This window comes from Sorangium sp. So ce834 (genome assembly GCF_051521425.1).
GTDB classification, from domain to species: Bacteria; Myxococcota_A; Polyangia; order Polyangiales; family Polyangiaceae; genus Sorangium; species Sorangium cellulosum_D.
In genome coordinates this window covers 922,743-980,413 of the sequence record NZ_CP150351.1, presented here as the reverse complement: position 1 = coordinate 980,413, position 57,671 = coordinate 922,743, and the positions used below count along the sequence as shown (strand labels likewise).

At 71.6% G+C, this 57,671-nt stretch carries 36 protein-coding genes (2 of these 36 cut by a window edge); 11 read left to right on the top strand and 25 right to left on the bottom strand.

The genetic code is table 11. The features are described 5' to 3' along the window. Nucleotides 1-184, bottom strand: the beginning of a protein-coding gene (locus WMF20_RS03655; protein WP_437610712.1) for a hypothetical protein. The gene continues 761 nt to the left of window position 1, outside the view; only the first 184 of its 945 coding nucleotides appear in the window; it begins with the start codon at nt 182-184; the stop codon falls past the left edge of the window. A gap of 430 nt (nt 185-614) precedes the next feature. On the opposite strand from WMF20_RS03655, the gene WMF20_RS03650 reads away from it, so the two are divergent. Beyond that, nucleotides 615-1,790: a sigma-70 family RNA polymerase sigma factor gene (locus WMF20_RS03650; protein ID WP_437610710.1), complete on the top strand. Its 1,176-nt coding sequence runs from the start codon at nt 615-617 to the stop codon at nt 1,788-1,790. Between the two features lie 134 nt (nt 1,791-1,924). Here WMF20_RS03650 and WMF20_RS03645 read toward each other — a convergent pair whose 3' ends face one another. Beyond that, a complete protein-coding gene (locus WMF20_RS03645) occupies nt 1,925-2,524 on the bottom strand; it encodes a hypothetical protein (RefSeq protein WP_437610708.1) in 600 nt (199 codons plus the stop codon). Between the two features lie 488 nt (nt 2,525-3,012). On the opposite strand from WMF20_RS03645, the gene WMF20_RS03640 reads away from it, so the two are divergent. The 5 genes from WMF20_RS03640 to WMF20_RS03620 are packed head-to-tail and all read left to right on the top strand — an operon-like array spanning nt 3,013 to nt 9,152. Continuing rightward, nucleotides 3,013-4,209 (top strand): hypothetical protein, encoded by a 1,197-nt coding sequence (locus tag WMF20_RS03640; protein WP_437610706.1) that lies wholly within the window; start codon nt 3,013-3,015, stop codon nt 4,207-4,209. 36 nt (nt 4,210-4,245) lie between these two features. Then, nucleotides 4,246-4,839 (top strand): RNA polymerase sigma factor, encoded by a 594-nt coding sequence (locus WMF20_RS03635; RefSeq protein ID WP_129573022.1) that lies wholly within the window; start codon nt 4,246-4,248, stop codon nt 4,837-4,839. Further along, on the top strand, nt 4,832-5,824 hold the full coding sequence (locus WMF20_RS03630) for a hypothetical protein (RefSeq protein ID WP_437610704.1): 993 nt from the start codon (nt 4,832-4,834) through the stop codon (nt 5,822-5,824). Before WMF20_RS03635 ends, WMF20_RS03630 begins: the two co-directional genes overlap by 8 nt. A 19-nt stretch (nt 5,825-5,843) precedes the next feature. After that, nucleotides 5,844-7,538, top strand: coding sequence for a DUF1592 domain-containing protein (locus WMF20_RS03625; RefSeq protein ID WP_437610702.1), 1,695 nt, complete (start codon nt 5,844-5,846; stop codon nt 7,536-7,538). A 15-nt stretch (nt 7,539-7,553) separates the two neighbouring features. Further along, complete coding sequence (locus tag WMF20_RS03620) at nt 7,554-9,152, top strand: DUF1552 domain-containing protein (RefSeq protein WP_437610700.1); 1,599 nt, start codon at nt 7,554-7,556, stop codon at nt 9,150-9,152. A 134-nt stretch (nt 9,153-9,286) separates the two neighbouring features. On the opposite strand, the gene WMF20_RS03615 is transcribed toward WMF20_RS03620, so the two are convergent. From WMF20_RS03615 to WMF20_RS03605, 3 genes are all read right to left on the bottom strand, one after another. After that, nucleotides 9,287-13,870 carry an AAA family ATPase gene (locus tag WMF20_RS03615; RefSeq protein WP_437610698.1) on the bottom strand — a complete coding sequence of 1,528 codons (4,584 nt, stop codon included), beginning with the start codon at nt 13,868-13,870 and terminating at the stop codon, nt 9,287-9,289. A gap of 194 nt (nt 13,871-14,064) precedes the next feature. Further along, nucleotides 14,065-16,872: a YncE family protein gene (locus tag WMF20_RS03610; RefSeq protein ID WP_437610696.1), complete on the bottom strand. Its 2,808-nt coding sequence runs from the start codon at nt 16,870-16,872 to the stop codon at nt 14,065-14,067. A 334-nt stretch (nt 16,873-17,206) separates the two neighbouring features. Further along, the gene (locus WMF20_RS03605; RefSeq protein ID WP_437610694.1) at nt 17,207-18,694 is read right to left on the bottom strand and encodes a PLP-dependent aminotransferase family protein; all 1,488 of its coding nucleotides are present in this window, start codon (nt 18,692-18,694) and stop codon (nt 17,207-17,209) included. Nucleotides 18,695-18,758: 64 nt separating this feature from the next. Here WMF20_RS03605 and WMF20_RS03600 point away from each other — a divergent pair, with 64 nt between their 5' ends. From WMF20_RS03600 to WMF20_RS03580, 5 genes are all read left to right on the top strand, one after another. Next, on the top strand, nt 18,759-19,256 hold the full coding sequence (locus tag WMF20_RS03600; RefSeq protein ID WP_437610692.1) for a cupin domain-containing protein: 498 nt from the start codon (nt 18,759-18,761) through the stop codon (nt 19,254-19,256). Next, nucleotides 19,253-20,146 (top strand): dihydrodipicolinate synthase family protein, encoded by an 894-nt coding sequence (locus tag WMF20_RS03595; RefSeq protein ID WP_437610690.1) that lies wholly within the window; start codon nt 19,253-19,255, stop codon nt 20,144-20,146. Before WMF20_RS03600 ends, WMF20_RS03595 begins: the two co-directional genes overlap by 4 nt. A gap of 161 nt (nt 20,147-20,307) precedes the next feature. Next, on the top strand, nt 20,308-22,095 hold the full coding sequence (locus WMF20_RS03590; protein WP_437610688.1) for a thiamine pyrophosphate-requiring protein: 1,788 nt from the start codon (nt 20,308-20,310) through the stop codon (nt 22,093-22,095). A gap of 2 nt (nt 22,096-22,097) precedes the next feature. Next, nucleotides 22,098-23,204: an enolase C-terminal domain-like protein gene (locus tag WMF20_RS03585; protein WP_437610686.1), complete on the top strand. Its 1,107-nt coding sequence runs from the start codon at nt 22,098-22,100 to the stop codon at nt 23,202-23,204. Nucleotides 23,205-23,213: 9 nt separating this feature from the next. Next, nucleotides 23,214-26,540, top strand: a complete 3,327-nt coding sequence (locus tag WMF20_RS03580; RefSeq protein WP_437610684.1) for an FAD-binding and (Fe-S)-binding domain-containing protein — start codon at nt 23,214-23,216, stop codon at nt 26,538-26,540. Here WMF20_RS03580 and WMF20_RS03575 read toward each other — a convergent pair. The 20 genes from WMF20_RS03575 to WMF20_RS03480 form a co-directional block, all read right to left on the bottom strand. Continuing rightward, entirely contained in the window at nt 26,506-28,809 is a 2,304-nt protein-coding gene (locus WMF20_RS03575; RefSeq protein WP_437610682.1) for a glycoside hydrolase family 15 protein, read from the bottom strand. The two genes, WMF20_RS03580 and WMF20_RS03575, sit on opposite strands and share 35 nt — an antisense overlap. Before the next feature lie 270 nt (nt 28,810-29,079). Continuing rightward, nucleotides 29,080-32,514: a GAF domain-containing protein gene (locus WMF20_RS03570; RefSeq protein WP_437610680.1), complete on the bottom strand. Its 3,435-nt coding sequence runs from the start codon at nt 32,512-32,514 to the stop codon at nt 29,080-29,082. 74 nt (nt 32,515-32,588) lie between these two features. Then, nucleotides 32,589-33,440, bottom strand: a complete 852-nt coding sequence (locus WMF20_RS03565; RefSeq protein WP_165373771.1) for a lysophospholipid acyltransferase family protein — start codon at nt 33,438-33,440, stop codon at nt 32,589-32,591. A gap of 28 nt (nt 33,441-33,468) precedes the next feature. Further along, on the bottom strand, nt 33,469-33,624 hold the full coding sequence (locus WMF20_RS03560; RefSeq protein WP_437610677.1) for a hypothetical protein: 156 nt from the start codon (nt 33,622-33,624) through the stop codon (nt 33,469-33,471). Continuing rightward, nucleotides 33,621-35,078: an Asp-tRNA(Asn)/Glu-tRNA(Gln) amidotransferase subunit GatB gene (gene gatB, locus WMF20_RS03555; RefSeq protein WP_129573010.1), complete on the bottom strand. Its 1,458-nt coding sequence runs from the start codon at nt 35,076-35,078 to the stop codon at nt 33,621-33,623. The genes WMF20_RS03560 and gatB overlap by 4 nt, the downstream gene beginning before the upstream one ends. A gap of 55 nt (nt 35,079-35,133) precedes the next feature. Then, complete coding sequence (locus WMF20_RS03550; RefSeq protein WP_437610675.1) at nt 35,134-35,808, bottom strand: NuoI/complex I 23 kDa subunit family protein; 675 nt, start codon at nt 35,806-35,808, stop codon at nt 35,134-35,136. An 11-nt stretch (nt 35,809-35,819) separates the two neighbouring features. Beyond that, nucleotides 35,820-37,586 (bottom strand): complex I subunit 1/NuoH family protein, encoded by a 1,767-nt coding sequence (locus WMF20_RS03545; RefSeq protein WP_437610673.1) that lies wholly within the window; start codon nt 37,584-37,586, stop codon nt 35,820-35,822. Further along, nucleotides 37,583-39,277, bottom strand: coding sequence for a 2Fe-2S iron-sulfur cluster-binding protein (locus WMF20_RS03540; RefSeq protein WP_437610671.1), 1,695 nt, complete (start codon nt 39,275-39,277; stop codon nt 37,583-37,585). The genes WMF20_RS03545 and WMF20_RS03540 overlap by 4 nt, the downstream gene beginning before the upstream one ends. Before the next feature lie 69 nt (nt 39,278-39,346). Then, the gene (locus WMF20_RS03535) at nt 39,347-40,561 is read right to left on the bottom strand and encodes an NADH-quinone oxidoreductase subunit D (protein ID WP_129573006.1); all 1,215 of its coding nucleotides are present in this window, start codon (nt 40,559-40,561) and stop codon (nt 39,347-39,349) included. Nucleotides 40,562-40,564: 3 nt separating this feature from the next. Next, nucleotides 40,565-41,239, bottom strand: coding sequence for an NADH-quinone oxidoreductase subunit C (locus WMF20_RS03530; protein ID WP_437610669.1), 675 nt, complete (start codon nt 41,237-41,239; stop codon nt 40,565-40,567). Then, a complete protein-coding gene (locus tag WMF20_RS03525) occupies nt 41,236-41,820 on the bottom strand; it encodes an NADH-quinone oxidoreductase subunit B (RefSeq protein WP_129573004.1) in 585 nt (194 codons plus the stop codon). Before WMF20_RS03525 ends, WMF20_RS03530 begins: the two co-directional genes overlap by 4 nt. After that, the gene (locus WMF20_RS03520) at nt 41,808-42,164 is read right to left on the bottom strand and encodes an NADH-quinone oxidoreductase subunit A (protein ID WP_129573003.1); all 357 of its coding nucleotides are present in this window, start codon (nt 42,162-42,164) and stop codon (nt 41,808-41,810) included. The genes WMF20_RS03525 and WMF20_RS03520 overlap by 13 nt, the downstream gene beginning before the upstream one ends. 254 nt (nt 42,165-42,418) lie before the next feature. After that, on the bottom strand, nt 42,419-43,525 hold the full coding sequence (locus WMF20_RS03515) for a hypothetical protein (RefSeq protein WP_437610666.1): 1,107 nt from the start codon (nt 43,523-43,525) through the stop codon (nt 42,419-42,421). Nucleotides 43,526-44,071: 546 nt separating this feature from the next. Then, on the bottom strand, nt 44,072-46,723 hold the full coding sequence (locus WMF20_RS03510) for an MXAN_6577-like cysteine-rich protein (RefSeq protein ID WP_437610664.1): 2,652 nt from the start codon (nt 46,721-46,723) through the stop codon (nt 44,072-44,074). Nucleotides 46,724-46,958: 235 nt separating this feature from the next. Beyond that, nucleotides 46,959-49,907 (bottom strand): MXAN_6577-like cysteine-rich protein, encoded by a 2,949-nt coding sequence (locus WMF20_RS03505; protein WP_437610662.1) that lies wholly within the window; start codon nt 49,905-49,907, stop codon nt 46,959-46,961. 224 nt (nt 49,908-50,131) lie between these two features. Further along, entirely contained in the window at nt 50,132-51,331 is a 1,200-nt protein-coding gene (locus WMF20_RS03500; RefSeq protein WP_437610660.1) for an alpha/beta fold hydrolase, read from the bottom strand. Between the two features lie 823 nt (nt 51,332-52,154). After that, entirely contained in the window at nt 52,155-53,162 is a 1,008-nt protein-coding gene (locus WMF20_RS03495) for a TIGR02757 family protein (RefSeq protein ID WP_437610658.1), read from the bottom strand. Between the two features lie 35 nt (nt 53,163-53,197). Further along, nucleotides 53,198-54,889, bottom strand: coding sequence for a sensor histidine kinase (locus WMF20_RS03490; RefSeq protein WP_437610656.1), 1,692 nt, complete (start codon nt 54,887-54,889; stop codon nt 53,198-53,200). A 12-nt stretch (nt 54,890-54,901) separates the two neighbouring features. Beyond that, entirely contained in the window at nt 54,902-57,064 is a 2,163-nt protein-coding gene (locus tag WMF20_RS03485) for a GAF domain-containing protein (RefSeq protein WP_437610654.1), read from the bottom strand. 462 nt (nt 57,065-57,526) lie between these two features. Further along, on the bottom strand, nt 57,527-57,671 hold the 3' portion of the coding sequence (locus tag WMF20_RS03480) for a hypothetical protein (protein WP_129572999.1). Its footprint extends 125 nt past the window's final position; only the last 145 of its 270 coding nucleotides appear in the window; its start codon lies off the right edge, out of view; it ends in the stop codon at nt 57,527-57,529.

The following is a 57,671-nucleotide window of genomic DNA, read 5'->3' as shown; positions in this document are numbered from 1 at the left end:
CGAGCGCCCGGCGCAGGAGCTCCGCGGCGTCCCGGTAGCGGCGCAGCGAGAGCTCCGCCAGCCCGAGCTCGCCGGCCCAGCGAGGGTCGCCGGTCGACGCCCAGGCGCTTCGGTATGCCGCCGCGGCCTCTTCCCATCGCCCGGCGCGCCGCGCCTGCTCCGCGCGGCGGAGCGTCGCTGCCATGTCCGCGGGCGGTACGCTTGAGGGCGAAGCGGTCGAGCCCGAGACTCCTGACGGCGCGACCGCCACCGGCGAGCCCCCCACCCCCGAGCCCGCCGATTGCGGCTCCTCGGCCAGCGCACCGCGGCTGTAGCCTGCGGCAACCAACAGCACCGCAAGCCCCGCGCACCTCGCCAAGCGCATGGGCGCCGAGCCTAGTCAGCCCGCTGTTCGCCCGCAAGCACGCGCCGTAAGCGCCGAACGAGCAAGCGCTCGGATGAGAAATGAAACGATGTCCGCGTAAAGCATCATGTTCCGGCGTGCCCTCACGCCTCGCCACGTCGGCTCAGCGCCCTCCTGGCACCCGGAATCCAATGACAACGCAACACCGTCAGCTCGGGAAGCGCGAACGATTTCGAGCGCCATCGGGTAACCGGCGGATAATGGATCGGGCATGGATGCAAAGGATCCGCGCGGCGCGCCCACCGGTGCGCCGCCGCCCACCTGGGAGACCGTCGTCCGCGAGCACCTCCGCTACCTGCGCGGCTGCGTGGCGTCGGAGCGGATCCCGGCGGCCGACAGGGAGGACGTGCTGCAGGAGGTGCTGCACGGCATCTCGCGGGCCCTCGCCACGTTCGATCCGGCCCGGGGCGAGCTGCGCGCCTGGTTGAAGGCCATCGTCCACAACCATGCATCCATGTACCGGCGCCGCGCCTACCGGCGGCGCGAGGCGCCGTGGCCGGACGAGCCGCTGGAGGTCGCCGACGAGGCGCCGAGCTCCGAGGAGCGCCAGATGGAGCGCGAGCGGCGGCAGCTCCTGTCGAAGCTGCTCCTCGAGCTGCCGCCGGAGCGGCGCGAGGCGGTGATCGCCCACGAGCTCGACGAAGCGGGCATCGGCCATGTCGCGGAGCTGCTCTCGATACCCGCCACCACCGCGAAGAGCCGAGTCCGCCATGGGCGCGAGGAGCTCAAGGCGGCGGCGCGCCGCTGGCAGGCGCGCCATCACCGCCGCCTCGCCGCCCTGCTGCCGATGCGCGCAGCAGGTTGCTCGGGGGAGCGCTCGCGGCGCCGCGCGGCGCGGGAGCGCCTGCTGCATCGCGCCGGGCGCGCGCTCCGTCATGCGATGTCCGCCGCAAGGGCGCCGCGGCTCCGAACGGTCGCTCACGCCTGCGCCTCGCTCGCGGTGGGCGCTTTGGGCGTCGTCCTGACAGCAGGGCTCCTGCTGGTCGGACACGGCGGCGCTCTTCCCGGAGGCGCGGCATCGCCGGCCCCCTCCATCGCCGCGCATCCTCACGCGGCTTCGACAGCCACGCCGGCAGGAGGAGTCAGCGAGCACGCGTATTTGGTGGTGAACGACGAAACGCCGTCGCGAGGAGCGATGTCTTCCTCGATGACCAGCGACAGCGCGTCAGGTCCTCCGGGCCCCCTGCCCCGCCAGCCGCAGCGCCGGCCCGGCGCGCAGGACGACGACCTGCGCCAGAGAATGGCCGCCGCAGCCCGCGCCATCGGGCACGACGCGCTGGCGCGTGCGCTGCTGGAGCAGCCCCGCCACGAGCTGCCGGGCGTCGCTGCCGCGCCCGGCCGCGACAACTCCCTGGCTTCCTCGACGCCCACGGCGCGCGTCCGCTGAAGAAGAGCGCCTCCGCGACGACGGATCACGACTGCCGGCGCCCCAAATCCTCGACGTGGGTCGACTCGACCGACGAGCCGCAATGTCGGCTCGCGCGCACGGGCGGCGCACGGCCGCCGCGGGCGAGATGGCTTTCAGGGCTTCTCTACAAACGCCGCTTGGCGAGATCCGGTATGCCGACTCGACGCCGCACGACAACCGCTGTCCACGACCGCAGCACGCCCCGGCGACGCTTTCCATCGATCGCAAAGCACCCCGCGCTCCGCATTCCCGTAGAGCGCATCCTCGCCGAGCGCCGCTGGATCGCCGCGCTCGTCCTCTCTTTCGGTGTATCGCCCCGCGACCGCGAGGATGTGGCGCAGGCCGCGATCCTGGCCGCGTGGATCGCCGTCGAGGAGGGCAGATACTGTCCGGACGCGTCCGTCGACCCGCGGCGAGCGCTCCTCGGCTGGCTCTACGGCATCGTCTGGCGCAAGGTGGGACACCACCGCAAGCGCGCCTGGGTCCGCCGGGAAATCCCGGTGGCGGATCCGTGGAGCGTCCGGCCGGAGCCGCCGCGCGACGACGAGCTTCTCCTCGATGCGCGCGAGCGCCTCCTCGCCGTGCGCATCGCGATATCCTGGCTGCCGCAGCGCGACCAGCAGATGCTCGCCCGCTGCGCGGTCGGCCACGGTATCCGCGACATCGCACGCGCGCTCGGCATGCCCAGCTCGACGGCGGTGCGGCAACTCCACCGGGCTCGCAGGAAGCTTCGGTGGTTGCTCCGCCGCTAAGGCCCAATGACCGCGATACCGATTTGCGCCAACACACATGTCCAGCTGCGCGGCCACGGTCGGCAGACGCTGGGACCAGCTGGGGTCGAGCCGTCGACCGTCACGACCTCGTAGCCTGCCTACCGCTCTGGCGTCGCCTCATCTCCCTGTGCCAGTCGACCGACCAGCGCATGGAGATGGGGGGCGCTCAACCTTATCTTCTCGTGCAGCGCCACATGACTGACGCTGGGTCCGCCGCTCTCGGCTACCACGGCCACGGTTTGCCGCAGCCCGAGGTCGGTTCCGGCGTGCAGTAAGATGAGCCTCAGCAAATCCCTGGAGGGGGTGTTCTTGGCGTTCGCCGTAGTGCATCTCCAGTACCTTGTGCTCCTTCGCCAATTCCTCATCGTCGGGCAGTTCCGCCTCGATGGTCCGCCCGGGCGGCGCGGTTCGGTGTAACCTGCGCCGCCGTGCGATCGTTCGAGACTGCCGTGCTGCCCCCGCGCTGGCTCGCGGCCGTCGCCGTGCTCGCTGGCGTCCTGACCGGGGCCGACGCGCGGGCGGAGGTACAGCCCCTGCGCGTCGCGTACGAGGCGCACGAGGGCTGTCCCAGCGCCGAGGCGTTCCTGCGCGAGGTGACCGCGCGCACGGAGCTCGCCCGTGATGCCGCGCCGGACGAGGCGGCGCTCGAGGTGCGCGTGCACATCACCTCGGCCGAGGGCGAAAGCCGCGGCCGAATCACGGTCGGCACGGAGGAGGACGCGCGCGTCCGCGAGGTCGGCGGCGCCACGTGCGCGGACGTCGTCGCGGCCCTGGCGCTCATCACGGCCCTCTGGGTCGACCCCACCGCATCCCTCGATCCGCAGCGGCCGACCGCGAAGCCGCGCTCGTCCGAGGATCCGGACCCCGCCGGGGCCGCGGGCGCCGCCGCGGGTCCCACCGGGGCTGCGCCACCGGCCGGGGCTCTCGTCCCCCCCGGCGGCCAGGCGCCGGAACCGGCGAGCCCGCCGCGCGCGGGGCCGCCGCAAGCCGCGTCCCTGGCCCCAACCGCCCCGGTCGCGCGCCCCGCGACCGCGCCGCCCCGCCCGCCGTCACCGGCCGCCGGTGCATTGCGCTCCCCGCAGCGGCCGCTGCCCTTGGAGCGCCGGTGGACGCTCGGCATCCAGGCGAGCGCGGCGTCCGGGGTCGCGCCCGAGGCCCTCCTCGGCGGCGGGCCCTTCGTCGAGCTGCGCGCCGATCTGGGCCTCCGCGCGTCATTTCGCGTCGCAGCCGAGGTGGCCGCCACCGGCGCCATCGATGTCGGGCCGGGCGGCGCCCGCTTCACCCGCTGGATCGGTCGGCTCGACACCTGCGCGGACGTCCTCCGACCGGCGCGCTGGCTCTCGCTCGGGTCCTGCGTGGGCGCGGAGGGCGGCTTCCTCCACAGCAGTGGGCTGGTCGGCGACACGATCACCGAGGTGAAGGACGCCACGGTACCGTGGGCCAGCCTCGGGCTCCTCGCGCGCATGACCGCCTCGCTCGGCGCCCTCGTGCGCGTCGACGTGCACGGTGGACCGCAATTTCCGCTGGTACAGCGCTCGTTTATGTTCGAGAGGCCCGCGCTGGTCATTCACGAGGTGCCCGCGGTCACGTGGGCGCTCCACGTCGGCGCCGGCCTCTCGTTTTGATGATCAGGCGGTCGCGAGCCGGAGATTGCTCGAGGTGTGAGCCGTGGTGAAGCGCTGACCCTGATGGAGCTCCCCGCCGCTGTTCCCCCCGAGAGCCGGGCGGCGGCGGGGCGCCTTGCCGCGCTCGTGGCGGAGCACTCGGCCTTCGTGTGGCGCTCGCTGGTGCGGCTCGGCGTGCCGCGCGCTGACGCGGAGGACGCGGTGCAGCAGGTCTTCCTCGTTGTGGCCCGGAAGCTCGGGGACATCGAATACGGCCGGGAGTCGGCGTTCCTGTTCAGCACGGCGCTGCGGATCGCCTCGCGCGCGCGGAGGACGCAGCAGCGGCGCCGGGAGGTCCTCGAGGACGAGCCCCTCGAGCGCGTCGATCCGGCGCCGGATCCCGAGGAGATGATGGATCGCGCGCGCGCCCGCGCGACGCTCGACGCCATCCTCGACACCATGCCGCTCGATCTGCGCGCGGTCTTCGTGCTGTTCGAGCTGGAGCAGCTGACGACGGCGACCATCGCCGCGATGCTCGAGCTCCCGGCGGGCACGGTCGCCTCCCGCCTCCGCCGCGCGCGCGAGCACTTCCAGGCCGCCGTGAGGCGGCTCGAGGCGCGAGCCCATTTCCGAGGTGAGTGCAATGAGTGATCCTGAGCGCCTCCTGGACCAGAAGGGGAGTGATCTGCAAACGGCGCTCCTCCGCGCGGCGCTCGACGAGAGCGTGCCGAGCGGCCTGACCCGGCGCACGCTCGTCGCGCTCGGCGTCGCCGCCGCCGCGGCGAGCGTGGGCGGCGCGGCCGCGGCGAGCGCGGGCGGCGCGGCCGCGGCGAGCGCGGGCGGCGCGGCCGCGGCGAGCGCGGGCGGCGCGGTCGCGAGCACGGGTGGGGCGGCCATGAGCGGGGCGGCCACGGGTGGGGCGGCCGCGGCGGCGAGCGGCGCGGCGGTGAGCGGCGCGGCGGTGGGCGCGGCCGCCGGGGGTGGGATCTTGAGCGCGTTCGGGATCGGCGTGCTCGCGGGGGTCCTCACGCTTGGGGTCGTGGAATGGACGGGCGTCGTCAGCGTGTCGGCGCCGGAGAGGCACGCTCAGGAGGCGCCCAGCGCGCCGGCAGCGTTCAGTGCTCCGCCCGCCCGCCGCGCCGCAGAGGCGGAGGCAAGGCGAGTCCCGGAGGAGCGCGCGGACGAGGGGCCGCCTCCAGCGGAGGGGTCGCTCACAGCGGAAGGGCCGATTGCAGCGGATGAGGGGCCGCCTCTGGCCGCGCCTGCCGCCCCGGCACCCGCCGCCCCCGCGGCGAACAGCCCGCGCGCGCCCGAGAAGCGCGCGCCGACGCTGGCCTCCGAGCTCGCGTTGCTCGACACCGCGCGGCGCGCGCTGCGGCGGGGGGATCCGGCGGCCGCGCTCGCGCTGCTGGATCGCCATGCGCGCGAGTTCGCCGGCGCTCAGCTCACCGACGAGGCCGCCGTGATCCGCGTCGAAGCGCTGGCGAGCCAGGGGGATCGCGCGGGCGCCCATGCGGCGGCGCGGCGCTTCCTCGAAGCGCACCCGGGCAGCCCTCACGCGAAGCGTATCGAATCGGCCGCCGGGATCGACGCGCGCGACGAATTCGTGATCCCGGGGAACAGACTCGGAGATTGATACCGCAGGAGGCTTTGTCATGAGGCTCTTGGATGACGTATCTTTACTCTGCTGCGCCTCGGTGCTCTCGCTCTTCGTCTCTGGGTGCGGGATCACGATTCTGGGCAATGGCAATGACGATGACAATGCCGGAGGCGGTGGCAACGGCACCGCCTCCGGTGTCGAGGGGAGCTCGGGCGTCGGGGGGAGCTCAGGTGTCTGCATCCACGACATCCCGGCGACGTCCCAGATCCCACGCCTGTTGAACCGGGAGTACGACGCGGTGGTGCAGGATCTGCTCGGCGTGACGATCTTGGCGAGCGCCGACGACCGCCCGCCGTCTGAGGTCCTCGTTTCCGACTTCGAGGGCAGCCTGACGGATCTCGCGTGGAACAGGTACCTCGTGGTAGCCGAATCTATTGCCGCCGAACTGATGGCCGGGCCGAACAAGTCCAAGTTCATTGCCTGCGATCCGGCGGCGCCAGGGTGCCTCGAGGCGACGATTCGCGCCTTTGGTCGCAAGGCCTTTCGTCGTCCTCTGATAGAAGAGGAGGTGCAGAGCTTCATGCGGCTCACCACGCTAGAGCCCCCGGGCACGCCCGAAGAGGTTGCTGAGGCCGTCCTCATCGCCTTCCTCGCTTCGCCCTCGTTCATCATGCTCCCCGAGCTGGCGCAGGAGCGAGAAGGAGACGCTATCAAGCTCTCCAGCCACGAAGTGGCGGCGAGGCTCTCGTTCCTGCTCTGGGATTCCGTTCCGGATGACATCCTGAACGCCGCGGCTGATGCTGGTCAGCTCACCACCAAGGCGCAGATCTTGGCGCAGGCGCGGCGGATGATTCAGAACCGCCAAAAGACGGCGCGGGTCGTGGTCGCCTTCCATCGTGATTTGGCGGAGATTCGCGCAGGTTCGCCGTGGGGGACCCGCGATCACGACAGGACCAAGTACCCCGACTATTCCCCGGACGCGGCTCCCCTCATGGTGGCAGAGATGGACGCCTTCTTCGAGGAGGTGGCGTTCGCGGCGGGGTCGCTCAAGGACCTCTTCCTGAGCAACATCGGTTTCGTCAACAAGGACACCGCTCCGCTCTATGGGCTCAATCCCGCGAGCTACGGTACGCAGCTGACGCGGGTGGAGCTCGACCCGAGCGAGCGGCCGGGGTTCTTGACCCGCGTTGGGTTCTTGAGCTCCTACTCGTCCTACGCCAGTACGAACCCGATCCTCCGGGGCGCGTTCATCACGAGGCTACTCGGGATCGACCTGCCGCCAGAGCCCTTTATGGATACATCGTCGGTCCCTCCGAACGACTACACCACGAACCGTCAGGTCGTCGAGGCTTTGACCTCCACGGCGGCGTGCTCCGCGTGTCACGTGCCTTTTACCAATCCGCCGGGCTTCGTGCTCGAGAGGTACGACGCGGTTGGTAAGGCGCAGACGACCGATCCGCTCGGCGGTGCCATCGACGGGACCGCCGACGTCTACTTTAGCGCTGACAACACCAAGACGATCACGACACCCATCGAGCTGATGACCGAGCTCGGCGCTGGTCCGGGCGTCAGGCGCCACTATGCCGAGCGGTGGGTCTCCTTTGCCACTCGACGGTCGCCGAACTCGAGCGACGCCTGCGTCGTCGATGAGCTCAGCATCAAGCTGTCTGACGACGGCTATACCATTCTCGATCTGCTCGCCGATCTTACCCAAGCAGATTCTTTCCGTCTGCGAGTCGTCGGAGACTGAGAGGGGAATACGAACATGACGAAGAATCTGACCCGAAGAATATTCCTCCGAGGCCTGGGCGGAGCTGTCGTCGCTGCGCCTTTCTTGGGCTCCGTCGCGGAGCGTACCGCGAAGGCGCAGTCGGGCGGCGTCGAAGGTCCGAAGCGGCTGATCGTGTTCTTTACGCACAACGGCTGCGTTACGAATCGATGGTTCCCGAAGAAGGCCCATGGCACCTTGACCGGCGCCGATTACGAGGCGACGACGCTCAAGCACCTCGCCCCCTTTGCGCCCAAGCTCCTGGTGCCCCGCGGCATCCGAGCGATGAACGAGTGGAGCTTGGAGCGGACCTACGGCCAGAACAACGATCCCCACACTCAGGTCATCGGATCGTATTTCACCTGCCACCCGGTGACGCCCGAGAGCGACAAGCTCAACGCCAAGCCAACCGGCCGCTCGCTCGATCACTTCTGTGCGGAGCAGGTCAACCCCAATGGCGCGCCTCCCCTCGTGATGTCCATGGGCCAGAAACGGCAAGACACCAGATCGAATATCTCGTACTCCGCGCCCGGAGAGATATTCGGGGGCGTCAGGTCGCCGATCGAGGTCTTCAACGACCTGACGAACCTCTTCGGTCAGGGCCCCGTGTCGCCGGATTCGTACAAGGTGGCCCGCGGAAAGAGCATCGTCGACATCGTGCGAGACGACCTGGCGAGGCTCCAGAGGGTCGACATGAGCCAGTCGGACAAGAGAAAGCTCTCTGACTGGGTGGATCTCCTCCACCAGACATCGGGCACGGTCAGGGCCGAATGCTCCGCAGGGATCGCGGCGGCGCTCGGTTTGACGCCCGGATCCGTGCAGGCGGCGGAAGGTGACGGCTCAAGCTTCGACGTGCCGAAGCGCACGAAGGTCATTCTGGACCTCGCGGTGCTTTCGGCCATCTGCGACCAGAACCGCGTCATCTTCATGAAGTTCCCCCCGGCCGTCGTCTTCAAGTGGGACGGCATCGATCATGGCAGAGATTCCGATGGCCTCTCCCACCGCACTGGCACCCAATCGATCGAAGGGGATTGCGCGCTTGGCGTGCTCGAAATGCTTCGAGAAATCGACGACTGGTACGCGAAGAAATTCGCATACCTCGTCGGTCGGCTCGACAGTATCGAGGAGGGCGACGTGAAGCTCCTCGACAACACCGCGACCGTCTGGTTCCAGGAATGTTCGGACGGCGCCGCCCGCAACCTCAACAACCTTCCGATCCTCCAGGCCGGGAGCTGTGGAGGCTACTTCAAGGTGGGTCAGGCCGTGAACGTGGACGGCGGCAGCGCCGACCTGACCCGCGGCAACAGCGAGGGTGCTTGCAGGTGGCTGGACGGCCCGTCTGTGCTCAGGTACAACGAGCTGCATAACCTGGGGACTCCGTCGACTGTCGCCTCGCAGCCGATCAACAAGTACTTCTGCAACTTGATGAACGCCATCGGGGTGAAGGCCGGTCCGGACGGCTTCCCGGCGATAGGCGGCACGCGAGAGGTGACTCACTTCGGCAAGCACGACGACACCAAGCTCTTTGCCGACGTGAATAACCCACCGGACATCAAGGATCCGGGAGAATTCACGGCTCTTCGCGCGAGCAGCTAGTCGTTGCTTGCTCCCCGCAGGCGACGCCGCGCTCTCCGCCGCGTCGTGCTGCCCGGAGGCTGGCGTTGATGGAGTGACGGCCGTGACCTCGCGGAGACGCCGCGTCAGCTGTCGCCGCTCGGCCTTGCTCGTGATCAGGGCGAGCTCTTCGACGCCCGCATGCAGACCTGGAGCGCCTGCCGGAGGTTCCCGAGCGTCTTGATGCGCGTCAGATCCACGCCGGCCGACACGATGGTCTGAGCCACCTCGGCCCGGAGCCCGACCACCATGCCTCGGGCGCCCAGCAGCTCGACCGCGCGGATCACCGAGAGCACATGGTGCGCCGTGACCGTGTCGACGACCTCGACGCCCGTGAGATCCAGGATCGCGAACCTGCATCGCTTGCGCGTGATCGTCGTGAGCAGCACATCCATGATCTGCGTCGCGCGCTGGCCGTCGATGGCCCCGAAGATCGGCATCGTCACGACGCCGTCCCACACCTCGATGATCGGCGTCGACAGCGCCCGTATCGCGTCCTCCTGGCGCAACACGATCTGCAGCTGCTCGCGCAGCTCGTCCTCCACCCGCTTCCGCTCGCCGTTCTCGCGGGCGAGCCCCTCGTACAGGAGGGCGTTCTCCACGGAGATGGCCGCCTGCTTCGCCACGAGATCCAGCAGCGCCAGCCGGTCCGCCTTGAACGCGCCGCTCGTGAGATCGTTCTCCAGGTAGAGGATGCCCGTCAGCGCCTTCTGCCTCGTGATCGGCACGCAGCACGCCGACTTGGTCCGGCGGCGCGCGACGTACTCGTCGGTCGCGTAATGGCCGCCTTCGGACGCGTCGTCCAGGATCACGTGCTCTCCCGTCCGCTTCACGTAGCTGACGATGGACATCGGCACGCAGCCCGCGGGCAGCGTGCCCCCCTCCGCGAGGCGGTGGATCTCCACCGGCTGCTCGGCGCAGGCGCTCGCGAGCAGCGTGAACTGGCCATCCTGGACGAGGAGCAGGCGGCAGCGCTCGGCGGCCGCGTGCTCGATGACGACGCGGAGCAGGTTCGAGAGGAGCTTGTCGAGGACGATCTCGCTGGAGATGGCCTGAAGCGCCCTGACGACGGCGAGCGTGTCCAGCTGCCGGCTGCGGTCGCCCGCGGGGCGCTGGGGCGCGTCGATCGCCGCCTGACGGAGCTCCGGGTACCGCTGCTCGAGCCGGTCGACGAGGAGCGCCGCGCCCCAGCGGGCATAACACGCCCGCGCCACGCCGAGATAGCCGAGCCCCGCGGTCGTGGCCCCGCGGGCCATGTAAAAGCGCGCGGCGATCTCCGCGCAGACGCCCTCGTCGTGCACGAAGCCGCCCTCCCGGGCCGCGCCGATGGCGCGCTCGTAAAGCCCCATCGCGTCGAGCGGGCGGTCCTCGATCCTGGCGATCTCGGCCTGGATCAGCGCATGTTTGTGCGAGAAGTTCTCGGGGCAGTTCTCCGCGAACCCGCGGAGGCGCGCCTCGTGCATCGCAATGGCCTCGCGCCTTTTCCGAGGGTCCTCGGGATCGGCGGGGCTCGCCGCGAGGGTGAGGGCGGCATAGCAGTGATAGTCCGGCACCAGGATCTGGAGCACGCTCGCCCAGTACATCTCCTGCGCCGCCGCCGCGGCCCGGGAAGCCTCGTCCAGCTCGCCGACGAGGAAGCGGGCCTGGAGCCGCGCCACATGATACCAGAGCGCCGCCAGCGGCGAGCTCCCGTCGGCGAGCCGCTCCGTGAACTCCGCCTCGTCGAAGCCGTCGCCGCTGAACGTCAGCGGGCCGCTCGTCTGGCCCATCATGTTCTTGATGAAGCGCTGCAAGACGACGAGGCAGCGCTCGGCCATGGCGAAGCTCGCCGCCCGGACGGTCTCCATCCGCGCCTCGCTCGCGCGATAGAGCTCCTCCAGCGGCTCCCCTCGCGCGAGGCCGTGCGTGATCGTGCCGAGGGCGAGGAAGGCCGAGAAGATGAGGTTTCCGGACTCGATCGCCGCGCCGAGGCCCCTCCGGATGACCTCGAGGCTCACCGGCAAGGGGCGCACCCAGGGCGAGATCATGACCCCGTGGAGATCCGCCGCGACGCCCAGGAAGTAGATCGATCCGCGGTCCTCGGCGAGGCGGTAGGCGAGCTCGCTGAAGCGAACCGCATTCTTGTAGTCGCCGAACCGCTGCACGAGCGACATCCCGAAGCCGCCATACGCGAGCGCCGACGCGTCGGCATTGCCGCGGGTCATGCTGAGGTGCACCATCCAGCTGGCCGTCAGGTGCGCGACGTTCTCGTCCATGAACCAGGTCGCGACGTAGGTCACGGCCAGCGTGCTCATCACCGCCTGGCTCTCCGCGTCGGCCATCGGCGGCAGCTCGATCAGCGACGCGACGGGGCGATCCCCGAGCGCGCGCCACACCCTGTCGAACGCGGCCTGGACGTCGGCGTCGCTCGGGCGCTCGGGCACGCCCACGCCGAGGGCGCTCAGGCACTCGAGGATGCAAGGCATCGTGTCGGGGCTGAACCGGCTCGTGCGGATCTCGATCTTCACCCGATAGACCGGCGCCCTGTGCAGGAGCGTCCTCGCGTGCGAGAGGAGCAGGGCGCAGAGCCGCTCCGCCTCGTCGAGATCGCCGTTCTGCTGCGCGCACTCGGCGCGCTCGAGGTGCAGGGCGAACGCGAGCTCGTGCTGCGTCTCCCAGCAATCCTCGGCGAGCATGGCGCTCCCGGCAGCGAGGTAGTCTGCGGCCGGCCGGTAGGCAGCGGACGACTTGGCCCTTCGCCCTGCGTCGAGGTTCAGCGCGGCGACCCGCGCCCGCTCGCCCCGCTCGCGGATCAGGGCCGCGCCCAGGTTCATCTGGCTGGCGACGGCGAAGACGCTCTGTCCGGGCGCCTCCGCCGCGAGGAGGAGCCGCCCGATGCGGAGGTGCTCCGCCGCGCGCGTCTCCTCGGGGATCAGCGCGTAGGCCGCCTGCCTCACCCGATCGTGCACGAACGCGCACGTGCGCTGTCCGAGCGTCACGAGCTCCTCCCGGGCCGCCTCCCGGAGGTGCTCCCGGAGCGCCTCCTCCGGCGTGCCGGCGAGCAGCGCCAGCGTGGCGATCTCGAAATCGTCGCCGAGGCACGCGCCGAGCCGCAGCGCTGCCCGCGCCTCGTCCGACAGCCGCTCGAGCGCGCTCGCCGACAGGTCCGAGGCGCCGCCGAGCTGCCCCTTCGCGTCGATCTCGGCGAGATCCCACCGCCACGCGCCCTCGCCGCCGTCGAACCGCACGAGCCCGCGCTTGTGCAGCGCGGTGAGCGCCTGCGCCGAGAGGAACGGGTTGCCGCCCGACGCGAGGTGCACGCGCTCGGCGAGGGGCTCGGCGGCCCCGGGATCGCAGGAGAGCGTGGCCGCCACCAGCTCGCGCACGTCGGCAGCGGCGAGCGGCGCCAGGGGGACGCGGCGCACCGGCGCGCCTGCCGCGGTCAGCTCGTCCACGACCGCGGTCAGGGGGTGCGCGCGGCCGACCTCGCCGTCGCGGTAGGCTCCGAGGATGAGCAGGGGGCGCGACGGCGCCGGATCGAGCAGGCGCCGCAGCAGCCGGAGGCTGGCGGCGTCCGCCCACTGGAGGTCGTCCAGGAACAGGACGAACGGGTGATCGGGGGCGGCGAAGACGCCGACGAACTGCTGGAACGTCCTGACGAAGCGGTTCTCCGCCTCGCTCATCGGCAGCCGCTCCACGGGCGGCTGCGGCCCGAGGATGAGCTCGACCCGGGGGATGACGTCGATGATGAGCTGACCGTGCCGGCCGAGCGCCTCGAGCAAGCGCGCCCTCCACGCGTCGAGGCGAGCCTCGCTCTCGGTCAGGAGGCGGCGGACGAGCTCTCCGAACGCCTGCGCGAACGTGGAATACGGGATACCGCGCTTGTACTGGTCGAACTTGCCCGAGGCGAACGCCCCGTGGGCCCTCACGACGTGGTGGAGCAGCTCGCGCACGAGCGATGATTTGCCGATCCCCGAGGGCCCGGTGACCAGCGCGAGCGCCGGCGTGCCCGTCGAGACGACCTGCTCGAACGCGCCGGTGAGCGCGGCGATCTCGCGATCTCGCCCGATGAGGGTCCTCGGGATCTGGAACCGATCCGGCGTGTCCCGAGCGCCGAGCGCGAACGGCGCGACGTCGCCCGCCTCGCGCAGGGCGGCGGCGCACCGCTCGAGATCGTGCGCGAGCCCGCGCGCCGTCCGGTAACGCTCGTCGGGCATCTTGGCCAGGAGCTTCAAGACGATCTCGGACACGAGAGGAGGTGTCGCCGGCGCCACCTCGGTGAGCGGGCGTGGCCGCCGGGCGACGTGGCAATGGGTCCACTCGAGCAGGTCGCTGGCCTGAAAAGGCGGTGCGCCCGAGATCATCTCGTAGAAGATGGCCCCCAGCGAATACAGGTCGGCGCGGTGATCGATCGGTCGGTTGATCCGCCCCGTGATCTCGGGCGATATGTACGGAAATAGCTCCGGCTGGGCGAGCACGTGCGCCACGAGCTGCTCTCGGTCGTGAGCGCCGGCCGGGGGGGCGACGATGCGGAGCGGGTCGCCGCTCTCCCCGACGAGCAGGCTGCGAGGCGACAGCCGGCCATGGATCGCGCCGTCCTTGTGCAGGTCCGCGAGCGACAGGGAGAGGCGCACCGCCGCGGCGAGGAAGCGCGGCATGTCCATCGGTGCGGCCAGCAAGGTGCCGGCAGGGAGGGCTTGCGAGTCCAGGAACGGCTGCATGGCGTGACTCTCCAGATGAGTCTGCCTTCTATCGCAGGAGGGCCGTCGGTGGCCACGCTTACGTCACGGCCGGGGTCGATCTCGGTCGCATCGAGGTGCGCGCGGCGATTGAGGGAATGGGCCGGAGACTCCGGAAGCGCGGGTGGCGGGCCGGCAGGAGGCGACGGGCGACGATGTGCGCGCCCGCGCGCGGGTCAGGGCGTGTCCGAGGGATCGGCGGGATCGCTGCCGGCGTCTTCTTCGTCGCCGTCGAGGAAGCCGTCGAGATCGCGGTCGATCCCCGCGCGCTCTCCGGAGCCGGGCGGCATGCAGGTATACGTCAGCTCGCGGCCGGTCACGACGGCCAGGTACCGGAGCAGCGGCTCGCTGAGCGGCGGGGCGGCGCTGCGGTTCGCGGAGAAGTAGCCGCCGCCCAGGTAATGATAGCCGAGCGATCGGCCGAGCAGGGTTGTCCTCGCGACGAGGTCGCACTCGCCGGCGTCGGCGCGCGCGCGCAGCAGGTGGATGCGGGGCGCCGCGGTATGCGCGTTGTGGCGGGTCAGCGTGATCTGCTGGCCCACGATGGGCGCCATGTTGGTCGGGAACGCGAGGATGAGCGACTCGAGCCCGCGGCGGAGCGCGTCGCCCTGCGGCGTGACCGGGATGCCCGTCGGGTTCTCGGCGAACGGCGTCACGAATTGATCCGAGAAATCCGAGACCCGGAGGAACCTGAAGATCGTATCGAACGTCCCGTCGTGGATATAGCCGAACCCCCGCACCTGGTCTCCCATGAACGGGAAATCGTCGAAGGTGTTCGAGAGCGGGAGCTCCGCGCCGAACATCCCCACCTTCTGATAAGCGTTGCGCAGGTGCGGGATCTTGAGCACCATCGGCTGGAACTCGAAGGTCGTGAACGCCGTCGTGCCGAAGAACCCCGGGGCGTCGGACTCCGGGTTTGCGGCAGGGTCCACGGCGTGGCAATCGCCGCACCGCTCGGTGATGTCGACGACGACGTTGTTGAAGAAATCCTCGGCTTGCTGCTGGGCGGGGGTCAGCGAGTTGTCGAGGTTCCGGACGGGGTTCGGCGGGTAGGTCACCTTGAGGATGAAATCCGTGAAGGCCTCCATGTCGGCCTCCGGGATGAGCTCGTGCCGCCCGAGCAGGTCCATGAAGGAGGGCCGGAACTTCTTGAAGGCCGCGCGCTCGTCGAACGTGCCGGTGTCGGGCTGCGCGGAGGGCGCGTCGGGGGTGCCGCCCGTCCGATCGCCGCGCCAGTGCATGGGCCCGTGGTTGGCCATGCCGCGCAGGCTCTGCGTCGTCATGGGGCCCTTCATGGGGTGGAAGTCGGTCGGCATCGGCTCGCCGGTGAAGAAGTTCGTGATGTTTCCGAACGGACCCGGGTTCGGCTCCACGGGGGCGTCCGGGTTGCCGAGGTCCCACGCCAGGCTGTCGAAATCGCCGAAGATATGGCAGCTCGCGCACGACGAGTCGCCGTGGCTCGAGGAGAACGCCGCGTCGTAGAGGAACCGCCGGCCGTTCACGATGGCGGGGGGCTCGGGGGTGAACATCGTGACGTGAGCCACCTCCTTGCGCTTCCGGGTGTCGATGATCGAGATGCCGTTGTCGAACCGCGTCATCACGTAGAGCTGGCGCCGCGCGGGGTCGAGCACGAGCCCCGTCGGGCCGCCGCCGGTCACCGGGATATGGCTCTTCGTGTCGGGGACGAACGTGTCGTCCTCGAGCTCCTCCGTGCTGAAGACGCCGACCTTGCTCGAGCCCAGCGCCGCCACATAGAGCGTCTCGCCGTCGGGGGAGACCGCCATGCCCGTGGGCTGGGCGAGGCTCTTCGCGCTCTCCGCGTTGGGCGCCGGCGCGCAGCAGCTCGCGTAATCGATGTGCTTGTTCAGGTGCCGCGGCGCGACCGAGCCGCCCCCGAGGACGGTGATCCGGCTCTCGTGGAGGTGCCCGCGCAGGCTGCTGCCGGCGAAGATGCCGGGCCCCTCGAAGCGCTGCAGGTTGAGCGCCTCGGTGTTCGAGACGTAGATCTTCCCGTTGACGGGGTTCACCGCCATGTTGAACAGGATGGTGCCGACGCCGGTGAAGAAGCCGGCGGGGCCGCTGACCTGCCTGGGCGGGCTCGCCATCGCGTCGATCGCGAACACGTCCTTGTCGGGCAGCGAGAGCTTGATGACGTGGTCCCAGTCGCGCCCGGCTTCGTCCTTCCAGTGGGCGCCGTCGTGCTGGACGATGAGGGAGACCTCCGGCGCCTGGAAGCCTTGCGCGTTCGTCGCCGGGCCGAGCGTCCCGCCGGGCCCGAAGCCGTCGGGGATGACCTGCTCGTTGACGGTGGTCGTCCGGTTGCCGGAATGGAAGCCCGCCGCATAGACGCGCTTGCCGTCCGGCGTCACGGCGAGCGCCCTAGGGGTGTCGGTGAACAGGGTGACGATGGTGAGCGGGTCGCCGCCGAGCGACGCGCCGAGGTGGTTCGCGTCGAAGACCCACACGTCGGCGCGGCCGATGCCGGGCGTCGTGAACTGCGGGTCGAAGGGGACGTTCTGGCCGCGATGCGCGGTCGTGATGAAGGCGCGGCGCCGCCCCGGCCCGGCAAAGACGATATCGCGCGGCTCGTCGCCGACCAGCAGGGTGCGCACCACGCGCCCGCCGGTACCCCCGGGGTCGAGCTCGACGACGCTCACGCTGTCGGACAGGTGATTGACGACCCACACCTCGTCATTGGTCCGGGCGGCGACCGCGACCGGCTCGACGCCCACCGGGATCGACGCGCGATGGGAGAGGCCGCCCTGGTTGGCCCGGAAGACCTCGAGGCGGCCGTCGGGCGTGTTGAGCGCGAGGAGCAGCTTGCCGTCGGGCGACATGGCGAGGGGGCGGACCTGGCCGCTCTCGAAGAGGGTGTACGACGGCGCGCCCCGCGCGAGATCGCTCGTCGCGAGCGTGCCCAGGGACGCGGCCGCAGCGACGGCGAGGCGCGCATGGAAGCGCGCGAGCTTGACGTTCGATTGCATGATTCCTCCCTCCCGTTCGTGTGATCCGGGGTGATGGCGGACGACGCTTTCAGGCTAACAGCATTTTCGAATCAATGGCTATCCCTCATCACGGCCGATGCGCGCAGGCGGCCGACGCCGCGCGGCGAAGGGGGTCGAGTCGAGGGCGCGTGGCTGGCGCGGCCGGCTGTGCGCGCGTGTCGGGAAGGAGTGCGGCGTGTGGGGGAGAAGGGATCTCGCCCTGCATGCGCCCGGGCCCCGGCGCGGGTGGGCGGCCGCCGGTATCGCTCCCCCGGCCGGGAGCTTCGACGGCATGAGCGTGAGATGGAGAACGTCGCGCGCGCCCGCGCGCTGCTCATCGGCGCTTCGCGCCGGAGTCGGGCTTGAGACACGCCTCCAGCGTGTCGCAGATCCTCGACAGCTCCTCGGTGGTGTGAGCCGCGAAGCCGAAGCGAAACGCGGGTAAAGACCCGTCCGCGACGTGCGCAGACCCCGGCGTGAGGGTCAGGTCGCGCGCGCGCGCGCGTCGGACGAGCTCCTCCGAGGTCAAACCGCAAAGGCGTATCCAGAGCGCCAGTCCCCCGCCGGGCGGATCGCACGCGAGCGCGGAGCGCAAGGGCGGCCGCGACGCGAGCTGCTCCAGCAGGTGATCACGGCGCTCTCGGTAGAGCTGCCGGGCGCGCCGCGCGTGGCGCTGGACCTCGCCATCCTCGATGAGCTCGGCCACGGCGCGCTCGAGGACCACGTCTCCCTGGCGATCGAGCAGCTCGCGGACCGCGCTCAATCGCGCGACCACGGACCTGTCCGCGATGATGTATCCGAGCCGCAGGGCGGGGGCGATGAGCTTCGATAGCGAAGCGATGTAGACGCAGCGCGACGAGAGGTCCTTGGTCGCGGAGAGGGGCAAGAGCGGCGCGCCCTCGAAGTGGTACTCGTAGTCGTAGTCGTCCTCCACGATGTAGAGCCGGAACGACTCGCAGATTCGCCGCAGGTGCATCCGGCGCTCCGCGGACATCGCCACGGTCGTGGGGTACTGATGGTGCGGTGTCACGTACACGGCCTTGAGGCGCCCCTTGAGCCGCCTGGCGTGCACCTCCAGCTCATCGGTCCGGAGGCCCTCGGCGTCGACGGGCACATGGACGACCTCGGCCCGGGCGAGCCGGAAGGCGCGCCACGCCGGCGCGTAGCCGGGGTGCTCGGCGGCGACGACATCCCCGGGCTCCAGCATCGCCAGCGCGAACAGGCTCAGCGCGCCCTGGCTGCCGCGCGTCAGGACGACCTCCTCCGAGGAGCACGAGAGGCCGCGAGCGTGGTTGACGAAGCCCGCAAGGACCTCCCTGAGCACGGGATCGCCCGCGGCATCTCCGTAGCCGAGGCCCGTCCGGGTCAGCGCGCGGAGGGCGCGCCGCTGGGCGCGGGCGAGCTGGTCCACGGGCGCGATCCGGGCGTCCGGGACTCCGTCGCTCACCGCGATCGCGGCGGCGCCTCGGCGAGCGACGGCCGCCCCGGCGGAGCGGCGGCCCTCGGCGTCGGCGACGGCGAGCGTCGGGAGGTTGAGCGCGACCCGGGTGCCGCGGGCGGGGAGCGCCTCGAGCCACCCCTGGGCCACCAGCTCGCCCACGGCGGCGACGACGACCTTCCGGTTGACCTTGAGCTGGGCGGCGAGCGTCCGGCTGCCCGGGAGCGTCGCCCCCGGCAGGAGCCGCCCGCGCTGAATCTCCTGGACGATCGCGCGGCTCAGCTGCGTTTGGCGCGGCACGGACGCGCCGCCGTCGAGCGCCAGGTCGAAGCGCCATGGCCGACCAGCTGGACCCGTCGATATGTTGGTTCTGGAGCCTCCCATGGGTCCAGCTTCACGCTACTCCTGCTCCTGCGCAAGGCGCTCTTCGCGCGGACAAGGAGCAGACATGAGCGAACGGTTCCATTCAGCAGACTTCGACAAGACGCCGCCGCGGCCTCGCGTGGTGATGCCCGAGAGGCTCGCGCACCCGGCGGTGGAGTCCGACGGGCACCGCGACGCCTACTCGAGGGCGAGGAAGCACCCGGTCTTCTTCGTGGATCTCCCGTCACACGCGATCAGCGTGACCATCGGCTGGCTCGAGCCGGGGCAATCGTCGAATCGGCACCGGCACACGTACGAGACCATCCTCTACGTCCTCGAGGGAGAGGGCTACTCGTACGTGGGCGGGAGGCGCGTCGACTGGAAGCAGGGGGACGCCATCTACGTCCCGGTGTGGGCGTGGCACAACCACGTCAACACCGGAGAGGGGCGGGCGCGCTACCTCGCCTGCGAGAACGCGCCGGCGCTGCAGAACATGGGCGGGGTCGCGCTGCGCGAGGAGGTGCCAGGCCGGGCCGACCAGCTCTTCGACAGGAACCACGAGCCGGAAGGGGGCGCGCGATGACATCCCCTCTCCGTGGCATCGTCGCTTACCCGATCACGCCGTTCACCGAGGCCGGGCGCGTCGACGAGCAGCTCCTCGGGCGCATCGTCGACGATATGCTCGCCGCGGGCGTGCACGCGATCGCGCCGCTGGGCAGCACCGGGGTGCTGCCGTACCTCTCGGACGAGGAGCGCGAGGCCGTCACCGACCTCGTCGTCAAGCGCGTGGCGGGCCGGGCCCCGACCCTGGTCGGCGTGTCGAGCCTCACCACCGAGCGGACCGCGCGCCACGCGAAGTACGCGGAGCGGGCGGGTGCCTCCGCGGTGATGATCCTCCCGATGAGCTACTGGAAGCTCTCGGACAGGGAGATCGTGGCGCATTTCGAGGCCGTCGCGAAGGCGATCTCCATCCCCATCGCCGTGTACAACAACCCGGCGACGGGCGGAATCGACCTGAGCCCCGACACGATCGCGCGGCTGCTGCGCATCCCGAACGTCACCATGGTGAAGGAGAGCACCGGGGACGTGAACCGGATGCACCGGCTCGTGCAGCTCTGCGGCGATCAGGTCGCCTTCTACAACGGGAGCAATCCGCTCGCGCTGGCCGCGTTCGTGGCCGGGGCCCGCGGCTGGTGCACGGCGGCCCCGCACGTCATCCCTCGCCTCACCGTCGAGCTCTACGACGCGGTGGCGCGCGGCGACCTCGACGCCGCTCGGAGGTGCTTCTACCGCCAGCTGCCTTTCCTCCAGTTCATCGTCGCGCATGGGCTGCCGCGCGCCATCTCGGCGGCCCTCGAGCTGATGGGCACCCGGGTCGGGCCGCTCCGGGCCCCGCTGCAGCCGCTCGAGAAGGAGCGGGTGGAGGAGCTTCGACGGATCCTTGTCGATCTCGCCGTGCTGCCGCCCGCATGACGCGCTCTTCGCGTCGGCGCGGCCGCTCGGCGGCGCCGCGCGCGCAGCGCCCGCCCGCACGCGCAGACGCGGCACGCAGCGCGCGGCGCGCCGAGGCGGCACGGAGTTCGCACGCCGCGCAGGGTCGAGCTCACGTTCCGGGCTCGCGGGGGAGAAGACTCATGGCGCAGACCGTCGGCGAGTTCCTGCTGAGGCGCCTCGTCGCGTGGGGTGTCCGGCGCGTGTACGCCTACCCAGGCGACGGCATCAACGGCATCGTGGGCGCGTTCCACCGCGTCCCGGACCTGCGGTTCATCCAGGTGCGGCACGAGGAGATGGGCGCGTTCATGGCGTGCGCCCACGCGAAGTTCACCGGCGAGGTGGGCGTGTGCCTGGCGACCTCGGGGCCCGGCGCGATCCACCTCCTGAACGGGCTCTACGACGCGAAGCTGGACCACCAGCCGGTCGTGGCCATCGTCGGCCAGCAGGACCGCGCCGCGCTCGGCGGGCACTACCAGCAGGAGGTCGATCTCGTCACGCTCTTCAAGGACGTCGCGCACGAGTACGTGCAGATGGCGTCCTCGCCCGCGCAGGTCCGGCACCTCATCGACCGCGCGATGCGCATCGCGCGGGCGGAGCGCACGGTCACGTGCGTCATCGTCCCGAAGGACGTCCAGGAGATGGACGCCGTCGAGGAGCCCCCGCACAAGCACGGCACCGTGCACACCGGCCTCGGCTACTCGTCGCCGCGCGTGGTGCCGAAGGAGGAGGACCTGCGGCGCGCGGCCGACGTGCTCAACGCCGGCAAGCGCGTCGCCATGCTCATCGGCCAGGGCGCGCTCGGCGCCGCGCCGGAGGTCGCGCGCGTCGCCGAGATCCTCGGGTGCGGCGTGGCCAAGGCCCTGCTCGGCAAGGCGGCGCTCCCCGACGATCTGCCCTGGGTCACCGGCGCGATCGGCCTGCTCGGCACAAAGCCGAGCTGGGAGATGATGGCCAACTGCGACACGCTCTTCATGGTCGGCTCGAACTTCCCCTACCCGGAGTTCCTGCCGGAAGAGGGCCAGGCGCGCGGCGTCCAGATCGACATCGACGGCCGGATGCTCGGCCTGCGCTACCCGATGGAGTTGAACCTGATCGGCGACAGCGCCGAGACGCTGCGGGCGCTCATCCCCTACCTCAAGCTCAAGACCGATCGCTCGTGGCGGCGCAAGCTCGAGGAGAGCGTGGCCGACTGGTGGAAAGTGCTCGAGGCGCGGGCGATGAACGACGCCCATCCGCTCAACCCGCAGCGGGTCTACTGGGAGCTGTCGCCGCGGCTGCCCGACCGGTGCATCCTGACCGCCGACTCCGGCTCGTCGGCGAACTGGTACGCGCGCGACATCAAGATCCGCGAGGGCATGATGGCCTCGCTCTCCGGGACGCTGGCGACGATGGGCCCCGGGATGCCGTACGCGGTCGCGGCGAAGTTCGCCTTCCCCGACCGCCCGGTCGTCGCGATGGTCGGCGACGGCGCGATGCAGATGAACGGCATCAACGTGCTCGTCACCGTGGCGAAGTACTGGCGCGAGTGGAAGGACCCGCGCCTCGTCGTGCTGGTGCTCAACAACCGCGACCTCAACCAGGTGACCTGGGAGCTCCGCGTGATGAGCGGCGACCCCAAGCTCGAGGCGTCCCAGACGCTGCCGGACTTCCCGTACGCGGCCTACGCCGAGGCGCTCGGGCTCTCGGGCGTGCGGATCGACCGCCCGGACCAGGTCGCGCGCACCTGGGACGAGGCCTTCCGGGTCGACCGGCCGGTCGTGGTCGAGGCGGTGACCGACCCGGAGGTCCCGCCGCTGCCGCCGCACATCACGGTGAAGCAGGCGAGGATGCTCACGACGGCGCTGCTCCGGGGGGACCCGGGCGCGCGCGGGATCATCCGCCAGGCGTACCGGGACATGATCGAGAGCTGGATCCCGCACCGGGGCTGACGATGGCCGATCCGAGGCAGCGCGCGGCGGTCCCGGTCGAGCGGATCAAGGTGGCCGCGTACATCATCCCGACCGACCGGCCGGAGTCGGACGGCACGCTCGAGTGGCGCGAGACGACGCTGGTCGTCGTGCACGCGTCCGCCGGCGGCGAGCGCGGGCTCGGCTACACGTACGCCGACGTCGCGGCGGCGCGGCTCGTGGCGGACAAGCTCGCCGACGTCGTGCGCGGGCGCGACGCGATGGCGGTGCCCGGCGCGTGGGCCGCGATGGTGCGCAGCATCCGCAACCTCGGCCGGCCCGGGATCGCGCAGATGGCCATCGCCGCCGTCGACGCGGCGCTCTGGGACCTGAAGGCCCGCCTGCTCGCGCTGCCGCTCGCGACGCTGCTCGGGATGGCGCGCGACCGCGCGCCGATCTACGGCAGCGGCGGGTTCACCTCGTACACCGAGGCTGAGCTCGCCGAGCAGCTCGGCGGCTGGGTCGCCGAGGGCATCCCGCGCGTGAAGATGAAGGTGGGGCGCGACCCCGCGGCCGACCTCGCGCGCGTGCGCGCGGCGCGCTGCGCCGTCGGCCCGGACGCCGCGCTGTTCGTCGACGCGAACGGGGCCTACTCGCGCAAGCAGGCGCTCGCCCTCGCCGAGCGGTTCGCCGACGAGGGCGTCCGCTGGTTCGAGGAGCCCGTGACCTCGGACGACCTCGACGGGCTGCGGCTCCTGCGCGACCGGGCGCCCGCCGGCATGGACGTCGCGGCGGGCGAGTACGGCTACGACCTCGTCTATTTCCGCCGCATGCTCGACGCCGGCGCCGTCGACGTCCTGCAGGCGGACGCGAGCCGCTGCGGGATCACCGGCTTCCTCGCCGCGGCGGCGCTGTGCGAGGCGCGCTCGCTCGACCTGTCGGGCCACTGCGCGCCGTCGCTGCACCTGCACCCGGCGTGCGCGGTGCAGCGGCTCGCGCACCTCGAGTTCTTTCACGATCACGTCCGCATCGAGCGAATGCTCTTCGACGGCGCGGCGGCGCCCGCGGGCGGGGCGCTCGCCCCGGACCTCTCGCGCCCCGGGATGGGCCTCGAGCTCCGTCGCGCCGACGCCGAGCGCTTCGCGGTGTGAGGGGGGACCATGCAGCACATCGAGCAGCAGAGGGAGAGGTTTCCGGCGGAGGACGTGCCCTCCGAGCCAGTCCAGCGCGAGATCGATCGCGGCGTGATCCGGCTCCCCGGCGAGCGGCGCGTCCGGCTCGCGCCCGCGGCGAGCGCGGAGGTGGAGGCGCTCGCCGACGAGCTCTCGCGCGTCGTCGAGGGCGAGGTCCGCTTCACCGCGGGCGACCGGGCGCTCTACGCGACCGACGGGTCGAACTACCGGCAGCTGCCCATCGGCGTGGTCGTGCCGCGCCACAAGGACGACGTGATCGCCGCCGTGGCCGCGTGCCACCGCCACGGCGCGCCGATCCTCGCGCGCGGGGGCGGCACGAGCCTCGCCGGGCAGACGTGCAACGTCGCGGTCGTGCTCGACTTCTCGAAGTACATGCGCGGCGTCCTGGAGCTCGACCGCGCGGGCAAGCGCGCCCGGGTCCTGCCGGGCACGGTGCTCGACACCCTGCGCGACGCCGCGAACGAGCTCGACCTGACGTTCGCGCCCGACCCCTCGACCCACGAGTACTGCACGCTCGGCGGGATGATCGGCAACAACTCCTGCGGCGTGCACTCGGTGCTCGGCGGTCGCACCGTCGACAACGTGCACGAGCTCGAGGTGCTGACCTACGACGGCCTGCGGCTGCGCGTGGGGCCGACGAGCGAGGAGGAGCTCGACGCCATCGTCCGCCAGGGCGGCCGGCGCGGGCAGATCTACGCCGAGCTGCGCGCGATCCGCGACCGGTACGCGGATCTCATCCGCGCCCGCTACCCGCGGATCCCGCGCCGCGTGTCGGGCTACAACCTCGACGAGCTGCTCCCGGAGAACGGCTTCCACGTGGCGCGCGCCCTGGTCGGCACCGAGTGCACGTGCGTCACGGTGCTCGAGGCCACCCTGCGCCTCGTCGACTGGCCCAGGTTCCGGTCGCTCGTGGTGCTGGGCTACCCGGACGTGTTCTCCGCGGGCGACCACGTGCCCGAGGTGCTGCGCTCCGGGCCGATCGCGCTCGAGGGGCTCGACCACCGGCTCCTCGAGTACATGCACAAGAAGGGGCTGCACGTGCGCTACCTGCGCTATCTGCCGGAGGGCCGCGGCTTCCTCCTGGTCGAGTTCGGGGGCGACACGCGGGAGGAGGCCGACGCGCGGGCGCGCGCCGCCATGGACGCCCTCGCGCGCGGGCCGAACCCGCCGTCGATGAAGATGTACGACGACCCCGAGCAGGAGCAGGCGCTCTGGGAGGTGCGCAAATCGGGGCTCGGCGCGACCGCGCGCGTCCCGGGAGAGCCCGACACGTGGCCCGGCTGGGAGGACTCGGCCGTGCACCCGGACAACCTGGGCGGCTACCTCCGCGACCTGCGCGCGCTGTTCGATCGCCACGGCTACCACCCCTCGCTCTACGGCCACTTCGGGCAGGCGTGCGTGCACTGCCGCGTGGACTTCGACCTGGTGACGGCCGAGGGCATCCGGAACTGGAAGAGCTTCCTCGACGCGGCGACCGACCTCGTGGTCCGCTACGGCGGCTCGTTCTCCGGCGAGCACGGCGACGGCCAGGCGCGCGCGCAGTTCCTGCCGAAGATGTACGGCGAGGAGCTCATCGAGGCGTTCCGCCGGTTCAAGGCCGCCTGGGATCCCGCCTTTCGCATGAACCCCGGCAAGGTCGTCGACCCGTACGACGTCACCGAGAACCTCCGCCTCGGCGCGGGCTTCCGCCCGGCCGCCGTGGAGACGCACTTCCGCTTCCCGGACGACGACGGCGACTTCACGCGCGCGACGATGCGCTGCGTGGGCGTCGGCAAGTGCCGGCGCCACGGCGGCGGCACGATGTGCCCGAGCTACATGGCGACGCACGAGGAGGAGCACACCACGCGCGGCCGGGCGCGGCTGCTCTTCGAGATGCTGGAGGGGAGCGAGCTCCGGGGCTTCCGCGATGACGCGGTGAAGGAGTCGCTCGACCTGTGCCTGGCGTGCAAGGGGTGCAAGGGCGAGTGCCCGCTCAACGTCGACATGGCCACCTACAAGGCGGAGTTCCTGTCGCACTACTACGCGGGGCGGCTCCGGCCGCGCGCCGCGTACACGATGGGGCTCATCACCTGGTGGGCGAGGCTCGGGCAGCGCGTGCCCGGGCTCGCGAACCTCGTGACGCAGACGCCGGCCCTCGCCGCGATCGCCAAGAAGATCGCCGGCATCGCGCCCGAGCGGAGCATTCCGCCGTTCGCGCGGCAGTCGTTCCGGCAGTGGTTCCACGGCCGGCCGCGGCGCAACGCCGGCGCGCCCCAGGTGCTGCTCTGGCCGGACACGTTCAACGATCACTTCTTCCCGGACACGGCGATCGCCGCGACCGAGGTGCTCGAGTGGGCGGGCTACGAGGTGATCGTCCCGGAGCAGCAGCTCTGCTGCGGCCGGCCGCTCTACGACTTCGGCTTCCTCACGACGGCCAAGCGCATGCTGCGCGACGTGATGAGCGCGCTGCGCGACCCGATCGAGCGCGGCGTGCCGGTGGTCGGCCTGGAGCCGAGCTGCGTCTCGGTCTTCCGCGACGAGCTCCACGGGCTCTTCCCCGACGACCCGGTGGCGTCGAGGCTCCGGGAGCTGACGCACATGTTCGGCGACTTCCTGAAGGGGGCGCCGGACGGCGATCCCGGCCGGCCTTTGCTCGGCCCGCGTGGGCGCGAGCTGCCGCGGCTCGACCGGCGCGCCGTGGTGCACGGCCACTGCCACCACAAGGCGATCCTCGGGATGGACGGCGAGCGCGACGTGCTGCGCGGCATGGGCCTCGACGCCGAGCTCCTCGACTCGGGCTGCTGCGGGATGGCGGGGGCCTTCGGCTTCGAGGAGGGCGACAAGTACGACGTCTCGATCCAGTGCGGCGAGCGGGTGCTGCTGCCCGCGGTCCGGTCGGCGCCGAAGGACGCGCTGATCGTGGCCGACGGCTTCAGCTGCCGCGAGCAGATCCAGCAGACGACCGACCGGAAGGCGCTGCACCTGGCCCAGGTCGTGCGCATGGCGACGCTGCACGGCCCCGAGGGGCCGACGGGCGACTACCCCGAGCGCGCGTACCTGCCAGGCCCGGCGGAGGTGTACATGATGCCGCGCGCGAAGGCGGCGGCGCTCGCCGCGGCGCCGGCCGGCGCGGCGGCGCTCCTCTGGGCGGGCGGTCGGCGGCTCGCGCGGCTCGCGGCGGAGCGGCGGCGGGCGCGGCGCGGCCGGTGGCTCCAGGCGGCTGGCGCGGCCGCCGTGGCGCTCGCGGCCGTGGGGCTGCTCGGGAGCAGGAAGCCGGGCCTCACTGCCGTCGGGCGCCCGTGTGCGGTCCGGTGACGCGGATCGGCAGGCGGAAGAGCCTCCCGTCGCCGTGCTCGCGCAGGACCGTGACGAGCTCGGCGTGCGCCCACCCGAGGGGCGCCGCCGCGCCGGTCGCCTGGCCGGCGTGAGGCCCGCTATCGAAGACCTGCTCCGGCAGCATGTGGGTCGCGTTCGCGAAGCGCGCCATCGCGTCGAGGTAGGGCCGCATCCGCTTCCGCGCCGCCGCGGAGGAGCCGGACTCCTCGAGCGCCCGCGCGAGCTCGTACTCGGCCCTTTCGCCCGTGAGGATCGGCCACAACATGCCTCGCGTCCGCGCCCCCGTGCGCGGATCGAAGCCATACGCGTCGCCGACGTAGCGGTGGAATCCTGGGCCGAGCCCCGGGATCTCGACGCGCAGCGCGGCGTCGCAGGCCGCCACCGAATCGGTGATGTCCGCCGCGAGCGCCGGGCGCACGCCGAGCACGGGGAGCCGGAGGAAGCCGCAATCGACGACGTCGCGCTCCAGCCAGAAGCGTCCTCGCAGGACGTAGCCTCGATCGTCGTTCGGGTCCCTCGGGGCGTCCGGGCCACCGGCCCCGTCGACGCGCTCGTAATACCGCCCCTTGCCGATGCTCCCTCGAGTCGTGAACGTCCAGCCGTCGACCTGCCTGGCCCAGCGCTCGGCGGTCTCCCTGTACCGGGCCTGGCGATCGCCGTCCCCCCTCGTGCCCGCGATCTCCGCCGCATGGACGAGCGCGGCGCAGAGGAAGGCCAGGGTCGACGGCGAGACGCCCGACACCTCCTCCCATCGATCGAGCGGGGTCCAGGGGCCGAAGGCCACGAGGAAGTCGGCCGCGCGGCGCACGAGATCCCAGCATGCGTCGGCGGCGACGAGCTGCTCTTTATGGATGTGATAACAGAGGTCGATCGGCTGCGCGACCTGATCGAGCTCAAGGCCTTTCCAGTACGGCGCCCCGTCGGACCAGGTGTTCTGGTAAAACGACCCCTCTTTCGACACATGGAGTGCGCCGAAATCCCAGGTGCCGTCGGACGCGGAGAGCTGGATGCCGCTCAGGAACCGCGTCGCGGCCAGGGGGGAGCGCGCGTCGCCGGCGGCGAGCAGCGCGAGCGAGATCTGGACGAGGTCGCGCGGCCACACGAGGTGATAACCGCCCGTGATCCTGTCCGAGGTCCGCGGCGAGATCGCGCTCGCCCGGTCGAGCCTGACGTCGCCCCAGGGCACGGACGGCGACGCGATGAAGGCCCCTGGATGCGTCCTGTCCTCCAGGGACTTCATGACCGCCACGGAGCTGCGGTAAAGGCGCGCGAGGCCGGGCGAAGCGCTCCCGAGCGGGCGGAGGGACGCCTGATAGGCGCGCCACTGGGCGCGGTACCTGTCGAGGAGGGCGCCTGGCCCCTCGCGGAGCGACGCCCGGGCGGCGCGGTAGGCCTCGCCGATGTCGCGTCCGAACCCGAGCGCCAGCGTGAGCTCGGTGGCCCCGGGGGAGAGCGGGATGTCCAGCTCCCCGGTGAGCACGACATCTCCGTCCGTCGCGTCGCGGTAATGCGCGGTCAGCGTGCGATGTTGCGTCAGATCCCGATATCCGTCGCTCGCGGTCCCTGAAAAGCCGGCCGTGGCGTCGCGCCATGGGACGGAGGCCACGAGGGCCTGCGCAAAGGGGCCTTGCCAGGCGAACAACCCGGCTCCCGGCGCATCTCCGGTGCTCGCCATGGCGCTGTCGCCGAGCGGCGTGTTCCCCGCGCCGGGGTTGTGGAGGACGAAGAACCTGAGCCCCCGGGCGTTCCGGGTGATCTTCAGCCGCTGCAGGACCACGTCGCGATCGGGATCGGCGAAGATCGTCTTCTCGATCCTGAACCTGCCGCCCGGGTCTTCCGAGATCACCCGGAAGGCCGGCACCCCCTCCTCGATCCAGGAGATGCTCCGCCGCGCGTCTCGCCGCTCCTCGAAGAGGCCTCGACCACCGCCCGTGACCAGGAGCTGACTGTCCCGTGTCTGCGGGGTGTCGTTCGTCGGCCAATACACCTCGGTCAGGATGCCGCTCGCCCCCGTGAACCAAACCCTGCTGATCGGGGCCGTATCGGAGCGCGCCGAATACTTCAGGTCCGCATCGTAGCTCTCGTACGCGGCGCCGAAGAAATCCTTGGAGCCGTGAGACCAGCTCCCGGAGGACGAGGACCCGGGCGCCGCGCCGGAGGGCGCCGCGGCCCTCGCCGCCGCGGCGAGCGGGAGCGAGGTGCCGAGGATTGCCGCCAGCGTCGTTTTTCCGAGGATCCGCATAGGCATGCTCCGCGCCGCGACCACTCCACTGCCCGTCGGCTGCAAGGTGTGCAACGCATGGTCCATGGAGCGGGCGCGACGACGCGACGCGCTGGGCATTGGGCGCCCGTCCCCTCGGCGAGCGAGGTCGCGTCACCACCGGCGCCGGTCACGCGGCGCCCGCCGAGCAGATCGAGCACAGCGAGGCGCGGCTCGCGCGCGCAACTGGGGGTGACGCGGCGTCGCTCCCGGGGAGCCCGCCCTTCCGCTATAGCAGCCGCGGGCCTGGACCCCCGGTCACTCCTCGCGCGACCACGGCAGGAGCCCGGTCGCCAGGCTCTTCACCGCCGCCGCCAGCTCGATCGGCTCGATCGGCTTGGGCACGTGCATCTGGTAGCCGGCCGCGAGCGCCCGCACCCGGTCCTCGGTCCGCGCGTACGGCGTCAGCGCCAGCGCCGGCGTCCGCCCCACCTTGCGCGGCAAGAGGTCCCGCACCTTCCGGATCAGCGAGTACCCGTCCTCGCCCGGCATCCCGATGTCGACCACGAGCAGCGCCGGCTCCGACGTCTCCAGCAGCTTGAGCGCCTCGGCGCTCGACGTCGCCGTGCTGACCTCGGCCCCGCAGCGCCGCAGCACCGACGTCAGCATCGCGAGCGTGTCGGGATCGTCGTCGGCGATGAGCACGCGCACGCCCGAGAGCCGCGGGAACGGGTTGCGCGGGTCGGGCGCGATGCCGGCGCTCGTCAGCGCCGTCGCCGTGGCGCCCGTCGACAGCGGCAGCTGCACCGCGCACGTCGTCCCGCGCCCGGGGCCGGCGCTCGTGATGCGCACCGCGCCGCCGTGCAGCCCCACGACGTGCCGCACGATCGACAGCCCCAGGCCGAGGCCGCCGTGGCGGCGCGCGCCGCTGTTGTCCTCCTGCCGGAACCGCTCGAACACGTGCGGCAGCGAGTCCGCCGAGATGCCCTCCCCGTCGTCGATCACCTTGATCTCGGCGTGGCGCTCGTCCTGCGAGAGCTGCACCTGGACCAGCCCCCCGGGCCGCGCGAACTTCACCGCGTTCGACAGGAGGTGCCACACGACCTGCTGGAGCCGCGCCGGATCGCCCTCCACGAACACGCCCTCGGGATCGAGCCTCGTCTCGATCGCCACGCCCTTGCCGGCGGCCGAGGGGAGGATCGACTCGACCGCCGTCTGCACCGGCAGCGTCAGCTCCACCGCGAGCCGCTCGATCTTCAGCGTGCCCGTCACGACCTGCGACGCGTCGAGCAGCTCGTCGATGAGCGTCACCTGGTGCTCGGCGTTGCGCTCGATCGCCGACAAGGCCCGCGTCTCCGCGACCCGATCGAGCGAGCCCGCCTGCATCATCCGCGCCCAGCCGAGGATCGCGTTGAGCGGCGTGCGCAGCTCGTGCGACACCGTCCCGAGGAACTCGTCCTTCAGCCGGTTCGCGTCCTGCACCTCGCGGTACAGCCGCGCGTTGTCGAGCGCGAGCGCGGCGCGGTGCGCGACCTCCTCGGCGAAGGCGACGTCGGACCGCTCGAAGAACCGGCCGGACTCCGACGACACGAGCGAGATGGCGCCGAGGATCCGCCCGCGCGCCCGGAGCGCCACCACGAGGTACGAGAGCGGCGCGAGCGCCCGGTTGGCCGCGGCCTCCTCGCTCGTCATCGCGTCGTGCAGCAGCACGTCCCCGCGCACGTCGGCGTAGAGCTCCGACCGGCCCGTGCGCAGCACGCGCGCCACCGGGCCCGGCTCGCCGTCGACGCGGCTCGGGTGGAAGTACCGGAGGAGCGGCTCCTTCAGCGGGCTCACGTGCGCGACCGCGACGTGGCGCAGGCCGAGACCGTCGTCGATGTCCACCAGGCAGAAATCGGCGAGCACCGGGAGGGCGAGCCGCGCGAGCGACTGGAGCGTGGCCGTGAAGTCGAGCGACGCGGCGAGCGCCGTGCTGAGCTCCGCCAGGAAGGCGAAGCGCCGCGCCGCCTCCTCGGCCTCGGCGCGCGCCGCCTGCACCCGGATGAGCCGCGCGCGCTCCTCCTCGGCCCGCTTCCGATCGGTGATGTCGCGGTGGATGCCGACCAGGAACAGCGGGCGGCCCTCCTGGTCGTGCACCGCGTACGCGGTCACCTCGATCGGCACCTCGGAGCCGTCGCGCCGCACGCACGGGACCTCGCCGACGAAGGTGCGCGCGTCCTCGATCTGCTGGAGGATCCTCCGCGTGGTCTCGTCGCGGGCGTCCTCGCGGTGCAGGAGCGCCATGCTCTTGCCGACGATCTCCTCGGAGAGGTAGCCGAAGATCGACTCGGCCTCGCCCATCCAGTACCGGATGTTGCCCTCGACGTCGGTGACGAGGATCGCCTCGGGCATCTGCTTGAGCACCTCGTGCGAGAGGTGCATCGCCTCCTCCGTCTGCAGCGCGGAGAGGCGCGCCCGCTCGAGCGCCTGCGCGCTCTGCTGGACCAGCGCGAGCATGAACGCCCGGTCGTCCTCGGAGAACGACTGCGGCGCCGAGAAGCCGAAGCCCACGGCGCCGAGCACGCGCCCCTCGAGGAAGAGCGGGATCGCGGCGTACGCGCGCTCGCCCGTGGCGGCGCAGCAGGACACGAAGCCCGCCTCGAACTCGACGAAGCGCTCGTCCGACTCGAGGAAGATCGGCTGCCGCTCGCGGACCGCCCGCGCGAGCGGCAGCTCCGCGCTCAGCTCGAACGTCTTGAAGCGCGCGATCTGCGCCTCCAGGTACCCCGTCGAGCGCACCGTCTCGAGCTCGCCGCCGAGCCCGGCGCGCAGCGCCACCATGCCCGTCACCGCGCCGGCGGCCGCGACGACGTCGCTCGCGAGCACGCGGAGCACCGCGGGCGGCGTGATCGCGTCGGACAGCGCGGCCGTGACCGCGAACAGCCAGGCGGCGCGGTCCGCGCTCCGCTCCGCGGACTGGCGCGCCTCCTCCGCCTTCCGGTAGAGGTAGGCGTTGTCGAGCGCCAGCGCCACGCGGTGCGCGAGCTCGGCCGCGAGCACGAGGTCGTCCGCGGAGTAGATGCGGTTCGACTCGGAGACGCCGAACGAGAGCACGCCGAGCTTGCGGCCGCGCGCGATGAGCGGCACCGCCATGGCCGAGCGCGTGCCGAGCTGCTCCAGCGCGGCGGCGCGCTCGGCGGCCTCCTCGCCCTGCTCGCCGTCGAGCTCGTGCAGGAGCTCGGACTCGCCGCTGTGCAGCACCTTGGCGATGCCGAGGCGCTCCTCGGCGTCGGGCGAGATCGCGCGCAGGAGCCCCTCGCGCTCGGGGTTCACGTGCTTGGCCGCGACCCGGCAGAACCGGTTCTTCGGCGCGCCCGCCTGCCCCGCCCGATCGGCCCCCGCCGCCTCGGCCGCGGCGCGCTGGCGGCGCTGCGCGTAGATCCCCGGCGCGGGCGTGACGTCGAGCGCGCTCACCCCCGGCGCGAACGGCGGCCCGTCGGCCTCGGAGAGCGGCGACGGCGGCGGCACGGAGCTGACCAGGCCCATCGCGTCGGCGGCGCCGCGCTCGATCAGATCGACCGTGCACCAGTCCGCGAGGAAGGGGACCGACAGGCGCGCGAGACGCTCCAGGATCGTGTGCGGATCCAACGATCCGGTGAGCTGCTCGCTCGCGTCCGCCAGGAACATCAGCTCATTATGGATCGCCCCGCCGCGGGGCTGCTTCAGGACCTGCCAGGCCATGGCGGTCTCGCTGGGGTTGCCTTCACGCTCCATGATGGTCGCCGGCGGCCCGCATCGTAGCGAGGGCCGATCGCAGAAGCCAGCGGCGCAGGAGCGGGGCCGGGCGCCTATACGTCGGCGCTGAGCCGCGCGCGGGCGCGGTGGACGAGCGCCTGGACGGCCCGGTGCGACTCGTCGCGGACGGCGCCGACGTCCTGGCCTGCCGTGGCGATGGGCGCGCCGACCTCGATCGCCGCGGGGATATGTCGCGTACGGCTCACCCGGGCCATGTGCGCCGCGAACGACTCGTCGGCGTAGGACGAGTCCGCGCCGCCGTACGCGAGGCCGACGGGGACGATCTCGGCGCCGACGCGGCAGGCCGCGGTGAAGCCGCCCGCGCGGAACGGCCGCACCTCATCTCCGGAGAACGTGGTCCCCTCGGGGTAAACCATCACACCACGGCCGCGCTTGAGCGCGGTGCACATCGCATGCACGACCGCGGAGCCGCTGCGCTTGCTCGACCGATCGACGAAGAGCGTTCCGACGCGGCGCGCCGCCATGCCGATGACCGGCCAGCCGGCGAGGTCGGCGCGGCTCACGACGGTGGCCTCGAAGAACGCGAGCGTGACCATGATGTCGAGCGCGGACCGGTGGTTCATCACGAACAGCCGCCCGACGCCGCCCGGATCGCGCCCGGGGTAGTACGCCCCGCTCGCCACGGCCGGGTCGGCCGCGCCGCCGGCGGGGCCGCGCGTGGGCTCCGCCTGGACGAGACCGCCGGCGCGCACGTCGAGGCCGTACAACTTCAGGAGCGCGCGCCCGTAACGGCGCATCCATGTATGGAGGACCACCTCGCGATCGGCGTCGCTGGAGAGCGCGGTGTCGATCTCGAGCAGGCCGTACATGCCGAAGGTGAGGCCGACGAAGCCGGCGGTGCGGAGCGGAAACCGGAGGGCGTCGAAGGGAAGAGCGCTGACCATGCTTCGGGTGTCCTGGTCGCTGGGCGGTTCAGGCGGCGGGGCGATCCTTGGCGTGGAGCTGCACGGAGAGGAAGCCTCGGCGCGCCCGGGCGTCGCAGGCGACCGCATACGGGATGCAGATGACCGCGGCGAGGCCGCCGCTCGCCAAGTTCGTGGCGAGCGCCCGGGGGGGCGGCTCCCTCACGCGCCGGCGGCGGGGGCGCCCTCGAGCAGCCGCTTGAGGACGTCGTTCACGACGGCCGGGTTCGCGCTGCCCCCCGTCTTCTTCATGATCTGCCCGACGAAGAAGCCGAGCAGCGCGGTCTTGCCGGCGCGGTACGCCGCCGCCTGCTTCTCGTTCGCGGCGATGATCGAGGCGGCGATCGCCTCGATCGCGCCGGCGTCGCTCATCACGGCCATCCCCTTGTCGCGGACGATGTCGCCGGGCGCCCGGTCGGTGCCGGCCATCTCCATGTACACCTCCTTGGCCTGCTTGCCGCTGATCGCGCCCTCGTCCACGAGGCGGAGCAGCCCGGCCACCTGCGCCGGGGAGACCGGGAACGTCGCCGACAGGCCCGCCGTGCGGGTGTCGCGCAGCACCTCGCCCTGGACGAAGTTCGCGACCTTGACCGCGTCGCCGTGGAGGCGCGCCGCCTCCTCGAAGAACGCCGCGATCTGCGGGTGCCCGGTCAGGACCTGCGCCGCGTACGGCGTCAGCCCGAGCGACTCGGCGAAGCGGCGGCGCTTGTCGGCCGGCGGCTCCGGGAGCGCGGCGCGCACCTCGGCGAGGAACGCCTCGTCGACGACGAGCGGCGGCAGGTCCGGCTCGGGGAAGTAGCGGTAGCCGGACTCGTTCTCCTTGTCGCGGAGGAGGTACGTCTCCTTCTTCTCGGCGTTGTACCCGCGGGTCTGCTGCCGTACCCGGCCGCCCTGCTCGATGAGCGCGATCTGCCGCCGGATCTCGAGATCGATCGCCTCGGCGACGAAGCGGAACGAGTTGATGTTCTTGAGCTCGGTCCGCGTGCCGAGCTTCGCCTCCCCGACCGGGCGGACCGAGACGTTGGCGTCGCAGCGGAAGCTGCCCTGCTCGAGGTTGCCGTCGTTGACGCCGATGAACATCAGGATCTCGCGCAGCCGCTTCAGGTACTCGGCGGCCTCGGCGCCCGAGCGGAGGTCGGGCTCGCCGACGATCTCGATGAGCGGCGTGCCGGCGCGGTTGAGATCGACGACCGACAGGCCCCCGATGCCGTGGAGGTTCTTGCCGGCGTCCTCCTCCATGTGGACGCGCGTGATCCCCGCCCGCCGCTTGCCGGCCTCGGTCTCGATCTCGAGGGCGCCGCGCAGCGCGAGCGGCCGATCGTACTGGCTGAGCTGAAAGCCCTTCGGGAGGTCCGGGTAGAAGTAGTTCTTCCTCGCGAAGATGCTGCTCTCCTGGATCTCGCAGCCGAGCGCGAGCGCGGCGCTCACCGCCATCCGGACGGCGTCGCGGTTCAGCACCGGGAGCGAGCCCGGGAGGCCGAGGCAGACCGGGCAGGTGTGCGTGTTCGGCGGGTCGCCGAAGCTGGTCGCGCAGCCGCAGAACGCCTTGGTGCGGGTGAGGAGCTGCGCGTGGACCTCGAGCCCGATGACCGCCTCGAAGGAGCCGTACGTCGTCGCCATGGCTCGCCGTTCTAGCAGAACCGCGCCCGGGCGAGGGGGCTCCGGCGAGGCTGGCTCAGTGATCCGCGGCTTCGCGCGTGAGGCCGGGGTGCGTCGGGTCGCCCGGCTCGTGGCGCTTGTTCGCCGTCAGCCGCGAGCCCGAGCGATCGGTGAGGCTCATGAGGAGATCGCGCCGGTAGATGAACTGCTCGCGCGAGTCGTAGGGCACCGCGTGGAGGCCCGTGTCCATGCGGATCGCGTCGACGGGGCACGCCTCGACGCAGTAGCCGCAGAAGACGCAGCGGAGCTCGTCGATGACGAAGCTGCTCGGGAACCGCTCGTAGCCGTGCCGCCGATCCCCCTCGGGGTACTCGGCCGGATCGATCGCGATGCACTGCGCCGGGCACGCGGTCGAGCAGCAGAGGCACGCGACGCAGCGGGGCGAGCCGTCCTCGCGCAGGGTGAGCCGGTGGATGCCCCGGAAGCGCTCCGGGTAGGGGCGCTTCTCCTCGGGGTAGCTGATCGTCGTGACCCCCGGCTCGAGCGCGTTGAGCACCGGGTCCGGCTTCTGGCCGAGCACCATCTCCTTCGTGTTCTTGAAGAAGTGCTTCATCGTGAGCCCCAGCCCCTTCACCATCTCGGGGATGTAGGCCTGCACGTCGGCGGTCCGGGAGGGACGCGGGATCGGCTTGCCGGCGACGGGCCTGCCGGCCGGCTTCGTCCAGGGGTTGCTCGGGGTAGCCTTCGCCATGGGATCCTCCTCTACGCCTGCTGGGGCGTCGCCTTGGTGCCCCCCGCCGCGGCGGCGAACCGGGCCGAGGTGGAGACGATGATTCGCTGGCGCTCGACCGGCTCGAGGAGGCCGGCGATCATCGCCACGACCGCCGCGAACCCGCCGACGGCGACGACCGCGTGGGTGATGTCGGCGGCGACCTGGAGGCCGCCGCGGAGCCCCGCCGGCGCCGAGTCGACGGCCAGGATCACGATGCCGGTCACCATCATGTTGACGAGCGTGAGCGGCAGGAGCTTCGTCCACCCGAGCCGCATCACCTGGTCGTAACGGAAGCGCGGCAGCGTCCAGCGGAAGAAGACCTGGACCCACGACATGAGGATCGTCTTGCCGAAGAAGGCGATGACGTACGTCAGGCTCACGGCGAGGTGGGTCATCTTGTACTGGAACAGCGTCACGTCGCCGAAGACGACGTTGATGCCGTCGCGGTCCAGGAACGGCAGGTGGTAGCCGCCGAAGAAGAGCGTGACGAGGAGCGCGCTCGACGTGATGAGCTCCACGTACTCGCCCGTCATGAACATGCCGAACTTCATCCCGGAGTACTCGACGAAGTAGCCGGCGACGATCTCGCTCTCGCCCTCGGGCTGGTCGAACGGGATGCGCTTCGTCTCGGCCGCGAGGGCCGCGAGGAACAGGAAGAAGGCGAGCGGCTGGACGAAGATGCCCCACGCGTGCTCGGCCTGCCACTGCACCATGTCGCCGAGCCGGACGCTGCCGTAGATCATGAAGAGCCCGACGACGCTGAGGCCCATGGCGACCTCGTAGCTGACCATCTGGCTCGCGGCGCGCAGCCCGCCGAGCAGCGAGAACTTGTTGTCGCTCGCCCAGCCGGCGAGCGCGGCGCCGATGATGCCGGTGCCCGCCATCGCGAAGATGTAGAGGATGCCGACGTTGAGGTCGGCGACCTGGAGGTTCACGACGTGACCGGAGCACGTGAACGACTGGTCGACCGTGCGCTGGAGGAGCGGGAGGTCCGCGAAGCCGAAGATCCCGTCGCCGTTGTCCGCGAAGCAGAGCTTGTCGCCGAAGGGGATGACCGCGAACGTCACCAGCGCCGGGAACATCGCGAGCAGCGGCGCGAGCGAGTGGAGGAGCCGGTCGGCGTTCTTCGGGATGAAGTCCTCCTTCCAGATCATCTTGATCGCGTCGGCGGCCGCGTGGAGCGTGCCGAGCAGGCGCAGCGGGATCTTGCCCTCGGGCACGCGCAGCGCCGTGTAGGCGCCCGTCACGACGAGCAGCGCGCCGAGCAGCCCGCACACGACCCGCGCGGCCGTGGGCGCCGCCGCGACCGGGATCGCCTGCGTGACGAAGAAGGCCAGCACGTGGCCCAGGACGCCGGCGTAGAAGATGCTGCGCGGGTCGACGCGGGCGAGCGCCTCCTCGGCCCCGTTGATCGGGCCGCCGCGGCGGGCCGACGCGCAGAACACGAGCAGGCCGAGCCAGGTCACGAGCACCGCGAACTGCGCGCCGATCACCAGCGTCTCGACGGCGGCCGGCCCGGTCATCGCGCGCGTCGCCGTGAACACGGCGAGCGCCCCGAGCAGCGCCGGCGGGAAGAACACGATGCCGCGCACGAGCATCGACGGCAGGTAGACGACCGCGCGGTTCGGGCCGACGCGGTCCTGCACCATCGCGCCCTGGCGCCGGTCGGCCCAGGTGGCGATCGCCGCCATGTTCAGCAGGAACAGGACGACGATGAGAATCTTCACGATCGCGAGAACGACCTCGACGAGAGTCATGCCGTGGCCTCCGTCTTCTTGGGCTCAACCCGCGCGCCGTCGGCGACGGCGGTCGCCGCCGCGGTGTGCGCGGGGGGCGCCGCGCCGAGCACCGCTGCGGCCGCGCCCGCCCCCGCGACCGCGCCGGGCGGCATGGCGCGGCGCAGCTCGGCGAGGGTCTTCCACCCGGTCTCGTACCCGAGCGCGCGCCCGAGCCGGCCGATGAGCTCCCAGGCCGGGCGCGCGTCGCCGTGCGGGAGCAGCGCCCGCTCGCTCCGCTGCGCGAGGCCCTTCCGGTTCACGTACGTCCCCTCGGCCTCGGCCCAGGAGCACGCCGGCAGCGCGACGCGCGCCGCCTTCGCCAGCGGCCCCTCGTGGGCGGCGATCGTCACCACGCCCTTGAGCCGAGAGAGCGCCCGCTGCGCCTCGCCCGCGTCGACCTCGAGGTCCGACCCGAGGGCGACGACGTACGCGTACTGCCCCGACGCGATCCCCTGGAGCAGCTCCGCGACCGGGCGCGGCGGGGTCGCCGCCGCGATCTGCACGGCGCCGCGGGTGTTCGGGTTCTTGTCCTCGCTGATCAGGATGTCGTCGCCCTGGCCGAGCGGCCTGCCCGACACGAAGAAGTCGGTCGCGCCGAGGTACGTCGTGGCGAGGTGGTAGAGCGCGAAGTTGTCCTCGTTCGAGTGCTGGGCCGACAGGACGATCGCGACCCGCGACGGGTCGTCGGCGTGGCCGCTGAGCTGCTCCTTGGCCGCGGCCAGGGCGTCCTCGACGCTCGCGTCGTCGTTGCCGACGAGCGCGGTGAGCAGCCGCCCCTCGACCGCGTGCCGGTACGACAGCATGCCTTCGTCGCACATCCAGTACGTGTTGACCGCCATGTTCTCGCGCGGGCGGTGCCGGTACGGCGTGTTGTTGCGCGGATCGTAGTCGAGGTAGGCGTTGCAGCCCGTCGCGCAGCCCTGGCAGATGGTCCGGGCGCTGCGGAGGAACCAGACCCGCGCCTTGAACCGGAAGTCGCGCGACGTGAGGGCGCCGACCGGGCAGACGTGCTCGGTCATCAGCGTGTAATTGTGGTCGAGCTCGCGCCCTGGCGAGACCGTGATCTCCCCGAGGTTGCCGCGCTCGCGGACCGAGAGCACCGGATCGCGGGCGAGCTCGTTGCAGACGCGGATGCACCGCGTGCAGACGATGCAGCGCTCGGCGTCGTAGACGATGGTCGGCCCGAAGGTGACCGCCTTCGGCTTGTGCACCGGCTCCTGGTGCATGCGCTTGCCCTTGCGCTGGTGCTCGAGCCAGTAGTCCTGGAGGCGGCACTCGCCGGCCTGGTCGCAGATCGGGCAGTCGACCGGGTGGTTCAGGAGCAGGAGCTCCTGCACCGCCGAGCGCGCCTCCGCCACGTGATCGCTGCCCTCGGACAGCACCTCCATGCCGTTCGCGCAGGCCATCTGGCAGGCCGGCTGGAGCTTCGGCTTCGCCGCCGGCACGTAGTCCTGCTTGGCCGGGTCCCAGCGGAGGATGTCGAGGCTCATCGCCGGCCGCCCGGGCGGCGGCAGCACCTCGACGAGGCACATCCGGCAGTTGGCGGCGACGCTGAGGCCCGGGTGCCAGCAGTAATGGGGGATGTCGATCCCGGCGCGGTGTGCCGCCCGGATGATCGTGTCACCGCTCTCGAAGGGGATCTCCCTTCCGTCGATCTTGATCGTAGGCATCGTGCTCTCGGTTCCCGGCGGGGCCGCGCGGGCCCCAGCTTCCTTAGGTCGATGACGGGAGCGCCGTCGCTAGTGGTCGCACTCCCCGCCGATCATGTTGAGCGAGCCGAAGGTCGGCACCACGTCGGGGATCATCAGCCCGGTGATGAGCTGCGAGAGCCCCTGCGTCGTGGCGAAGCACGGCGGCCGGATGCGGACGCGGTAGGGCGTGCCGCTGCCGTCGGACACCAGGTAGAAGCCGAGCTCGCCGTTGCCGGCCTCGGTGTACGAGTAGCACTCGCCGGCGGGCACCTTGATGCCCTCCATGACGATCTTGAAGTGCTGGATGGTCGCCTCGATGGTCGTGTAGACCTCCTCCTTCGGCGGCAGCACGATGCGCGGATCGTCGATGTTGATCGGCCCCTCGTCGGGCATCTGCTCGAGCGCCTGCTCGATGATCCGCGCCGACTGGCGGATCTCCTCCTGGCGGCACATGAACCGGTCGTAGTTGTCGCCCCGCGTGCCGACCGGCACGTCGAACTCGAAGCGGTCGTAGACCAAGTACGGGTTCGCGCGGCGCACGTCGTACGCCACGCCGGTCGCCCGGAGCACGACGCCCGTCCAGCCGAGCGCGAGCGCGTCCTCCTGCGAGATCGGGCCGACGCCGTCGAGGCGATCGAGGAAGATGCGGTTCTTCAGGATGAGCTTCTCGGCGTCGTTGATGAGCGCGAGCACGCGCGCGAGCCCCACCCGCACCATCGACTTGAAGTCGGGCGTGGGCGGCCGCGCCATGCCGCCGACGCGGCCGAAGCTGTGCGTCAGGCGGGCCCCCGTCTCCTCCTCGAAGATCTCCCAGAAGATCTCGCGCGCGCGGCACAGGTAGAGGAACGGCGTGAAGGCGCCGAGCTCCATGCTCATGGCGCCGCTGCAGATCATGTGATCGCAGATGCGCGCCATCTCGCCGAGGATCACGCGGTAGTACTGGCAGCGCTCGGGCACCGTGACGCCGAGCATCTTCTCGACCGCCAGCGCGAAGCCGACGTTGTTGAGCATCGGCGAGACGTAGTTGAGCCGGTCGACGTACGGGAAGACCTGCGTCCACGTGCCGCGCTCGCACATCTTCTCGAAGCCGCGGTGCAGGTAGCCGATCTGCACGTCGGCCTTGTTGATCGTCTCACCCGAGAGCTCGAGCACGATCCGCACCGTGCCGTGCATCGCCGGGTGGGACGGCCCCATGTTGAGGAGCATCGGCTCGCTCGGGAGATCGAGGTGGGCCTCGTCCAGATCGCGATCCAGGGGTTCCATCGTTCAGCTCCGCTCCTGCAGCGCACCCACGCCGATGCCCTGCGGTTTGCCGTTGTCCGAGGCCTCGTCCCCGCCGGTCGACTCGAGCGACGCGCCCGCGCTCTGCAGCGCGAAGTCGTGCGTCTGGCGGCCGAAGCTCATGCCCTCGTCGGGGCCGAACGGCGGCAGCTTGCCGATGTTCGGCACCTCCCGGAACGGGATGAGCGGCTGGATGCGGTTGGCCGGGTAGTCCTTGCGCAGCGGGTGCCCCTCGAACTCCGGGTACATCAGGATGCGCCGGAGGTCCGGGTGCCCGCGGAAGACGATGCCGAGCAGGTCGTAGCACTCGCGCTCGAACCAGTTCGCGCCCTTCCACACCGGCACGATCGAGTCGATCTCGGCGCCGTTGCCCTCCTCGTCGCCCACGCGCGCCTTGATCCGGATGCGGTGGTTCCGCTCGAAGGAGCGCAGGTGGCAGACCACCTCGAAGCGGGGCACGTCGCCGCGCCAGAGGTAGTCGACCGCCGTGAGGTCGATGAACATGTTCATCAGCGTCCGCGGGTCGTTGCGGAGGAACAGCGCGACGTCGCGCCACACCGCCGGGTCGACCACCGCGGTGTCGTCGCCGAACTGCGAGTGCGTCTCCAGGACGGCGCCCGGGAACTGGGCGGTCAGGATCTCGAGGACCTTCTTGCTCACTGCTGGCTCCTCTCCTTGCGCTGGAGGGTGACGAGGCGCTCCGCGGTCTGGGCCGGGTCCTCGCGCGGCTTGACGATCGCCGGCGTGCGGTCGCCGCGCGCGATCTTGTCCTGGAGGAGCATGAGGCCGTCGAGCACCGCCTCCGGGCGCGGCGGGCAGCCGGGCACGTAGACGTCGCAGGGGATGATCTTGTCGATGCCGGCGACGGTCGTGTAGTTGTCGTAGAAGCCGCCGCAGGAGGCGCACGTGCCGAAGGCGAGCACCCACTTCGGGTCGGCCATCTGCTCGTAGATGCGCCGGAGCGCGGGCGCCTGGCGCTGGCTGATGGTCCCCACCACCCAGAGCAGGTCGGCCTGGCGCGGCGAGAAGCGCGGCACCTCGGCGCCGAACCGCGCCATGTCGTAGCGCGGGCTCGCCATCGCCATGTACTCCATCCCGCAGCAGGCCGTCACGAACGGGTACTGGAACAGGGAGTACTTCTTCGCCCAGTTGAGCAGCGCGTCCACGCGCGTCGTCGCGAACCCGTGCTCGGAGCCCTCCATCACCCGCGTCGAGGGCCCTCCACCCTTCATTTCTCCCATTCCAGAGCTCCCTTCTTCCACACGTACACGAGCACGACGACGAGCATCGCGATGAACGAGCTCATCGTTGCGAGGCCCGTCCACCCCAGGGAGCGGAACTGGACCGTCCACGGGTAGATGAGCACCGCCTCGATGTCGAACACGACAAAGAGGATCGCCGTCAGGTAGAACTTCACGCTCGGCTTGACGAATCGCCCGCCCGTCGAGTCGCTGCCGCACTCGTACGGGATCATCTTCTCGGGCGTCGGGTTCCTCGGGCCGAGGAGCGACGTCAGCGTGAACATCGCGAGCGCGATGACCGCGGCGACGAGAAACAGCAGGAACAAGGGGATGTAGGTGGCCATCGAGAGAGCACTCCTACGGGTCGGCCCCGGGAGGGTCGACCGCCTCGCCGCAGCGCGCGGCGCCTCGGGCGAGACCTCAGGGCCCGCGGCCCCGAACCATGCAGTCCAAAAGGTGAGAGCGACGCGGCGATTGCTGCCTGAAACAGCAAAAATCCGAGCGATCCCGGCTTAATCCGCGCCGGATCTAGTCGGCCGCCGCGGGGGTGTCAATGGAGGCGCTCGGTCAACCTGCCCCCAACCGGCGGGCCGTAATCCTAGGAGCGGTTCGCCACGAGGACCAGCCCTCTCCATGCGGTCAGCGCCGTCCCCAGGCTCGCCTCGATCTCCCGGATCTCCTCGACCATCTCGGCGTCCGGCACGCCGGCGCTCCGCGCCTCGCGGACGCAGGCGAGGGCGGCGACGTACTTCTTGCGCTGCACGAACGCCCGCGCGAGCAGCGGCCAGATGTGCTTCGGCGGGGCGCCGAGGTTCGCGGCGCGCCGGAGGGGGCCGATGGCCTCGCCCGCCCGGCCGTCGTCGAGCATGGCCTCGCCCAGCCGGCGGAAGATGTCGCCGGCCGCGGCCCCGTCGTGCGCGTACTGGACCGCGAGGCGCATGACCTCCTCGCCCTGGTGCTCCTCGCCGAGCTTGACGCACGCGGTGCCGAGCAGGCCCAGCCCCTTGGCGATCAGGCTGCGGGCGTCCGGGGTGAGCATCTGCCCCTCGGGCGTGCGCAGGAAGATCGCGAGCGGCGCCGGCCAGGTGCCGAGCAGCTGGATCACCTTCGGGTAGTCGCCGCGCTGGGACGCGACCTCGGCCTCCGCGACCTTGGTGAGGTCGATGGCGGAGCGCGCGCCGGCCGAGGCGCGCTCGAGCTCGTCGCGCACGTGCGAGCGGATGCGGGCGCGGAACTCGTTCAGCTCGTGCGTCTCCTCGATGCCGTCGCGCAGGAGGAGGAGGCGCGAGGTCTTCCCCTCGACGGACAGCTTGCGGAGGCTGTAGCCGTAGAGGGGGGCGAGGAGCAGGTAGCGGACGCCGATGTGGAGCTGGATGCCCTCGAGGTCGGTGTCGCGCTCGGGGGCCTGCGGCGTCGTGTCCTCCGTGAGGAGGGCGCCGACGAGGCGGTGGCGGAAGTCGGCGAGCGTGAGCCGCTGGACGTCGCCGTCGATCTCCTCCTCGCCCGGGGGCGCGATAACGAAGTCGACCAGCGTGTTGTCCGGGTTGCGGCGGTCGACGGTGAGCGCCGTGATGCGGGCGCCCGTAATCATCGAGAAGGCAAAGAACGCCTCGCCCACGATCTCGCAGAGCGCCTGGAAGCTGCCGATGCCGTCGCCTATGCGCTCGAACCAGCCGTCGGTCCGTACGGCATCGAGGGAGAACACGCGTTCCTTTGGCATGGTTCGACCCGGATCCGAAGGGCGCGTCCCGGATGACGGACGCAGGTCCCAGGGGGGCGAGACTCGCACGGTCGCGCGCGGCTCTCAAGAAAACTCCTAGGGATCGCGCGCATCGGCGTCGAGCGCGCCGCCGGCATCCGCCGTCGCCGTCCGCCATCCGCCGTCCGCCATCCGCCGTCCGCCATCCATCGCGCCACGCCGGTCCACCTGCCCCCACCGCGCTCCGAGCCCCGCCCCTGCCTGCTCGTCCCACCGCCGACGAGGCGCAGCGGCCGAACCGACCCAGCCCTGTGCCTCACGCCTCGCGCGAGCCGGCCGAGGGCGCCAGCGGCGTCGCCGTCGCGCGAGCCTTTCCCCCACCCCGGCTCTGCTCCACGCGGGCCAGAAGCGGCTCTCAGCGGAGAGGAAAATTGAACCGCCAAGGTATCGAGGACGCCAAGAAGAAAATTTTTCGCTCTCTTGCTTCCTGGCGTTCTTGGCACCTTGGCGGTGTCTTCTTCGGGTCGACGCAGGCGGCCCGTCGGGCCTGGTCTAGGGATCGGTCCCCGCATCGGGATCGGATCCCGGATCGGGCTCGGTCCCCGCATCGGGATCGGTCCCCGCGTCGGGACCGGGATCCGGGTCAGGATCGGGCGCGGGCACGGCGCTGATGTGCAGCACGAGGTTGCCGGAGGAGGAGGGCCGGCTGTCGCCGACGATCGTGATCACCTGGCCCGCGGTGAGGGTGACCTGCACCCGCGAGGCGACCCCGCTCGCGTTGTCGTTGCACGCGAGCTCGGCGCCGGTGCAGCTGCCGCCGTCGTGCACGTGAAGGATGGTGTCGAAGGTCGAGGTCAGCGTGTCGATGATGTAGGTCCCAGCCGCCGGCGCGGTGAAGCGGTAGACCCGGTCGTTGCCGCTCGACGCCGTGCAGCCCGGCGCGGCCGAGTTCGGCTGCAGCAAGGTGGAGCCATTCACCGTCTGCGGGACCGTCGAGCCGAGGTCGATCGGGTTGGCGCAGGTGCCCTCGCCGTTGGACAGGGCGATGTTGAGCTTGAACGCCCCCGAGGCGGACGGCCCGGAGCCGTCGACCACGACGACCGTCTCCTGCCCCGCGACGAGCGGCACCGCGACCCGCGACTGGGGGCCAGTCGTGTTGTCGTTGCAGCCGAGCGACGGGCCGCCGCACGCGCCGTCGTGCACGTGGATGACCGTGTCGAAGCTCGAGCCGAACGTGTCGAAGACATAGACGCCATCCTCCGGGGCGACGAACGTGTAGGTCTCCTCCGCGCCGCCGGGCGCGCCGCACGGCGCGGCCACGAAGTCGCCGAGGCCGGCGGTCGTCCCGTTCACGGTCTGCGGGACGACCGGCTCCAGCTCGTTCGCCGGGCACGGGGGCGCCGGGATGCCGCTCACGTTGAGCTTGTAGGCGCCGGAGGCGCCGTACGCGCCGTCGACGACCACGTACGCGGTCTGTCCCGCCGAGAGCGGCGTGGACACCACCGACTGGGACGAGGACGACGCGTTGTCGTTGCAGCCCAGCGAGGGGCCCGTGCAGCTGCCGTCGTGGACGTGCACCACCGTGTCGAGGCTCGACCCCAGCGTATCGAAGGTATAACGGCCGTCGACGGGCGCCGTGAAGCTGTAGGTGGCCTCGGGGCTGTTGCTCGAGGCGCAGGGCGACTCGAGGACGTGGTCGAGGCCCGACGTGTTGCCCGTGACCGACTGCGGGTAGGTCGAGCCGAGATCCATCATGGGGCACGGGGGCGGCTCCCACGCGGCGATGTTCAGCGTATAGCGCCCGCCCGCGGCCTCGAAGCCATCGACGACGGCCACGACCGTCTGACCGGCCTCGAGCTCGACCACGGCGCGCGACTGCGATCCTCCTCGCGAGTCGTCGTTGCAGGCGAGCACCTCACCGCCGCACTCGCCGTCCTGCAGCTCCAGGATGGTGTTGAATTCGGAGCCGAACGTGTCGAATACATACTTCCCGTCCGCCGGCGCCGTGAAGGTATAGCTCACGTCGGGGCCGCCCGGGTGGCCGCAGGTCGGCGTGATGGCGTCGCCGAGCAGCTCGGTGTCGCCGGTGAACGTCTTCGGGAGCGCGTCGCCGACGTCCCCTGAAGGGCAGATCGGCGGACCTGCCTTCGACAGGTGAAGCGCGAAGTCGCCCTCCGCGCCGTCGAAGCCCGTCACGACGATCAAGACCGGCTCGCCCGCGCCGATGACCGCGCGGACCTTGGACTGGGCGATGGAAGGGGTGCTGTCATCGTTGCACGCGAGCTGAGCGCAGGTGGTCGCCGCCACCACGCCAAGGGCCGTATCGAAGCTGGACCCCAGGGTGTCCAGCGTGTAGGTCCCGGCCTCGGCGGGCGTGAAGAGGTAGACCCGCTCCGACGAGCCCGCCGCCACGCACGCGAGCCCGTAGTTCGTCTCTCCCGCGACGGTGGTCCCCGTCACCGTCTGCGGGAACGTATCTTCGATCACGTCGTAGGTGCCGATGGCGCAGGTGCACGCGCCTCCCTGGCAGATGGCCCCGCGCTCGCACGCGACCTCGCAGGAGCCGCAGTGCTGCTCGCTCGTCTGCAGGTTGGCGCACGCGCCGTCGCAGTCCGTGAGACCTTCGGCGCAGGAGCAGACGCCCTCGACGCACAGCTGGCTGGCCGGGCAGCGGGTCCCGCAGCCGCCGCAGTGGGTCCTGTCGGTGAGCGCGTCCACGCACGCGCCGTCGCACGCCGTGAGCCCCGCGGGGCAGGCGCACTCGCCGTGCGCGCAGACCTGCCCCTCCCCGCACGCGGCCTTGCAATCGCCGCAGTTCCGCGGGTCGGTCTCGAGGTTCACGCAGCGGCCGGCGCACTCGGTCTGCTCTTCGCTGCACGCGCCGTCGGCCCCCCCTTGGCCCGGAGCGTCGGTGCCGCCCTCGCCGAACTGGCCGCCGCCCCCGCCCTCCCCGGGGTCTTCGCCCTCGACGCAGATGCCCGCCGCGCAGCGGCGCCCCGCCGCGCAGGCGTTGCCGCATTCGCCGCAATGGTCGGCGCTCGCCTGGGTATCGACGCATTCGCCGCCGCACTGCGACTGCCCGTCCGCGCACGGGTTCGACGTGTTGGAGCTCTCGGCGCAGGACGACGCGAGGACAACCCCCGCGACCAGGAGCAACGCAGCGGACGAGAGGGTGGGCCTGAGGCGTAATCCGGATCGTTTCATATGCATCCTTGGGGGTACCTGGCCGTTGGGGGCGAAGCGGATAACACGATACGCCCACGCCCGAGGTATCCGCAACCGGCGGGGGCGCTCGTGGAGGGAGAAGTTCGCCTGGCCACGCGCGGATCGAGCCGCGGCCTGGACCGTGCTCGCCGCGCCGCGCGGAGGCGCCGCGGCGGGCTCGGCGCGGCGGGAGGCGGCGCCGCCAGGCCGGCGAGAGGGCGAGCGCGGCGCGTCCTCACGGAGCGCGGGTGATGTTCAGCGTGAAGCTGCCCGACGACGTGTCGTATCCGTCGACGACCACGGTGATGACCTCACCGGCGTTGAGCGTCAGCGTCACCCTCGACCTCGAGGAGCCGGCCCAATCGTCGTTGCATTTGAGCGTCTCGCCCCCGCAGCCGTCGCTGTGCACGTGAAGGACGGTATCGTACGACGATCCGATCGTGTCGATGACGTAGTCGCCGTCGACCGGCGCGGTGTAGGTGAACACCATGTCCGCAGCGCTCGAGTTGGGCGTGCAGCCGGAGCCGGGCGTCGCCGAGTTGGGCTGGCCCGACGTGGTGCCGGTCCTCGTGAGCGGCAGCTCCGAGCCGAGGTCGATCGCCGTCGAGCAGGTCCCCGGGCCGGTGAAGCGGTCCACCTGGAGCACGTAGTCGCCGGCGCTCGTGCCGCGGCCGTCGACGACGATGAAGACGGTCTGATCCGCGACCAGTTCGGCGGAGACGCGCGACTGCCGGCCGCCCGAAAAGTCGTCGTTGCACCCGAGCGACGAGCCCCTGCAGCTCCCATTCAAGATCTGGAGGACCGTGTCGAAGCTCGAGCCGAACGTATTGAAGATGTAGGTCCCGTTCTCCGGCGCGGTGAAGCTGTAGATCATGTCCGGAGCGGTCGAGGAGCCGCAGCTCGGGGTGACCGACCCGGGTTGCTCCACGGTGCTCCCCGTGACGACCTGCGGGTAGCTGGAGCCGAGATCGATGGGCGTCGAGCAGGTGCCGCCGCCGTCGAACCGCTCGATATTGAGCGTGAAATCGCCCGACGCGCTCGCCGATTCGCCGTCGATGAGCAGGATGATCGTCTGCCCCTCCTCGAGATCCAGCGTGAGCTGCGACTGCTGGGTCCCTGCCGCGTCGGCGTTGCACGCGATCGTGGGCCCGCCGCAGGTGCCGTTGAGCGCGGAGAGGGTCGTGTTGAAGCTCGATCCGAACGTATCGATGAGGTACGTCCCGTCCGCGGGCGCGGTGAAGCTGTAGGTCGTCTCGCGGCCGCCGGCGCCGCCGCAGGTCGGGCGCAGGATGTCCACCGCCTCCGCGGTCGTCCCGGTCACCGTCTGAGGCACCGTCGTCCCGAGATCGATCAGCGGGCACGGGGGTACGAAGGCCTGGCTCACGTTGAGCGTGTAGGCGCCGGAGGCCGCGCTGCTGTAGCCGTCCACGACGACGACGACCGTCTGCCCCTCGTCGAGCAGCACCTTCACCTGCGACTGAAGGACGCCGGTGGCCACGTCGTCGTTGCACCCGAGGCTCGGCCCGCGGCACGTGCCGTCGTGGATGTGGAGGACCGTATCGAAGCCGGAGCCGACGGTGTCGAAGGTATAGAGCGCGTCCGCCGGCGCGGTGAACGCATAGGTGACCTCGGGGCCGGCGCCGCTGCCGCAGGGCGCCGACAGGGCGCTCTCGCGATCCGCGATCGCGGTGGTGCCCGTCGCCCGCTGCGGGAACGTGGTGGCGTCGAGGACGAGCTCCGGGCACGGCGGCGGCACGTACTCGCTGACGTTGAGCGTGAACGGTCCGTACTCTCCGTCGGCGCCGTCGACGATCGCGACCACCGTCTCGCCCGCGGTGAGGTTCGCGACGACGCGCGACGTCTTTTCCGATGCGTTGTTGTTGTTGCAGGCGATCATCGAGCCGGTGCAGGTCCCGCTGCGCAGCTCGAGGACGGTGTCGAACGAGGAGCCGGCCGTGTCGAAGATGAACCTGCCGGCGTGCGGCGCGGTGAACGTGTAGCTCGCGTCGGGGGTGTCGAGCGAGCCGCAGCTCGGCACGAGGGCGTCGCCGAGTATCCAGGTGTCGCCGAGGACCGACTGCGGGAGGGTCGGCGCGATGGTGCCCACCGGGCAGACCGGCGGCGCCGCCCGGTCGATGTAGAGCACGAAGTCGCCTTGCGCGCCGTTGTACCCCGAGACGACGACGAGGACCTCCCTCCCCCCGTCGAGGACCACCGAGGCGGCCGCCTCGGGCCCCCCGCGATCGTCGTTGCACGCGAGCTCGCCGCAGACCGCGCGATCGAGCACGGCGATGGCGGTGTCGTAGCTCGACCCGGCCGTATCGAACCTGTACGTACCGGCCTCCTCCGCCGTGAACTTGTAGACGACCTCGGTCGAGCCGGCGGCCACGCAGTCCAGCCCGAAATAGGTGTCTGCGCCGAGCGTGGTGCCCGTCACGATCTGCGGGATCGTCGAGCCGATGTCCTCGTGCTCGCCGACGATGCAGGCGCACGTGCCCGCCTGGCAGACCAGCCCCCCGCCGCACGCCGCGCCGCACGCGCCGCAATGCTGGGGGTGGCTCGCGAGATCGACGCACTTGCCGCCGCAGTCCGTGAGGCCCTCGTTGCAGGCGCACTCCCCGTCCACGCACGTCGCGTTGAGCCCGCACCGGACGTCGCAGCCCCCGCAATGCAGCGGATCTTTCTTCAGATCCGCGCAGCCGCCGCCGCACTCCGCGAGGCCGACGTCGCAGCGGCAGGCGCCGCCCTCGCACAGCTGCCCGGCCGGGCATTCCTGGCCGCAGCCCCCGCAGTGATGCGGGTTGATGTCGAGATCGACGCAGCCGCCGCTGCACGGCTCGAGGCCAGGCGCGCAGAGCGCGCCGCCGGTCCCGCCCGCCTCCCCTGGGGCCTCTGCGCCATCGTCGTCCCCGCTGCCCCCGCCGTTCCCCTTGTCCTCGCCGACGCACTCGCCCGCCTCGCACCGCTGCCCGCTCGCGCAGCCGCCGTCGCAGCCGCCGCAGTGGTCGGGATCGACCTGCGTGTCGACGCACGCGCCGCCGCACATCGCGAGGCCGTCATCGCACGCGATGCTCGAGCTGTCTCCCCGCGCGCAGGACGCAGAGCAGACGAGGAGGGCAGCTGCCGTCAGCCAGAGCGCTGTGAACGACAGCTCGAACCTGGAGCGCAATCCGGGTTGACTCATGAACTTCCTTTGGCGGATACGCCGGCCGCCTCGCGGCTCTCGGAGATTTCGCGGTCGAGGATACGCCTCTTCGCTTTCGCTCTGCAATCACGGATCACCGCGCATCGACTCGAGATCGTTCGACCTCCACGCACTCGGATGCGCGCTCGTGAGATGGAGCGTAGGGCCCCGCACGGAGGGGCGGTCCGACGGAATGCGCGATACGCCCGCGCGGGGCGCACGCGTCACGCGGCCGGGAGATCCGGCAGCGGATCGGCCTGGTCGGAGGTGGGTTGACGCGCCTGGACGGCCTCCAGCGCCGTAGCGCCCGTCTCGGGCCCCGGCGCGTCTTCGGGCTGCCGCTCCGGGCCGAGGAAGCGGGCGATCGGCTCGAAGAGCTCGACGCCGGTATAGGCGCCCACGGCGAGGTCGCCGTGGCCGTAATCTTCCCGCGCCCCGAAGTCACGACCGAGCACGAGAAACCGCTTCGGCGTCTCCGGGTGATCGCGCCCCCACGCGTCGAACGCGGCGCGCACCGACGAGACGGGGGCTATCCTGTCGGCGCTGCCCGCGATGAAGAGCGCCGGCGCCGCGACGGACGCGAGGCCGTCGAGGACCCGCTCGCCGTCCACACGGATCTCTCCGTCGCTCGCCAGCCAGGCGGCGAAGTCCGCGTTCAGCGCAGCGGGGATGTCCTCGATGCAGTTGACGAGCGCGAGCCGCGTGACGCCGGGAGGCACGTTGCGCGGATTGGCGACGGCGTGGTGAATCGGCGTCGGCAGCCACTCCGAGGCGAAGGCGACGCTGCGTGCCATGAAGCGGAGCGGCACGCCCGGGAGCAGCCGCCCCGGCAGAAAGCGCATGAGCCGCGCCGGCGTGGAGAGGCGGCCCGGAGAGCCGACGATGACGACCCGGCGCACCCGATCCTCCGGCACGCTGCGACCGAGCGCGGCATAGAGGAGCATGCCGCCCATCGAGAAGCCGACATAATCGAGCGAACGGGCGCCGGTGCGCTTCAGGATGGCGTCGAAGGCGCAGGGCAGGTCGTACCGGACCATGGCCGAGAAGCGGACGCCGCGGCGCTCGAGGCGGGTGAGGAGGCGGCCGCTCCGCAACGTCAGCAGCCACACGTCGCGTCCGAGCGTGGCGAGGTGGCGGGCCAGCGAGTAATCGGGGTGGATGTCCTGGTTTCTGTGGTTCGCGGCGATCCCGTGGACCAGGAGGATCGGCGGCAGATCCGGCTGCGCTTCCGCGCCGGGCGGCACCGGGACGCGGCGGATCTCGATCGGGGCGCCGTCCTCGGTCCGCAGGACCTCTTCGACGCTGTACTCGAGCGGCAGGGTCAGCCGTTTGACCCAGTAGAAGAGGTGGGCCCACAGCCCGACCGCTGCCAGCGCCACGAGGGCCAGCGCGACCAGGAGGTAAGCCCCGAATGTCCAGATCATACGCCCAATCTACCTGCTGGCGCCGTTCCCGCATGCGAGCGCCCTCGGCAATAGTGGCGCACGGACGGAGCGCGGGCCAGCCGCTCGCTGAGCCCGCTTACCCGCGCACGGCGCCGGATGATCATGAATCCATGGGAACACCATGTTTCATGATCATTTCTACCAGCGCGCGAGAAAGTCACACAGCGCTGGCCCATCGACTCCGCCGCTTCGATCCCACAGCGCGCTTCAGCGACTGCTCTCGACGGAAACGGACGTCGCGACCGCCCGGTTTGAGCCGCATCCCCTCGCGTCGCGATGGCGGCGGGTGTCCGGGACCACAGGGCTCGGCGTGACGCCTTCGCTGCATGCGTGCACAAAGGTTCCATCGTGGCCGGCCCGGGACGTGGCATGCGGGTCGCATCACGTCGCGGAGAGGAGAGACGTGGAAAGGGTCCCGTAAGCACCCCGGTGCACGGGGGCACACATCAAGGCGCCGCAGCGGAGCTCGGGGGGGCTCCGCTGCGGCGCTCTTCGTGTCACGCCGGTGGCAACGCCGAGCCGACGAGCTCTGGCGTCCACTGAGACAAACTGAGACAAAATGAAAAAAGCGCCTCGCGGACCTGGGGGGGGAAGGTCTCCGCGACGGCGCTCGCCCACCCTTAGAGCAGGCTTTGTGCCGGCCTATCGTCCACCATATTTCATGCAGTTATCGCGCGAAACCACCGCCGTCGTTGCATCCTTGCAAAACAAAATTGAAATCCGGTGCAAATTCGAAGGATTTAAAGGTTTTCCGTGGCAAGGCCTGCAGCTGTCCTGGACGAAATGACTGTGTACGGCGTGCTCACTCGTCCCAGTGGCGGCAGACGGGCTTCACGCCGCACCCCTGGCAGCGGACCGGATCGCGTCGCGACGGGCACTGCTGGAGCATGCCGAGGTGGCAGAGGGCGAAGTCGTACTTGACCGGGTCGGCGGGATCGAAGCTGCGGAGGGCGGCGGTGATCTCCTCGGCCGTCTTCCAGGTGGCTCCCCTGCGGTCGGTGAGGCCGATGTTGTAGCCGAGCTTCTGGATGTGGGTGTCGACGGGGATCAGGAGGGCGGACGGCGGTATCGGCCACAGGCCGAGATCCACGCCGTCGGCGGGGCGGATCATCCATCGCAGGAGGAGCATGAGCCGCTTTGTGGCGCTGCCCTTCTCGGGGTCGGGGAGGATGTGCGCCGCGCCCCGGTCGTCCGGGCGGCGGTCGAGCCCGCCCGCGCGCCGGATCGCGCGCACCCAGGCGCCGAGGGCCTGGCGCAGGTCGCGGCTGCGCGAGAGCTCGGCCGCGAAGGCGGCGCCGAGCGAGCCCGAGGCGCGCTGCACCCGCCGCGCGCCGACGAGGAGCGCCGCGAGGTCGCGGTCGCGGTAGACGCGGTGCCGGAAGCCGCGGAGGCGCGCCGAGACGGCCCGGGCGTCGTCCGCGGTGAGGGCGATCTGCGGGCCGAGCCGGTCGAGCGCCTCGCCGATCTTGGCGCGCAGCGCCTTCACGTTGCCGAAGGCGAGCGACGCGGCGAGGAGCGCCACGAGCTCCTGATCGGCCGGATCGGTGTAGCGATGGACGAAGGAGACCGGGTCCTGCGCGCGGCGCTCCTCGATGGCGCACCGCGCGCGCACCTCGTCCAGCGCCGCCTGCAAGGCAGCGCTCCGCCCGGCGTCCCGCCCGGGCGCCGTCTCGCTCCGCCGCACCGCCGTCTCGCTCCGCCGCACCGCCGTCTCGCTCCGCCGCACCGCCGTCTCGCTCCGCCGCACCGCCGTCTCGCTCCGCCGCACCGCCGTCTCGCTCCGCCGCACCGCCGTCTCGCTCCGCCGCACCGCCGTCTCACCGCGCCCGTCACGCCTGCGCGCCCTCACGTCGCCCCCGCGCCGGACGCCGCGTCGGCCGCGAGCGGCTCGTCCCGCGCGGTCCGCTCCGGCGCCTCGCCGTCGTGCTCGAGCGCCGGGAGCGACACGACGAAGGCGCTGCCGCGCCCGTCCTCGGTGACCGGGCTCTCGACCCGCACGGAGCCGCCGTGGCTCTCGGCGATGTGCTTCACGAGCGCGAGCCCGATCCCGCTGCCGCGCACCTGGCGCTCGCTCGCCCGCCGGCCGCGCGCGAAGCGCTCGAAGATGTGCTTCTGCTCGTCCGGATCGATGCCGGGCCCCCGGTCGCTCACCCGGATGGCGACGCGCTTCGCCTTTTGCGTCAGCGCGGCGAGGCGCCCACTGCCCCCGCCCTCGACCTCGACCTCGACGGCGACGCGGCCGCCGTCTTTCGCGTACTTGAGCGCGTTGTCGAGCAGGTTCACGATGGCGAGCTCGAGCGCGCGCGCGTCGATGAGCGCCTCGGGCAGCCCGTCGGCGACCGTCAGCTCGACGGTCATCTCCTCGCGCTCGGCGCGGTAGCGGTACATGTCGACGGCGCGCGCGGCCACCTCGGCGACGCTCCCGCGCGCGAACTCGTAGGCGGCCTTGCCCCGCTCGACCCGGGCGAAATCGAGGACGTTCTCGATGAGCGCGGTGAGCCGCTCGCTCTCGCTCACGATGATCTGCAGGTACTGACGGCGCTTCTCGTCGTTGGGCACGCGATCGCCGAGGAGGAGCTCGCCGAACATGCGGACCAGCGAGAGCGGCGTCTTGAGCTCGTGGGACACGTTCGCGACGAAGTCGCTCTTCAGCGCCGCGAGCCGCCGCTCGTTCACGGAGGCGAGCACCACGATCGCGAGCCCGGCCAGGGCGACCAGGGCCGAGAAGCCGACCATCAGGATCTCGATGAGGCGCTGCCGCTCCACCTTCTCGCCGAGCTCCTCGGCGGTGGTGAGCGCCATCTGGAGGCGCCAGTTGTAGAGCGTGGTGGGGAACGGGCGCCCGACCGTGAACTCGCCGCCGATGATGGGCGGGCCGAACACGATGCGGCCCTCCTCGTCGATGACGTTCATCCGGCTCTTCTCCCGATCGAGGTCGCGGAAGAGCCGGGGCATCACCTCGTGGACCAGGCGCGGCACCTCGTGCCAGGCGACCACGAGGAACCGGCGCCCCTGGTGCTCGCGCTGCCAGTAGCTCACGAGCAGGCTCTGCTGGTCGATGACGTGGTGGAGGTGGCGCAGCTCGGCCGCGTCGCCGCCGAAGTTCATCTGGGGCAGGAGGCGGGCGAGCAGGAGCTTGCGGAAGGCGTCGTCTTCCCGGCCGGACGCGCCGCGCGAGGCGAACGCGAGCACGTCGTGGGCCTCGTGGTCCATGTCGAGGACCAGGATGGCGCGCACGGTCGGCGTCTCGCGCGCCGCGGTGGGGAGCCACCTCCGCGCGATGACCGAGAGGTTCGCCACGTCGACGTGCGCGGCGACGACGTTGTCCTGCGCGATGATCAGCTTGTCGAGGCGGTCGACGCGCTCGTCGGCGAGGGTGAGGGTCGCGTCGAAGACGGTCTGCTGGCGGGCCTTCTCGATCTGCAGCGTGGTGCGCAGGGCGATCCCGCCGAGGACGAGCACGGCGACGACGATGGCGGGGACGAGGGCGAAGTACGGGACGCGATGGCGCTGCCCGACCGAGGGGAGGAGGTCCATCGCTGGGCTCCGCTAGCGGGCGGCCTTCTTCGCCCCCGCGGTCACGAGGCCGGGGTCGAGGACCACGCCGCGGGCCCCGACGAACTCCGCGAACTGCTGGCCGATGTAGGTGAGCGCGTTGCCGTCGCTCTCGGAGAACGGCTTGCCGTCGAGGGGGTTGCCGATCTCGAGGAGGCCGAGGTAGCGGCCCGCGATCTCCACGGGCGCGCAGATGACGCTCCGGAGCTCGACGCCGATCGCGTTCCACCGGTCGTCGACGGCGCGCTCGTCCCTGGACGCGTCGGGCACCACGACGGCGCGCCTGGACCGCATGGCGGCGAGGGCGAGCGGCGCGCGCTCGGACAGCCTGGCGAGGAGCGCGCTCTTGCCGCCGTACTGCCGGACGACGACGAACTCGCGCCGGTTGATGTCGAACAGCGACACGAGCCCGAGGGCGCACGGGATCTTGTCGAGCGTGAGCGCGAGGATGAAGTCGGCGCCCGCGAGCGTGTCCTGGAGGAAATGCAGGTCGCTGCACGCCTCGAACAGCTCGGCGATGAGGTCGTCGCCGGAGAGGCGCCCGTTCCTCGGCGGGAAGGAGGAGCGCCTCCGCGGCGGCTGGCTCGGCGTGGGCGCGGGGATCTCGGCCGACGCCGGAGCGGCCTCGGGCCGAGGCAGCGCGCTCGGCGCGCCGGGCGGCGCGGCGGCAGAGGGCGACGCGTCGGCCAGCGGCGCAGCGGCAGAGGGCGACGCGTCGGCCGGCGGCGCAGCGGCGGAAGGCGACGCGTCGGCAGAGGGCGACGCGTCGGCCGGCGGTGCGGCGGCAGAGGGCGATGCGTCGGCAGCAGGCGCAGCGGCGGAGGGCGACGCGTCGGCCGGCGGTGCGGCGGCAGAGGGCGATGTGTCGGCAGCAGGCGCAGCGGCAGAGGGCGACGCGTCGGCCGGCGGTGCGGCGGCAGAGGGCGATGTGTCGGCAGCAGGCGCAGCGGCAGAGGGCGACGCGTCGGCCAGCGGCGCTGCGGCGGAAGGCGACGCGTCGGCCGAGGGCGAGCCCTCGACCGATGGCGTGGCGACCGGCGGCGCGACGGCCGAAGGCGACGCATCGTCCGGTGGTGCGGCGGCCGGCGGCGCGGCGGCAGGGGGCGACACGTCGGCCGGCGGCGCAGCGGACGCCGACGATACGTCGGCCGCCCGCGACGCTTCGGCGGGCGGCGCGGCGACCAGCAGAGACCCCTCGGTCGGCAGCGCGGCGGCCAGCAGAGACCCCTCGGTCGGCAGCGCGGCGGCCGGCGGCGCGGCGGCCGGCGGCGGCGAGGTGGCGCCGGTGCGCGGGCGGAACTGGATCTCGGGCTCCGCGGAGCGCCAGTCCTTCCAGGCGAGGGTCGCGAGCGGACCGCGCTGAGGCCGGCCGCGGAAGACGTGATCGAACACCGCGAGATGGATGAACTTGCCCGGACGCGCGTCGTCGATGAGCTGCCGTGCCTTCTCGAGCCGGTCGAGCAGCAATGCGCTGACGAGATCGCGCGGGGTGCCCGTCGGGACCGCATAGACGAGCTCTCGGTACGTGAGCGGCGAGCGCTCGGACGGGTTCTCCTCGCGCTGCGACACGAGCTCGAACGGCGGCAGCGCGCTCGGCTCCGGCGCGACGCCCCGCTCCGCCGCGGCGCCCAGCTCCGCCGCGGCGCCCCGCTCCGCCGCGGCGCCCCGCTCCGCCGCGGCGTCCCGCTTCGGCGCGGCGCCCCGCTCCACCGCGGCGTCCCGCTCCGCCGCGTCGCCGCCTTTGGCCGCCTGCGCCGCCGCGGCCGCAGGCTCCGACACGAGGAGCGCGGTCCCCATCGAGATGAACGGGACCGTGGCCGCCACCGGCCGTTTCCCCGGCAGACGAGCCCCCGCCGGGTCGGCGGGCCTGGGAGACGCTGCGCCGGCCGGCGGCGCGCCCGCCGGAGGGTCCGACCCGTCGGTCAGCGCCGCGTCGTCCGGCGCGCGCTGCACGACGTACCGCACGCGCGTCGCCGGATCGATCGCTCGGTAGCCGCTCTCGAGCAGGTCCACGGAGAAATTGTTGAGCGGCCCGCCATCGCCGCGGAGCGCCCGGGCCTTCTGCAGCGCGGGCTGCCACTGCGGGGCCTCGACGCACACCTTCCTGGTCGGCGGCGCGTTCTGGCCCAATGACGAGATCTCGACGAACCAACGCATCGTTTGCGGTTCCAATCCGCGCTGGCGCTGACTGGGTCGCGCGCTCTGGCGCGAACATCGTTCTACTCGACGCGCGCGAGAGGGGTCAACGCGCAGACCGCACGGAGAGCGCGCGGGCGCCTTTGGCGCAGGGTCCGAAATATTCTCAACCGCCGACCGGCAGGGAATATCCGCCCTGTCCTGAAGTCACCCGCGCACGGCGAGGCGCCGCAGCCGAATTCGCTCGGCCACTGAACGGCCGCCGGGTATTCCTGTAGAGGCGGGAGATCCCGGCTGTCGCGCCGCCGGCGGTATCGTGCGATGGAAGGGGCCACTCGGCCTCGGTCGCCTCCAGGTGATCCGCCGCGCTGTCCGGTCATCCGCTGTGCTGTCTGGAAGCGGGAGCCGCGTCGCACGTCCGCTCGCGAGAGGCGCGCGAGCGCGGCGCCGGCCGCGCCGGCGCCTGCGGCCCTCGGGGCGGGCTCAGGCCGTCCAGCCGAGCAGCCGTTCGCCGAGGGTGAGCAGGCCGAGCCACAGGGCCGCCGAGATCAACGGGGTCGCCGCTGCGAGCCACGGGCGGCTGCGCCGCGCCCGAATGGCCATCACGAGCAGCGCAATCCAGATCCCC

Coding starts and splice junctions, on each gene's coding strand:
- WMF20_RS03650 (WP_437610710.1), top strand. CDS start 615: ATGGATGCAAAGGATCCGCGCGGCGCGCCCACCGGTGCGCCGCCGCCC.
- WMF20_RS03630 (WP_437610704.1), top strand. CDS start 4,832: ATGAGTGATCCTGAGCGCCTCCTGGACCAGAAGGGGAGTGATCTGCAA.
- WMF20_RS03625 (WP_437610702.1), top strand. CDS start 5,844: ATGAGGCTCTTGGATGACGTATCTTTACTCTGCTGCGCCTCGGTGCTC.
- WMF20_RS03620 (WP_437610700.1), top strand. CDS start 7,554: ATGACGAAGAATCTGACCCGAAGAATATTCCTCCGAGGCCTGGGCGGA.
- WMF20_RS03615 (WP_437610698.1), bottom strand. CDS start 13,870: ATGCAGCCGTTCCTGGACTCGCAAGCCCTCCCTGCCGGCACCTTGCTG.
- WMF20_RS03610 (WP_437610696.1), bottom strand. CDS start 16,872: ATGCAATCGAACGTCAAGCTCGCGCGCTTCCATGCGCGCCTCGCCGTC.
- WMF20_RS03605 (WP_437610694.1), bottom strand. CDS start 18,694: ATGGGAGGCTCCAGAACCAACATATCGACGGGTCCAGCTGGTCGGCCA.
- WMF20_RS03600 (WP_437610692.1), top strand. CDS start 18,759: ATGAGCGAACGGTTCCATTCAGCAGACTTCGACAAGACGCCGCCGCGG.
- WMF20_RS03595 (WP_437610690.1), top strand. CDS start 19,253: ATGACATCCCCTCTCCGTGGCATCGTCGCTTACCCGATCACGCCGTTC.
- WMF20_RS03590 (WP_437610688.1), top strand. CDS start 20,308: ATGGCGCAGACCGTCGGCGAGTTCCTGCTGAGGCGCCTCGTCGCGTGG.
- WMF20_RS03585 (WP_437610686.1), top strand. CDS start 22,098: ATGGCCGATCCGAGGCAGCGCGCGGCGGTCCCGGTCGAGCGGATCAAG.
- WMF20_RS03580 (WP_437610684.1), top strand. CDS start 23,214: ATGCAGCACATCGAGCAGCAGAGGGAGAGGTTTCCGGCGGAGGACGTG.
- WMF20_RS03575 (WP_437610682.1), bottom strand. CDS start 28,809: ATGCCTATGCGGATCCTCGGAAAAACGACGCTGGCGGCAATCCTCGGC.
- WMF20_RS03570 (WP_437610680.1), bottom strand. CDS start 32,514: ATGGAGCGTGAAGGCAACCCCAGCGAGACCGCCATGGCCTGGCAGGTC.
- WMF20_RS03565 (WP_165373771.1), bottom strand. CDS start 33,440: ATGGTCAGCGCTCTTCCCTTCGACGCCCTCCGGTTTCCGCTCCGCACC.
- gatB (WP_129573010.1), bottom strand. CDS start 35,078: ATGGCGACGACGTACGGCTCCTTCGAGGCGGTCATCGGGCTCGAGGTC.
- WMF20_RS03550 (WP_437610675.1), bottom strand. CDS start 35,808: ATGGCGAAGGCTACCCCGAGCAACCCCTGGACGAAGCCGGCCGGCAGG.
- WMF20_RS03545 (WP_437610673.1), bottom strand. CDS start 37,586: ATGACTCTCGTCGAGGTCGTTCTCGCGATCGTGAAGATTCTCATCGTC.
- WMF20_RS03540 (WP_437610671.1), bottom strand. CDS start 39,277: ATGCCTACGATCAAGATCGACGGAAGGGAGATCCCCTTCGAGAGCGGT.
- WMF20_RS03535 (WP_129573006.1), bottom strand. CDS start 40,561: ATGGAACCCCTGGATCGCGATCTGGACGAGGCCCACCTCGATCTCCCG.
- WMF20_RS03525 (WP_129573004.1), bottom strand. CDS start 41,820: ATGGGAGAAATGAAGGGTGGAGGGCCCTCGACGCGGGTGATGGAGGGC.
- WMF20_RS03520 (WP_129573003.1), bottom strand. CDS start 42,164: ATGGCCACCTACATCCCCTTGTTCCTGCTGTTTCTCGTCGCCGCGGTC.
- WMF20_RS03510 (WP_437610664.1), bottom strand. CDS start 46,723: ATGAAACGATCCGGATTACGCCTCAGGCCCACCCTCTCGTCCGCTGCG.
- WMF20_RS03505 (WP_437610662.1), bottom strand. CDS start 49,907: ATGAGTCAACCCGGATTGCGCTCCAGGTTCGAGCTGTCGTTCACAGCG.
- WMF20_RS03500 (WP_437610660.1), bottom strand. CDS start 51,331: ATGATCTGGACATTCGGGGCTTACCTCCTGGTCGCGCTGGCCCTCGTG.
- WMF20_RS03490 (WP_437610656.1), bottom strand. CDS start 54,889: ATGGACCTCCTCCCCTCGGTCGGGCAGCGCCATCGCGTCCCGTACTTC.
- WMF20_RS03485 (WP_437610654.1), bottom strand. CDS start 57,064: ATGCGTTGGTTCGTCGAGATCTCGTCATTGGGCCAGAACGCGCCGCCG.